At 63.9% G+C, this 56381-nt stretch carries 53 protein-coding genes and 1 tRNA gene (1 of these 54 only partly in view); 22 read left to right on the forward strand and 32 right to left on the reverse strand.

Annotated elements, in window-relative coordinates; translation table 11 throughout:
* Positions 1-276: 276 nt before the first annotated feature.
* From AC0L24_RS07010 to AC0L24_RS07080, 15 genes are all read right to left on the reverse strand, one after another.
* On the reverse strand, positions 277-579 hold the full coding sequence (locus AC0L24_RS07010; protein WP_127269540.1) for a DUF982 domain-containing protein: 303 nt from the start codon (positions 577-579) through the stop codon (positions 277-279).
* Positions 580-838: 259 nt separating this feature from the next.
* The gene (locus tag AC0L24_RS07015) at positions 839-1063 is read right to left on the reverse strand and encodes an alkylphosphonate utilization protein (RefSeq protein ID WP_013529641.1); all 225 of its coding nucleotides are present in this window, start codon (positions 1061-1063) and stop codon (positions 839-841) included.
* Between the two features lie 364 nt (positions 1064-1427).
* The gene (locus AC0L24_RS07020; protein WP_127809347.1) at positions 1428-2240 is read right to left on the reverse strand and encodes an NAD-dependent epimerase/dehydratase family protein; all 813 of its coding nucleotides are present in this window, start codon (positions 2238-2240) and stop codon (positions 1428-1430) included.
* A 3-nt stretch (positions 2241-2243) separates the two neighbouring features.
* The gene (locus tag AC0L24_RS07025; protein ID WP_127395257.1) at positions 2244-3446 is read right to left on the reverse strand and encodes a pyridoxal phosphate-dependent aminotransferase; all 1203 of its coding nucleotides are present in this window, start codon (positions 3444-3446) and stop codon (positions 2244-2246) included.
* The gene (locus AC0L24_RS07030) at positions 3443-5062 is read right to left on the reverse strand and encodes a hydantoinase B/oxoprolinase family protein (RefSeq protein WP_127320509.1); all 1620 of its coding nucleotides are present in this window, start codon (positions 5060-5062) and stop codon (positions 3443-3445) included. The genes AC0L24_RS07025 and AC0L24_RS07030 overlap by 4 nt, the downstream gene beginning before the upstream one ends.
* Positions 5059-7152: a hydantoinase/oxoprolinase family protein gene (locus tag AC0L24_RS07035; protein ID WP_127395256.1), complete on the reverse strand. Its 2094-nt coding sequence runs from the start codon at positions 7150-7152 to the stop codon at positions 5059-5061. The genes AC0L24_RS07030 and AC0L24_RS07035 overlap by 4 nt, the downstream gene beginning before the upstream one ends.
* Entirely contained in the window at positions 7149-8819 is a 1671-nt protein-coding gene (locus AC0L24_RS07040) for a thiamine pyrophosphate-binding protein (RefSeq protein ID WP_127395255.1), read from the reverse strand. The genes AC0L24_RS07035 and AC0L24_RS07040 overlap by 4 nt, the downstream gene beginning before the upstream one ends.
* Positions 8820-8914: 95 nt before the next feature.
* Positions 8915-10345 (reverse strand): FAD-binding oxidoreductase, encoded by a 1431-nt coding sequence (locus AC0L24_RS07045; protein ID WP_245481872.1) that lies wholly within the window; start codon positions 10343-10345, stop codon positions 8915-8917.
* Between the two features lie 32 nt (positions 10346-10377).
* Positions 10378-11142, reverse strand: coding sequence for an amino acid ABC transporter ATP-binding protein (locus tag AC0L24_RS07050; RefSeq protein ID WP_127395254.1), 765 nt, complete (start codon positions 11140-11142; stop codon positions 10378-10380).
* Between the two features lie 11 nt (positions 11143-11153).
* Positions 11154-12233: an amino acid ABC transporter permease gene (locus AC0L24_RS07055; RefSeq protein ID WP_127395253.1), complete on the reverse strand. Its 1080-nt coding sequence runs from the start codon at positions 12231-12233 to the stop codon at positions 11154-11156.
* Between the two features lie 3 nt (positions 12234-12236).
* Complete coding sequence (locus AC0L24_RS07060) at positions 12237-13400, reverse strand: ABC transporter permease subunit (protein ID WP_127809346.1); 1164 nt, start codon at positions 13398-13400, stop codon at positions 12237-12239.
* Positions 13401-13482: 82 nt separating this feature from the next.
* A complete protein-coding gene (locus AC0L24_RS07065; protein WP_127397376.1) occupies positions 13483-14517 on the reverse strand; it encodes an amino acid ABC transporter substrate-binding protein in 1035 nt (344 codons plus the stop codon).
* An 86-nt stretch (positions 14518-14603) separates the two neighbouring features.
* Positions 14604-15554, reverse strand: a complete 951-nt coding sequence (locus AC0L24_RS07070) for a LysR substrate-binding domain-containing protein (RefSeq protein ID WP_023810154.1) — start codon at positions 15552-15554, stop codon at positions 14604-14606.
* Between the two features lie 96 nt (positions 15555-15650).
* A complete protein-coding gene (locus AC0L24_RS07075; RefSeq protein WP_127397377.1) occupies positions 15651-16400 on the reverse strand; it encodes an SDR family NAD(P)-dependent oxidoreductase in 750 nt (249 codons plus the stop codon).
* An 11-nt stretch (positions 16401-16411) separates the two neighbouring features.
* Positions 16412-17122 carry an SDR family oxidoreductase gene (locus tag AC0L24_RS07080; protein WP_127321703.1) on the reverse strand — a complete coding sequence of 237 codons (711 nt, stop codon included), beginning with the start codon at positions 17120-17122 and terminating at the stop codon, positions 16412-16414.
* Here AC0L24_RS07080 and AC0L24_RS07085 point away from each other — a divergent pair.
* Positions 17106-17369 (forward strand): hypothetical protein, encoded by a 264-nt coding sequence (locus tag AC0L24_RS07085; RefSeq protein WP_127397378.1) that lies wholly within the window; start codon positions 17106-17108, stop codon positions 17367-17369. The two genes, AC0L24_RS07080 and AC0L24_RS07085, sit on opposite strands and share 17 nt — an antisense overlap.
* 42 nt (positions 17370-17411) lie before the next feature.
* Here the strand turns inward: AC0L24_RS07085 and AC0L24_RS07090 are convergent, their stop codons facing one another.
* Genes AC0L24_RS07090 through AC0L24_RS07110 form a run of 5 tightly spaced genes read right to left on the reverse strand, consistent with a single transcriptional unit; the run spans position 17412 to position 21138 of the window.
* A complete protein-coding gene (locus AC0L24_RS07090) occupies positions 17412-18200 on the reverse strand; it encodes a FadR/GntR family transcriptional regulator (RefSeq protein WP_473563600.1) in 789 nt (262 codons plus the stop codon).
* A gap of 50 nt (positions 18201-18250) precedes the next feature.
* Positions 18251-18598, reverse strand: coding sequence for a RidA family protein (locus tag AC0L24_RS07095; protein ID WP_023810158.1), 348 nt, complete (start codon positions 18596-18598; stop codon positions 18251-18253).
* 31 nt (positions 18599-18629) lie between these two features.
* Positions 18630-19436, reverse strand: a complete 807-nt coding sequence (locus tag AC0L24_RS07100) for an SDR family NAD(P)-dependent oxidoreductase (protein WP_473563601.1) — start codon at positions 19434-19436, stop codon at positions 18630-18632.
* Positions 19429-20241 carry a shikimate dehydrogenase family protein gene (locus AC0L24_RS07105; protein ID WP_127268820.1) on the reverse strand — a complete coding sequence of 271 codons (813 nt, stop codon included), beginning with the start codon at positions 20239-20241 and terminating at the stop codon, positions 19429-19431. Before AC0L24_RS07105 ends, AC0L24_RS07100 begins: the two co-directional genes overlap by 8 nt.
* A 6-nt stretch (positions 20242-20247) precedes the next feature.
* The gene (locus tag AC0L24_RS07110) at positions 20248-21138 is read right to left on the reverse strand and encodes a 2-hydroxy-3-oxopropionate reductase (protein ID WP_127395398.1); all 891 of its coding nucleotides are present in this window, start codon (positions 21136-21138) and stop codon (positions 20248-20250) included.
* Between the two features lie 109 nt (positions 21139-21247).
* On the opposite strand from AC0L24_RS07110, the gene AC0L24_RS07115 reads away from it, so the two are divergent.
* A complete protein-coding gene (locus AC0L24_RS07115) occupies positions 21248-22012 on the forward strand; it encodes an HpcH/HpaI aldolase family protein (RefSeq protein WP_127395399.1) in 765 nt (254 codons plus the stop codon).
* 15 nt (positions 22013-22027) lie between these two features.
* Positions 22028-23245: an NAD(P)/FAD-dependent oxidoreductase gene (locus tag AC0L24_RS07120; RefSeq protein WP_127395400.1), complete on the forward strand. Its 1218-nt coding sequence runs from the start codon at positions 22028-22030 to the stop codon at positions 23243-23245.
* 191 nt (positions 23246-23436) lie between these two features.
* Here the strand turns inward: AC0L24_RS07120 and AC0L24_RS07125 are convergent.
* Positions 23437-23526 (reverse strand) — tRNA-Ser (locus AC0L24_RS07125).
* A gap of 361 nt (positions 23527-23887) precedes the next feature.
* Here AC0L24_RS07125 and AC0L24_RS07130 point away from each other — a divergent pair.
* The 5 genes from AC0L24_RS07130 to AC0L24_RS07150 all read left to right on the forward strand — a co-directional run bounded on the left by AC0L24_RS07130 (position 23888) and on the right by AC0L24_RS07150 (position 27764).
* Positions 23888-24592 (forward strand): hypothetical protein, encoded by a 705-nt coding sequence (locus tag AC0L24_RS07130; protein ID WP_245482561.1) that lies wholly within the window; start codon positions 23888-23890, stop codon positions 24590-24592.
* A 308-nt stretch (positions 24593-24900) separates the two neighbouring features.
* A complete protein-coding gene (locus tag AC0L24_RS07135) occupies positions 24901-25224 on the forward strand; it encodes a hypothetical protein (protein ID WP_127266916.1) in 324 nt (107 codons plus the stop codon).
* 100 nt (positions 25225-25324) lie between these two features.
* On the forward strand, positions 25325-25990 hold the full coding sequence (gene msrA / locus AC0L24_RS07140; protein WP_127395402.1) for a peptide-methionine (S)-S-oxide reductase MsrA: 666 nt from the start codon (positions 25325-25327) through the stop codon (positions 25988-25990).
* 208 nt (positions 25991-26198) lie between these two features.
* Positions 26199-27188, forward strand: coding sequence for a BMP family lipoprotein (locus AC0L24_RS07145; protein WP_127266918.1), 990 nt, complete (start codon positions 26199-26201; stop codon positions 27186-27188).
* Positions 27189-27425: 237 nt separating this feature from the next.
* Positions 27426-27764 (forward strand): GNAT family N-acetyltransferase, encoded by a 339-nt coding sequence (locus tag AC0L24_RS07150; RefSeq protein ID WP_473563602.1) that lies wholly within the window; start codon positions 27426-27428, stop codon positions 27762-27764.
* On the opposite strand, the gene AC0L24_RS07155 is transcribed toward AC0L24_RS07150, so the two are convergent.
* Positions 27759-28166, reverse strand: coding sequence for a hypothetical protein (locus tag AC0L24_RS07155; RefSeq protein ID WP_292659536.1), 408 nt, complete (start codon positions 28164-28166; stop codon positions 27759-27761). The two genes, AC0L24_RS07150 and AC0L24_RS07155, sit on opposite strands and share 6 nt — an antisense overlap.
* Positions 28167-28188: 22 nt before the next feature.
* A complete protein-coding gene (locus tag AC0L24_RS07160) occupies positions 28189-28395 on the reverse strand; it encodes a SlyX family protein (protein ID WP_174800349.1) in 207 nt (68 codons plus the stop codon).
* 229 nt (positions 28396-28624) lie between these two features.
* Here AC0L24_RS07160 and AC0L24_RS07165 point away from each other — a divergent pair, with 229 nt between their 5' ends.
* Genes AC0L24_RS07165 through deoA form a run of 6 tightly spaced genes read left to right on the forward strand, consistent with a single transcriptional unit; the run spans position 28625 to position 34874 of the window.
* Positions 28625-30157, forward strand: coding sequence for an ABC transporter ATP-binding protein (locus AC0L24_RS07165; RefSeq protein WP_127328351.1), 1533 nt, complete (start codon positions 28625-28627; stop codon positions 30155-30157).
* On the forward strand, positions 30154-31293 hold the full coding sequence (locus AC0L24_RS07170; RefSeq protein ID WP_023812577.1) for an ABC transporter permease: 1140 nt from the start codon (positions 30154-30156) through the stop codon (positions 31291-31293). The genes AC0L24_RS07165 and AC0L24_RS07170 overlap by 4 nt, the downstream gene beginning before the upstream one ends.
* Position 31294: 1 nt before the next feature.
* On the forward strand, positions 31295-32266 hold the full coding sequence (locus AC0L24_RS07175; RefSeq protein WP_127266924.1) for an ABC transporter permease: 972 nt from the start codon (positions 31295-31297) through the stop codon (positions 32264-32266).
* 56 nt (positions 32267-32322) lie between these two features.
* On the forward strand, positions 32323-32715 hold the full coding sequence (gene cdd / locus AC0L24_RS07180; protein WP_127395406.1) for a cytidine deaminase: 393 nt from the start codon (positions 32323-32325) through the stop codon (positions 32713-32715).
* Positions 32716-32745: 30 nt separating this feature from the next.
* Complete coding sequence (locus tag AC0L24_RS07185) at positions 32746-33555, forward strand: purine-nucleoside phosphorylase (RefSeq protein WP_473563603.1); 810 nt, start codon at positions 32746-32748, stop codon at positions 33553-33555.
* Positions 33555-34874 carry a thymidine phosphorylase gene (gene deoA / locus AC0L24_RS07190; protein ID WP_473563604.1) on the forward strand — a complete coding sequence of 440 codons (1320 nt, stop codon included), beginning with the start codon at positions 33555-33557 and terminating at the stop codon, positions 34872-34874. The genes AC0L24_RS07185 and deoA overlap by 1 nt, the downstream gene beginning before the upstream one ends.
* An 84-nt stretch (positions 34875-34958) precedes the next feature.
* On the opposite strand, the gene AC0L24_RS07195 is transcribed toward deoA, so the two are convergent.
* The 3 genes from AC0L24_RS07195 to AC0L24_RS07205 all read right to left on the reverse strand — a co-directional run bounded on the left by AC0L24_RS07195 (position 34959) and on the right by AC0L24_RS07205 (position 37496).
* Positions 34959-35522, reverse strand: a complete 564-nt coding sequence (locus AC0L24_RS07195; RefSeq protein ID WP_128288350.1) for a TIGR02281 family clan AA aspartic protease — start codon at positions 35520-35522, stop codon at positions 34959-34961.
* A 224-nt stretch (positions 35523-35746) separates the two neighbouring features.
* Complete coding sequence (gene upp, locus AC0L24_RS07200; RefSeq protein ID WP_127266929.1) at positions 35747-36376, reverse strand: uracil phosphoribosyltransferase; 630 nt, start codon at positions 36374-36376, stop codon at positions 35747-35749.
* A gap of 145 nt (positions 36377-36521) precedes the next feature.
* Positions 36522-37496, reverse strand: coding sequence for an adenosine deaminase (locus tag AC0L24_RS07205; protein WP_127266930.1), 975 nt, complete (start codon positions 37494-37496; stop codon positions 36522-36524).
* A gap of 134 nt (positions 37497-37630) precedes the next feature.
* Between AC0L24_RS07205 and ubiE the strand changes: the two genes are divergently transcribed.
* From ubiE to coaBC, 6 genes are all read left to right on the forward strand, one after another.
* Positions 37631-38407, forward strand: a complete 777-nt coding sequence (ubiE, locus tag AC0L24_RS07210; protein ID WP_127266931.1) for a bifunctional demethylmenaquinone methyltransferase/2-methoxy-6-polyprenyl-1,4-benzoquinol methylase UbiE — start codon at positions 37631-37633, stop codon at positions 38405-38407.
* Between the two features lie 70 nt (positions 38408-38477).
* Positions 38478-40052 carry a 2-polyprenylphenol 6-hydroxylase gene (ubiB, locus tag AC0L24_RS07215; RefSeq protein ID WP_292632000.1) on the forward strand — a complete coding sequence of 525 codons (1575 nt, stop codon included), beginning with the start codon at positions 38478-38480 and terminating at the stop codon, positions 40050-40052.
* Positions 40053-40126: 74 nt separating this feature from the next.
* Positions 40127-40336, forward strand: coding sequence for a FitA-like ribbon-helix-helix domain-containing protein (locus tag AC0L24_RS07220; RefSeq protein WP_127270485.1), 210 nt, complete (start codon positions 40127-40129; stop codon positions 40334-40336).
* Positions 40337-40338: 2 nt separating this feature from the next.
* On the forward strand, positions 40339-40593 hold the full coding sequence (locus AC0L24_RS07225; protein ID WP_127270486.1) for a FitA-like ribbon-helix-helix domain-containing protein: 255 nt from the start codon (positions 40339-40341) through the stop codon (positions 40591-40593).
* Between the two features lie 2 nt (positions 40594-40595).
* On the forward strand, positions 40596-40997 hold the full coding sequence (locus tag AC0L24_RS07230) for a type II toxin-antitoxin system VapC family toxin (RefSeq protein ID WP_127270488.1): 402 nt from the start codon (positions 40596-40598) through the stop codon (positions 40995-40997).
* Between the two features lie 25 nt (positions 40998-41022).
* A complete protein-coding gene (coaBC, locus tag AC0L24_RS07235; RefSeq protein WP_127396963.1) occupies positions 41023-42255 on the forward strand; it encodes a bifunctional phosphopantothenoylcysteine decarboxylase/phosphopantothenate--cysteine ligase CoaBC in 1233 nt (410 codons plus the stop codon).
* Between the two features lie 88 nt (positions 42256-42343).
* Here the strand turns inward: coaBC and AC0L24_RS07240 are convergent, their stop codons facing one another.
* Both AC0L24_RS07240 and AC0L24_RS07245 read right to left on the reverse strand, forming a co-directional pair.
* A complete protein-coding gene (locus tag AC0L24_RS07240) occupies positions 42344-42922 on the reverse strand; it encodes an invasion associated locus B family protein (RefSeq protein ID WP_127379941.1) in 579 nt (192 codons plus the stop codon).
* Positions 42923-42957: 35 nt separating this feature from the next.
* Positions 42958-51048, reverse strand: a complete 8091-nt coding sequence (locus AC0L24_RS07245; protein WP_473563605.1) for an autotransporter outer membrane beta-barrel domain-containing protein — start codon at positions 51046-51048, stop codon at positions 42958-42960.
* A 654-nt stretch (positions 51049-51702) separates the two neighbouring features.
* Here AC0L24_RS07245 and AC0L24_RS07250 point away from each other — a divergent pair.
* Positions 51703-52011, forward strand: coding sequence for a hypothetical protein (locus AC0L24_RS07250; RefSeq protein ID WP_127270866.1), 309 nt, complete (start codon positions 51703-51705; stop codon positions 52009-52011).
* Between the two features lie 127 nt (positions 52012-52138).
* Entirely contained in the window at positions 52139-52615 is a 477-nt protein-coding gene (locus tag AC0L24_RS07255) for an NUDIX hydrolase (protein ID WP_127270867.1), read from the forward strand.
* A 4-nt stretch (positions 52616-52619) separates the two neighbouring features.
* Here AC0L24_RS07255 and AC0L24_RS07260 read toward each other — a convergent pair whose 3' ends face one another.
* The 4 genes in view from AC0L24_RS07260 to AC0L24_RS07275 are tightly spaced (at most 15 nt apart) and all read right to left on the reverse strand, a layout consistent with a single transcriptional unit that may run on beyond the window.
* Positions 52620-53468 (reverse strand): citryl-CoA lyase, encoded by an 849-nt coding sequence (locus tag AC0L24_RS07260; protein ID WP_127809332.1) that lies wholly within the window; start codon positions 53466-53468, stop codon positions 52620-52622.
* Positions 53465-54649, reverse strand: a complete 1185-nt coding sequence (locus AC0L24_RS07265; protein WP_127809331.1) for a CaiB/BaiF CoA transferase family protein — start codon at positions 54647-54649, stop codon at positions 53465-53467. Before AC0L24_RS07265 ends, AC0L24_RS07260 begins: the two co-directional genes overlap by 4 nt.
* A 15-nt stretch (positions 54650-54664) precedes the next feature.
* A complete protein-coding gene (locus AC0L24_RS07270) occupies positions 54665-56188 on the reverse strand; it encodes a tripartite tricarboxylate transporter permease (RefSeq protein ID WP_127269607.1) in 1524 nt (507 codons plus the stop codon).
* Positions 56189-56192: 4 nt separating this feature from the next.
* On the reverse strand, positions 56193-56381 hold the 3' portion of the coding sequence (locus AC0L24_RS07275; RefSeq protein ID WP_127397556.1) for a tripartite tricarboxylate transporter TctB family protein. 348 nt of this gene lie beyond the right edge of the window; the window shows 189 of its 537 coding nt (coding positions 349-537); its start codon lies off the right edge, out of view — the gene reads right to left on this strand; the stop codon is at positions 56193-56195.

A 56381-nucleotide genomic window follows, 5' to 3' on the forward strand; every position in this document is an offset into this window, starting at 1 on the left:
GCATCTTTGGCGACTGAACCGGTTGTATTTTCTAAAAGGAATATGGACCCGATCGCCATAAAGGTTCGAGACGGGGCGCAGTGGAAAGAAATAGGAATTTCATAAAGATTTTTGCGCGGGCTCTTCCCGACACTCCACGCAGGGATTGTCGCCCAAGACACACGGCTACAGGATTGCGATTTCCTTGCGAGCTGCCGGAAACGCGAAAGCCCGGCTGAGGGCCAGCCGGGCTTTCTATGGTGGTGTGGCTTTAGCCGCCACGGAGAACATCAATCTTCAGGCGGCGTAGCCGCCATAGCCACGCGCAACGGCGTGCACGCCCGCCACCGGCTCGAGGTCCGGCCACAGGATGCCGGCGGCTTGCGCGAATTCGAGCAACGCCCGGCGCGCCTGCTCGACGCTCACATAACCTGGAACGGCCAGATCACATGTCTCCACCGCGTTTCGGTAAAGCGGGCCGCGGCGGGAGGTCGTCCAATTGGTGAGGAAATCGTGCATTTCGGCCAGCGAGGCAATCTCGCGCTTGAAGCCGAGGCCGACCGACAGTGCGACCGGTGAATGAAACAGCTTGTCGTGCATGAAGCGGGCTCCTGGTTTTTCGCGCGCTTGGAGAGATATCCGGGCGAGTCCGCGAACGGGACGCCGTGAAACGCGCAATGAGGCCGGAGGTTCCAGCTTGGGACTTGGCGATTTTTTTGATTGTGCCTGGTCGGCGAAGTTATCAATTCGCAGCGCAACGACCGGGTGCCGGCCGCTCAACGGCTCCGCAGCCCCCTTGGCGACGGCAGGCTCTCCAAAATCCCGAAGGAGCCATCGAGATCGCTTGCCGCCTTGAGGCTCACGCCTTCTTCACGAACTCGGTCTTGAGCACCAGGCCTTTCACTTGCTTGGTATTGCATTCGATCTCGCCGGGATTGCCGTTCAGGCGGATGGCCTTCACCAACGTGCCGCGCTTGATCGTCTCCGAAGTGCCTTTGACTTTGAGGTCTTTGATCAGCGTTACGGAATCACCGTCATTCAATTGAGCGCCATTGCTGTCGCGCACGATTACATCGTTCGGCATGCCATCTCCTGTGATTTGGATCCCACTACCAGATCAGGTGAGAATCCCAAAACCGATGACGACCGGCAACCGTCAACATTTCAGGCGGCCATCTGGTGGCCGACGTGGAACATGTGCGCGAGAAGCGCGCAGCGCATAAATCTCTAAGCCTTCGACGCCCATGGTGGATGAAATGCTTGCGCGGGAAGGTCGGGCATCGTCTGCAGGTACCGCTGCCAGATCTGATCCATGACCGTGGTCAGCGTGGCACATCGAAGCCGGCGCCGCCGACAACCTCCTCGATCTCCGCCACCATGCGTGAATCCATCGCCTGCCGCATCTCGGCTTCCGGTCTGCGCCATCGAGCGGATTGGTATTTCGATAGCTACGCCCGCTTGTCGTCCGGATGGCCAAGCTCGCAGAACCACCCGCCCAGATACTGCACCGATGGCGCCTTGGGATCCGGAATCTGCGTCTTCCCCTCGACCGCTGCGCGGAACGGCTCGGCACTATCCTGCGGAGAAAACCCCAGATGGTTGGCGCCGCTGTTGTCGACCGTTTTCACCTTGTTGTCGGAAAGGCCGAAGGAGATCGTATGGCCGACGCGCGGCGCGGTGAGAGCTGCCTCGACCAGACGCACACAATCGGCGAAGGAGAGGTATGACCACAGCATGCGACGGTCCGCCGGTTCGGGGAAGGACGAAAAGATGCGCAGGCACGCCGTCTCGATGCCGAACTTGTCCCAGTAAAGCCGGCTCAGGCTCTCGACGAAGTTCTTCGACACGCCATAGAGGCTGTCGGGACGCACCGGCGCGTCGACGCCGATATGCGCCTCGACCTCGTGATAGCCGACGGCATGCACGGAGGAGGCATAGATGACTCGTTTCACCCCGTGTTTCCGGGCGCCCTCGTAGATGTGATAGGAGCCGCGGATGCTGGAATTCAGGATGGTTTGCCATTCGCATTCGAGTGGTGCGCCGCCGAAATGCACGATCGCGTCGCAATCCTTGGTGGCGGCAATCGTCGCCTCCATATCGGCGAGGTCGAAGACCGCTTCTTCCTCGTGTGGAGCAAGATCGCCGAACGGTTCGCGGCCGGCCAGGCGGATCGTTTTTGCCAGCGGCACCAGCCCCTTTCGCAGTTCCGAACCGAGGCGGCCGGCCGCGCCGGTGATCAGGATGCGTTCGTAATGCGGCATGATTTACTCCACTTGCGCGACGGCGGCGTTGATGCGCGCGATCGCTTCGGTCAGCACCTCTTCGCCGGTCGCGGTCGAGATGCGGAAATAGGGGGAAAGTCCATAGGCGGCGCCCGGCACCGAGGCCACGCGCCCTTCGTTCAGGAGATAATTCGCCACTGCCGTGTCGTCCTCGAGCACGACGCCTTTTGGGGTCCTGCGGCCGATCAGGCTGGCGCAGCCGATATAGGCATAGAAGGCGCCTTCCGGTGGCGAAAGCGTAAGACCGTTGATCCGCCTGATGCCGTCGACGACAAGGTCGCGGCGCGCCTCGAACGCCTGCCGAAAGCGTGCCACCTCGTCCTGGGGGCCGTTGAGCGCGGCCACCGTCGCCGCTTGCGCGATCGAGCAGACGGACGTGCAGGACTGGCTCTGGATGATCGCCATCGCCCTGGTGAGCGGCGCCGGCCCGGCGGCATAGCCGACACGCCACCCGGTCATCGCATAGGATTTGGAGACGCCGTTGACGATCAGGGTGCGGTCCCTGAGTTCCGGGCAAGCCTTGCCGAAGGAGACGAAGTCGCGTCCGTCGAACAGGATGTGCTCGTAAATCTCGTCGGAAAGCACCAGCACCTGCGGATGCCTTGCCAAAACCGCTCCGAGTGCCCGCAGGTCCGATTGCGAATATATGGCGCCGGAGGGGTTGCCGGGCATGTTGAGGAACAGCCATTTCGTCCTTGGAGTGATGGCTTTTTCGAGCAGCTCCGGCGTCAGCCGGAAGCCCGAAGTTTCCGGGCACTCGATGAGGACAGGCCTGCCGCCGAGCAGCTTCACCATCTCGGGATAGGAGACGAAGTAGGGCGCCGGCAGGATCGCTTCGTCACCAGACTCCAGCGTCGCCATCAGCGCGTTGAAGATGATCTGCTTGGCGCCATTGGCCACGACGACGTCGTCCGCCGTGTAGTCCAGTCCGTTTTCGCGGCGGAACTTGCCGGCCACGGCTTCGCGCACCTCGGCCGTGCCGGCGGCACCCGTGTATAGCGTCTGGCCGGCCTTCGCGGCGACATGCGCCGCTTCGATGATATGGCTCGGTGTCGGGAAATCCGGCTCGCCCAGGCCAAGATCGATCACGTCGACGCCCTTGGCGCGCAGGGCCCTGGCTGCCTGCGAAGCAGCCATGGACGCCGACGGCTTCACCGCAGACAGGCGCGAGGCAATGTAGCTCATTTGCCGTTCTCCGAAATGTATTCCTTGGAGCGGTCGTTCGCCCGCGCCTCGGTGCTGCGCTTGGACGGATCGCCATAGCCGCCGCCGCCCGGCAATTGGAGGATCAGCCGACGGCCGGCCGGAACATGCTGCCAGCCTTTAGGTCGCATCTGCGTGCCATCGTCCAGCCTGACCACGCCGGCCACTCCAGGTCCGCCGCCGTTGCGCCCGTGGGCGGGATGATTGACGCGGTCGAACATGGCCGAAAAGTCGAATTCATGGCCCTCGATCGCCTCGATTTCGATAACCTGCCCGAGCCCGCCGCGGAACTCGCCGTCGCCGCCGGAATCGGGCCGCAGTTCCTTGCGCCAGATCACGATCGGGCCGGTGTGCTCCGTTGCCTCGATCGGCATCGTATGGACGCCGGAGGGGAAAGCCGTCGCCGACAATCCGTCGAGACCGGGGCGCGCGCCCATGCCGCCGGAATTGAACATCAGCACCTCGGCGCGGCGGCCCGAACCGCCGGAGACCGGCCGAACCGAGATATGGATGTTCCACAGTGCGCCGGCGCCCTCGGCAAGGATCTTGCCGGGCATCGCCTTGGCGATCGCGCCGAGCACCAGATCGGGAACCATATGGCCGAAGATGTGCCTGAGCGCCACCGGCGCCGGCCGCACGGCGTTCAGGATGTTGACCGGAGACGACACGGTGAAGAAGGCGAGCGACGCGGCATTGTTAGGAATATCGGGCGCCACCACGCATTTCAACGCGTAGCAGGCATAGGCCTTGCTGTAGATGATCGGGCAGTTGATGCCCCATCGGCTCATCGGGTCGGTACCGGTGAAATCGACCTCGACGCCGGCGTCCCGAACAGTGACGGTCGCCGCGAGTTTCACCGGCTCGTCGTAGCCGTCGGTCACCAGCGCGTTCGACCAGCTGCCTTTGGGCATCGCCTTGATGCGTTCGACCATGGCGTCGCGGGTGCGCGAGAAGATGAACTCGCCAAGCCCGTCCAGCGATGCCAGGCCGATCTCCTTCATCATGTCGACGAGGCGTCGGTGGCCGACTTCGTTGCAGGCGGCGAGTGAATAGAAATCGCCGACGACCTGGTTCGGCTCGCGGACGTTGGCGCGCAGGATCCTGACGAGATCGAGATTGACCTTGCCCTTCTCCGCGAACTTCATGATCGGGATCTGGATGCCTTCCTCGTAGACCGACTTGCCGTCAGCGCCAAAGCCGCGCCCACCGACATCGACCACATGCGCCGTGCAGGCGAAGAACGCAACCAATTCGCCGTTCAGGAACGACGGCGACACCATGGTGATATCGTGCAGGTGGCCCGTGCCCAACCAGGGGTCATTGGTGACGTAGGTGTCGCCCTCGAACATGGTTTCGCGCGGGATTTCGTTCATGAAATGCAGCACCGCCTCGGCCATGGTGTTGACATGGCCGGGCGTTCCCGTCACCGCCTGTGCCAGCATCTGGCCGCGGGGATCGAACACGCCCGCCGACAGGTCGCCGGATTCGCGCACCGATGTCGAGAAAGCCGTGCGCAGCAAGGTGAGGGCCTGCTCCTCGACCACCGAGATCAACCGGTTCCACATAACCTGCATGCGGATTTCACTGATGTCGCTCATGCCTGGCTGCCTTTGCGGATCAGAAGGATCGCTCCGTCGCTCTGGATGACGGCGTCGAAGCTCGTGGTGACGACGGTGGACGTCTCGCGTTCGACGATGATGACCGGGCCCGCCACCCGATCGCCGGTGCACAGCCCCTCCCGTTCGACGATGCCATAGGTCCGTGGCGCACCGCTGGCCGGATCGAACACCGCGCGGCTTGTTGCCGGCTGAGTGGTCCGCTTGCCGGTGATCAGCTCGTGCCTGGCGACAGCAGGCCGGACATCCGTCGCCTTCACGGACCAGGTGACGATCTCGATTTCCAGGCCGCCAAGTCCTTCGATGGCGCGGCCGAAGAAGCGTTGGTAATTCGCCTGGAACAAATCCTCGAGCGTGGTTGCGGCATCATTGCCGAACGGCTCGTCCGGCAGCGGCACGGGGATTTCCCAGCCCTGGCCGGCGTAGCGCATGAAGGCGGTGATTTCGCATGTGATCGTACCGTTGGCCCCTGCCCGCACGAAGCTTTCGGCTGACACTTTGAGGTCATCGAGCAAAGCATTGGCCTCGGCCGGCTTGAACTGCGACAGCCGCGTCAGCCGGGATGCCAGGGCTTCGTAGCCGAACGGAGCCTTGAGGAAGCCGATCGCCGATCCGACGCCCGCGCCCTTGGGGACGATGCACTGGTCGATGCCGAGTTTCTCGCAAAGCCTTGCGGCGTGAAGCGGGGCCGCGCCACCGAAGGCGATCATCACGTTGTCGGAAATGTTTTTGCCGTTTTCGACGGCATGGACGCGGGCGGCATTGGCCATGTTCTCGTCCACCACCTCGCAGATGCCGAAGGCCGTCGCCATGGCATCGAGCGACAGGCGTTCGCCGACATCGCGCAGGATCGCCTGTTCGGATGCGGACGTGTCCAGCCTGATGGCGCCGCCGGCGAAATTGTCGGGATCGAGCTTGCCGAGCACCAGGTCGGCATCTGTGATGGCCGGGCGCCTGCCGCCGCGGCCGTAGCAGGCCGGGCCAGGTTCCGATCCGGCACTTTCGGGACCGGTCTGGATGCGGCCCATGGCGTCGACCCAGGCGATCGACCCGCCGCCGGCGCCGATCTCGATCATCTCGATCACGGGAATGGAGATCGGCATGCCGGAACCTTTGCAGAAGCGATAGGTACGCGCCACTTCGAAGGTTCTGGCGGTGCGCGGCGCATAATCCTCGATCAGGCAAATCTTTGCAGTGGTGCCGCCCATGTCATAGGAGACGACCTTTTCCAGGCCGAATCGCCTGGCGATGTCGGCGGCGAAGATGGCGCCGCCGGCCGGGCCGGACTCAACGAGGCGCACGGGAAATTCCGAGGCCGTCTCCACCGAGATCAGACCGCCGCCCGAATGGATCATGAAGACCGGGCACTCGGCGCCCATCTCCTTCAAGCGGGTCTGGAAACGCGCGAGATAGTCCGCCATCTGCGGCCGCACATAGGCGTTGGCGCAGACCGTGTTGAAGCGTTCGAACTCGCGCATCTGCGGCGAGACTTCGGCGCTGATCGAAATCGGGATGGTAAGCTTGCGGGACAGGATAGCGCGTGCCCGGCGCTCATGATCAGGGTTGGTGTAGGCATGGATGAAGCCGATCGCCACGGAGCCGAAACCGCCGGCCGCGATCCGGTCGGCAATGCCTTCCAGGGCGGCTTCGTCGAGCGGTTGAAGCTCCTGGCCTTCCGCACCGATCCGGCCCTTTACCGTGAAACGGTGCTCGCGCGGGATTAGCGGCGCCGGCAACTGCAGGTCGAGGTCATACTGCTCGAAACGGTTTTCGGTCCGCATCTCGATGACATCGCGGAACCCTTCGGTGGTGACCAGCGCGGTCTTGGCGCCACGGCGTTCGATGAGCGCATTCGTCGCCAGCGTCGTGCCGTGGATGATGATGCCGATCTCGGCAAGCGCGATACCGGCATCGCGCGTGACGACGGCAATGCCGTCCAGGATCGCCTGCTCGGGCGCCGCATAATTGGTCAACACCTTGGTGGAGAAGATCGTTCCCCTGAGGTCGAGCGCGACGTCGGTGAACGTGCCGCCGATGTCCGCGCCGAGACGGATGTCGTCTTTGGAGGTCATGCCTTGGCCTTCTGGGAAGCGAGCGCGGCGTCACGCATCTGGGAAAGGGTCTGTCGGGGCGTCAGCGCTTCGGGAGATATGGCGATGTCGAGGACCGCTCCCGTCACGGATCCGAGCGCCCGATCGAACGCCGCCGCGAAATCGCGCGTCGCCTCGACCCGCTCGGCATGGAAGCCATAGGCCTTTGCCAGTGTCACGAAATCAGGGTTTTCGAGCGACGTGCCCGAAACGCGCGCCGGATAGTGGCGCTCCTGATGGGCGCGGATCGTGCCGTAGATGCCGTTGTTGAGGATCAGCACGATCGGCTGCGCGCCAGCCTGCATGGCGGTTCCGAGTTCCTGGCAATTCATCTGGAAGTCGCCGTCGCCGGCAAAGCAGACGACCGTGCGTTCTGGAAACGCAACCTTGGCGGCAATTGCCGCCGGCAGGCCGTAGCCCATGGCGCCAGACTGCGGGGCGAGCAGCCGTGCGTCCGGCCCGAACTTGAAGAACTTGTTCGGCCAGACGGTGAAATTGCCGGCGCCGTTGGTGAGAATGACGTCGGCAGGCAGGTTTTCGCGCAGCCAGGCGCTGACCTCCACCATGTCCACCGGGCCGGGCTGGACGGGCGCGCCGAATGTCCCTTCATAGGCTTTGCGGGCCGCGGCGCGCCAGTCCGCCCAGCCGCCTTTGACGGGCGTCAACGCCCGGGCAAAAGCGTTCGGCCCGGCATGGATACCGATGGCCGGCACATAGATCTTGCCGATCTCGCGATCGGAGCCATGGACATGGATCAGTTTCTGGCGCGGCACCGGCACGGACAGCAGCGTATAGCCATCCGTGGTCATCTCGCCAAAACGCACATTGACGGCCAGGATCACGTCGGCCTCGCGGAGCAGGGCTTTGACATGCGCCACCATGCCGACGCCGGCCTCGCCGACAAAGACCGGCGAATGGTTGTCGAACTGGTCCTGATAGCGAAAGGCCGCCACGACAGGAATGTCGGAAGCCTCTGCGAAAGCCTGTAGCGCCGCGCGTCCGTCCACGGTCCAGTTGGCGCCGCCCATGAGCAGGACCGGCCTCTCGGCCTTGGCCAGCAGCTTGAAGGCCGAAGCGATCGCTTCCGGCGCCGGTGCCGGCTCGAAAATGGCCGCCGGTGCGCTGAGCGGAGCCGCTTCAGTCATGGTGGTCAGCATGTCCTCGGGCAGCGCGACCACGACGGGACCAGGTCGTCCGGTCAATGCGGTCGTCCATGCCCGCGCCACAATCTCGGGCAGGCGCGCGACATCGTCGATCTCGACCGCCCATTTGGCGACCGTGCCGAACACCGCCCGGTAGTCGATTTCCTGAAACGCTTCGCGGCCCTTCATGTCGGTGCCGACCTGGCCGACGAACAGGATCATCGGCGAACTGTCCTGCATGGCCGTGTGAACGCCGATGCTGGCGTTGGTGGCGCCTGGGCCGCGCGTCACGAAACAGATGCCTGGCGAGCCGGTCAACTTGCCGTAGGCCGAGGCCATGAACGCCGCGCCGCCTTCATTGCGGCAAAGCGTGTAGTCCAGCTTTCCCTGCGTGTCGTGCAGCGCGTCCAGGACGGCCAGATAACTTTCTCCGGGCACGCCGAAGCTCCTGGTCGCGCCAAGCCCGATCAGGCACTCGACGAGAAGGCGGCCGCCATTGCGGATCATGCTTCGACATCCTCACTTTGGCGGCAGGTCGATCGAGCCTGCCTTCGGTTCATAGGTGCACGCAGGCGGTTCGGGGCGAAATCAAGAAATGCCGTCTATTCGAAAGTTTTTCTTTGCCGAGCAGCGTGCACCAGCACGCCCGGATTCATCGTGTCCCGTGGATCGAATGCATCCTTGAGCCGCGCCATGAGTTCGCGTTCCAATGGACTGCGGTTTCGGTCGGCCATGGCGATCTTTGCGCGGCCAAGTCCATGCTCGGCCGCGAAACTGCCGCCCATTTCCGTGGCGAGCGACGATAGCGCCTCGGCGAACCGCTCGGCCTTGCCGTCAAAATCGGCGCGGCCTTCCGGCGGCGACAGATTGTAGTGGATGTTGCCGTCGCCGAGATGCCCGAACGGGTTTATCCGCACGCCGGGAAGAATGTCGTCGCAGATCTCTGCGCCGGCCTCGACGAAACGGGCGATAGCGCCCGGAGGCACCGAGATGTCGTGCTTCAGCTGCTCTCCTTCCAGCCTCTGTCCTTCCGGCTGCTCCTCTCGCAGCCGCCAGAATTGTGCGCGATGCGCGCCCGTCGCCGCCAATGCTCCGTCCAGCACCAGGCCTTGCTCCATGCCCCACTCCAGCGCCGAAGCCAGTATCTCGTCGAGCGGAACGCGGGGGGCGCCCGATGCCAGTTCGACCAGCACATAGACCTCGCCGCGTGCCTCCAACTGGTAGGCGAGGTCGGGCAGGTGTTTGAGGGCCAGTCCCAGCCCGATGTCGGAGAAGAACTCGAGCCCGGTCAGGAATTCCCCCACCTCGCCCCGCAGAAAGGTGCCAAACGAAACCGCCGCGGCGAAATCGGACATGACGACAAGCGCGCTCGCCTGCCGCCGCGGCATCGGGTAGAGCCGCAGGATCGCGCGCGTCACGATGCCAAGCGTTCCTTCCGCGCCGCAATAGAGCTTGCGCAACTGGTAGCCGGCATTGTCTTTCTGCACCGCGCGCAGCCCGTTCCATATCGCCCCGTCAGGGGTCACGACCTCCAGGCCAAGCACGAGGTCTTGCATCATGCCATACCGGAATGCCTGGCTGCCGCCGGCATTGGTGCCGACCAGGCCGCCGATCCTGGCGCTGCCTTCCGCGCCGAGATGCATCGGAAACATCAGGCCGTGCGGTTCCAGCGCCTCGTGCAACGCGGCAAGCACGGCTCCCGCCTCGACGAGGATCGAGCCGCTGTCCAAGTCCGGTTTGCCGATCGCCGTCATGCGCGAAAGCGAAACGATCACCGCATTCGGCCGATCGGCGACGGCGCCGCCGCAAAGCCCGGTGTTGCCGCCTTGCGGCACGACCGCCAGGCCGGCCGCGTGGCATGTCTTTACGACACTGGCTACTTCGGAGGTATCCGCAGGCCTGGCCACGCCCAGAGCCGCGACGCCGTAGCGATCGAGCCAATCGCGCTGATAGGGCCTTGCATCGCTGCCCGAAAGCCAGCCTTTCGGTCCGAGCATCTCGCGCAAGGCGGTGACGGGATCAGTCACGGACATGGCTGCGGCCTGACGCGGGATCGTTGCATCGATCAGTGACCAAGCACCTGCGACAGGAACTGCCGCGTGCGCTCGTTGCGGGAGGAGGTGAAGAATTCATCGGGAGGCGCCTGTTCGACGATCTCGCCTCCATCCATGAAAATTACCCGGTCGGCAACCCGGCGCGCAAAACCCATCTCATGCGTGACGCAGATCATTGTCATGCCTTCAGAGGCGAGCGTGACTATGACGTCGAGCACTTCCGCGATCATTTCCGGGTCGAGCGCAGAGGTCGGCTCATCGAACAGCATGATCTCGGGCTGCATGCAAAGGGCACGCGCTATCGCGACCCGCTGTTGCTGGCCGCCGGACAACTGACCGGGATACTTCATCGCCTGTTCGGGAATGCGTACCTTCTCCAGATAGCGCCGGGCGGTCGCCTCGGCATCCGCGCGCGGCACCTTACGCACGATCATGGGCGCGAGCATGCAGTTCTCCAGCACCGTCATGTGTGGAAACAGGTTGAAGTGCTGGAACACCATGCCGACTTCCCGCCTGATCCCGTCGATGTTGCCGACATCGTCGTTGAGCTCGGTGCCGAGCACGGTGATCCGGCCGCCATTGTGCTGCTCCAGACGGTTGATGCAGCGGATCATGGTGGACTTGCCGGAGCCGGACGGGCCGCAGACGACGATCCTCTCGCCGCGATCCACGGACAAGCTCAACTTTCGCAGCGCCTGGAATGTCCCGTAATATTTGTCGAGATTTTCGATCAGCACCGCGGGGCCGCTGGATCGGGGCGAGTTTCCTGAAAGCACGTAAACGCCCCCTATCGTTCGCCGACCGACATACGGCGCTCGAGAAAAGCGCCATAGCGGGACAGGCTGAACACGAAGATGAAGTAGATGAAGGCGATGAAGGCATAGACCTCGACATAGGCGAAGCGCCACTCGCCGGTGCCGTAGGCGGCATTGCCGGAGGCCAGGATCTCGAAGAAGCCGACGATGATCACCAGCGAGGTTTCCTTGAACGAGATCACGAACTGGTTGATCGTCGCCGGCAGCGCATTGCGCATGGCCTGCGGTAGAAGAATGCGGCCGACGCGCTGCCAATAGCGCATGCCAAGCGCCATGGCTGCCTCTTCTTGCCCACTGGGAACGCCCTGCATCCCACCCCTGACGATCTCCGCCTGATAGGCGGAAAAAAACAGGGCCGAGCCCAGGATCACCCGGTACAGCTTGTCGCCCACCAGCCATTGCGGCAGTGCGAACGGCAGCACGATGGCGAAGGTGAACAGGATCGAGATCAGAGGCAATGAACGCACCCCGTCGATAATGAGGCCGGAGGTGCGGGAAATCCATGGCAGGCCGGAGCGGCGCAGCAGCGCCAGGCAGATCGCCAGCGGGAAGCCGATCAGGCAGGTGGTCACGAAGATGAACAGGGTCAGCGCCAGTCCGCCCCAGGCCTCCTCGCCGACATAGGGCAGACCAAGCACGCCGCCCTTCATCAGCACGTAGAAAAGCGCCGTTCCGGCTCCCCATACGAGTGCGATGCGGCGACCCGACCAGAAGGCTGGAACGCAACTTAGCACCGTCATGACCACGACGATCAGGCAAGCCAGGGCCGACCGCCACTGCTCGTCATAGGGATAGAGGCCGAACAGGATGATGCGCCATCGCGCGGCAATGACCGACCAGCAGGCTCCCGCCGCCGCCTGGCAGGCTTCGGGTCCGCCGCTCGTCGTGAAGACAGCCGAGAAAACCGCCCAATTCAGGAGCTTCCAGGCCAGGAAGACCATGACCGCCAGGGAAGCCAGCGACAGCAATGCCTGCAGGGGCGTCGCAAAGAAGCGCCGCCTCAGATCCTCGATCTTGCCAATGGCAGGAGGGGCGACAACGACCATTTCCATCCCTCACCCCCTCAACTGGTTGCCCTTGAGGGCGATTGCTTTGTTGATGCGGTTGAAGATGGCGGCGAGGCTGAGGTTGATGACGAGGAAGCCAGCCATCAGGATGCCGATCGCTTCGATTGTCTGGCCGGAATGGTTGATCGTCAGCGCCACGATCATGAAGAAATCGGTGAAGCCCACCGCGATGCCCATTGTGGTCGCCTTCATCAGCCAGACATACTGGTTGGCGAGGATTGGCAGCATGGCGCGTAGTGCCAGCGGCAGCCGCACCAGCATGAAGACCCGCCACGGGCCGAGGCCCAGGGAAAGAGCCGCCTCGACCTGGCCCTTGCCGACAGCCTTGAACCCGCCGCGCACGATCTCGGCGATGTAGGAGCCGCCATAGATGGCGATCGCGATGGCCAGTGTCGCAAACTCCGGCGGAATGCGCAGGCCGCCTCGCAGATTGAGACCTTGCAGCGCCGGAAAATCGAGTAGCGGCGAGTCGGCCAGGCGGCCGGCCACCAGAACGATGGCCGCGCAGGCAAGTGCCGCCGCCGTGCCGGCAAGCTGAATGCCGCCACGCTGGCCGACCGGCAGGCTGAGGCGCGATGTCCTGCCCAGCCAGATCGGCAGCGCGATGGCGGCAATCACAGCCAATGTCGCCGCAGCGAGCGCGGCGCTGCTGACATTGGGGAACGGGATGTAAAGCCCCCGGCTGGTGAGGAGAAAGCCCCATCCCTCATGCGCGGCGCGCGGCGTCGGCAGATGGGTGATGACGGCATACCAGAAAAAAACCTGGAGGATCAGCGGGATGTTTCGGAAGATGTCCACATAGGTGCGGCCGAGCAGCCGGGCCAATTCGTTCGAGGATGTCCGCGCCAGGCCGACGATCGTTCCGACGATCGTCGCCAGCGTCAGGCCGACGGTTCCCAGAAACAGCGTATTGATGATCCCGATGAGGAAGTACCACCAATAAGGGTCGTTGGCCGTGGCGGGCAGCAGCGAGAAGTTCAGGTCCCAGCCCGTCGACTTGAACAGGAAGTCGAATCCGGAGGTGATCCCCTGCGCCGCCAGGTTCTGTCTGGCGATCACAATGCCGGCAAGCACCATCGCGGCGATCGAGCCGACATACAGGATCTGCAACAGTGCGTTGCGGACTTTTTGATTTCTCAGCAGGCTGACCATTCAGAAATCCTTCCCGAATTGCCGCGCGGTCCCGCCCGGCGGGAGCCGGGCGGGACCTGGAGCGGGATGCGTTCAGAACGGATCAATCAACAACCAGCGGGAACAGGACACCGCCATTGTTCCACAAATTGGTCAGTTCGCGATCCATCTTGTAGGGCGAGTCCTTGCCGAGATCGCGATCGAAGATTTCGCCGTAGTTGCCGACGTTCTTGATCACCTTGTAGGCCCAGTCGTCGGAGAGCCCGAGACCCTTGCCCATGCCTGGCGTGACGCCGAGGAATTTGGCGACCTGCGGTGAAGTCGGCTTGGCCTTTATCTCGTCGACGTTCTTCGATGTGATGCCTTCCTGCTCGGCAAAGATCAGCGTGCTCAGCGTCCAGTTGGCGATGTCGACCCAGTTGTCGTCGCCTTGCCGCATGATCATGACTTCAGGCTCGACGGCGAGCACGTCGGGCAGGATGACATGGTCGTCGACCTTGCTCTTGGCGATGCGCGCAATGGCCAGTGTCGGACCCCACTGCGCATAAAGATCGCAGCGTCCCGAGAAATAGGCCTGCTCGAGCTCCTCGGTCTTCTCGATGAGCACCGGTTCGAGCTTGATGCCTAGCTTGGCAGTATAGGCAGCGACCTGCTGTTCCTGCGAGGTGCCGGCGGGAATGCAGATCGTGCCGCCGGCGGCATCCTTGAGCGACTTGAGGTTCAGCTCCTTGTGCGCCATCACCTTGGTGGTCCCGAGATAGTAGGACATGGAGAACTGCAGCCCAAGTTCGGTGTCGCGGCTGAGCGTGCCGCCCGAGGCCTTGACGATGATGTCGACATCGCCGGACTGCAGGGCCGGCCAGCGCTGGGCCCAGCTGATAGGAACGACTTTCAGCTTCGCAGGGTCGCCGAACACGGCCGCGGCCACCGCCTTGCAGAGGTCGATGTCCATGCCCTTCCAGTTGCCCTTGTCGTCCACCTCGGCGAAGCCGAGATAGGAGCCGTCATGGCCGGTGCAGTTCAGCATGCCGCGTGCCTTGACGGTTTCGAGCGTCTTGCCGCCAGCGGCTTCCGCCGGCGCCGCAAAATGCACGAGGCCAAGGGCCAGGGCCGAAGCCCCCCATTTGATCATTTTCATGTTCCGTCTCCACTGTTGAGGTTGTTTGGTTTCTTGTTGTTGGAGGCCCGAAAGGCGTCTTTCAGGCCTCGGTCTCGAAGCCGCTTCTAGTCGGAAAGCGGGGCCGGTTTCGGTAACGAGGAAATCGTGAGGTCGCCGCGCCAATCCTGCTGAGCCAGCCATCGGTGAAGTGCCGCGACCGCCTTCACGCGCAGATGTCCGCGTGGGACGACAAGATAGAAGCCCGGGACTTCCTCCGGCTTCATGTCGGCAATGGCGTCGCGGCCGATCGGCGCGACCAGCGTGCCCGCCCGGAAATCTTCCTCGGCATCGATGACGGAAACCAAGCCCACACCTATGCCTTGCAAGGTCGCCCGGCGCATGGTCGCGGCGTCGTCGAAGCTGATGCTGCGGTCGCCATCCGTCAGTTCCACGCCAAGGTGGCGCAATATGTCCGGCCACAGACGCTTCGACTTGACGGTGTCGAGCAACGTGAACTGTGTCAGATCATGCGCCGACTTGATCCTTTCGCCGATCGCCGGCGTGCAGCAGATGATCTTCGGATCCGGCACCAGCAACGTGGTTTCATAGTCGGACCAGTTGCCGTAGCCCCACTGGACCGTCATATCGATATCGTCGCGCCCGAAATCGGGCAGGTCGACCATGGTCGTCAGGCGCAGGTCCGCGCCCGGCAAGATTTCCCGGAACAACGAAAGCCGCGGCAGGAGATAATGCGTGGCGAAGTATGGGCTCGCATTCAGGTTGATGCGGTCCCGATAGTTCGACTTGGTGACGCGGCGAACGCCTTCGGCAAACTCGTTGAAGCCGGCTTTGACATAGTGCGACAGAAGAATGGCCGACTCGGTCAGTTCGATCGACCGGCCCTTACGCTCGAACAGCGTTACCTGGAGCGTATCCTCCAGAAGCTTGATCTGCTGTCCGACGGCCTGCGGCGTGACCAGCAATTCATCCGCCGCCTGCCGAAAGCTCTTGTGCTGCGCGACCGCGTGGAACACGCGCAGAGCATTCAGCGAGGGAAGGCGCAGCTTGCCGGTCATCGAAAATTCCGTTCCTTTCCCTGCTTGTGGCCCGGTCGGTCATGCACTGCCTCGGTCATGCACTGCCAGAGTTCAGTCGCCCGCGGCGAAAGAGACTTAGGCGTATATGTAACCACCTGAAACAATTACGTTTTCACCGGTCATGTAAGTGTTCTTGGGGCTGCCCGTCATCAGCACCCATTCGGCAATCTCCTTTGGCTCGGCACCGCGGCCGAGCGGGCTCGCCTTGGCCAGTTCCTCCAGGAAGCCGAGCGCTTTCGCCTTCTCCGTCGCCATGCCGGCCGGCGCCACCGAATTCACCAGAATGCCGTCCTTCGCCACGTGATGGGCAAAGGATCGGGTAAGGCTGACGACGGCGGCCTTGGTCGCCGCATAGTGAGCGTTCTGCGGATGCGCCTTGAAGGCGTCGACCGAGGTCAGGTTCACGATCCGGCCGCGGACGCGGCTCTTCGGCTCCTGCGATTGCATGTGGCGAACCGCCGCCACCATCATGTGGTAGGTGCCCTTGATGTTGATGCCGTTGGAGGCATCCCAGTCGGCGTCGGTGATTTCGAGGAGCGGGCGGCGAGGGTAGATCGCGGCACAATTGATCAGCGTGTCGACGCGCCCGAGTTTCGAAACGATCGCCTCGAATGCGGCGTGGCACTGTGGGCCTACCTGGATGTCGCAAAGGGCGGTCGCGGTAGGCAGTCCGCTGGCCTTCGCGGTCGCCAGCGCGGACTCGGCGGCTTCCTGGTTGATGTCGATGATGCCGATCTTTGCCGCTCCGGCCTCGACAGCCATCTCGGCTAAGAGGGCACCGAGGCCGGCACCACCGCCAACGATCAGAACGGAAAGATCTTTCATCCCAGTTTTCCTTACTTGGTACCGCTTGGCGAGGTTGGCCAAGTCGGCATGATGTCGAAACGGGTAACGTCGGCCCACGCGGGGAGCCCAAGCACAGCGACGACCATCCTGGCCACGTCATCCGGCTGCACCACTTTGCTGGCGTACATGGCTGCGCGCGCGTTGGCGTCGAGGATGTCCTGGTAGAGCTGCGTCTCGACACGGCCGGCAACGATCTCGGTGACGCGTACGCCCGATGGGGAGAGGTCGGCGCGCAGCGCTGCTGCAAAGCCTGATATCGCCGCCTTGGTCGCTGAATAGACGGCAATGTTGGAGTATGCCGCGTGGCCCGCTGTGGAGCCGGTGAACAATACATGCCCGGACTGCCGCTCGCGCATTTGCGGGACGACGAGGCGCGTGAGCAGGATTGCCGCGCTGAGGTTCACCTCGAGCGTGGTGTCGATGTCAGCGATCTTCATATCGGCGAAGTTGCCGAGCGGCGGCATGACCCCGGCATTGTTGATCAGCACGTCGATGGTGAGATCCGCCAGGGCCGCTTCCAGGGCCTCGCGGTCGGTGACGTCGACGGCAATCGGCACGATGCCGGGCCGCTGTGCCTGCAGCTCCTTGAGCGCGGCCTGGCTGCGCCCGACCGCATAGACGTCGTAGCCGGCGTCGCTCAGCGCGATCGCGATGGCCCGCCCTATGCCGCTCGTCGCACCGGTGATGAAGGCTGTCGTCACGTGGGCTTTCCTGATTGTCTGTTTTCAGTTTGCGGCCCGGGCCGATGCCGCGAAACCAAGAAAACCAGCAAAAAGGAAAGATAAACTTTCGAAAATTTCGGATGCTTCCAAAATCCGTTGGGGTGTTCGGATAACCGCAGCAGCCGAAAACCCAAGGAAACGCTGGCAAGCTGGCGCCTTCAGCCCTTGGGAAACCCGCGCAGCCGGTGACGGAACAAAAAACACGGCTTTCGCAATGGATGTCTAATTTTCGGCCCAGGCGCGCCGATGCGATCGAATTCGCGAGGCCTCATGCGCCTGTCGAGGCAGGCCTTTTCATGTCGGTGAAAAGTGAGGCCGCCGCCGCCTTCTGCTCGGCTTCGATTGCCTCCACGCCAGAGGCTCGGGCCAGGGCGCGCACCCGCCCGAGACTGTTGTGCAGGTGCTTGCGCATGGCCTGGCGGGCGGCGCGGCCATCCTGCCTTTCGATGGCGTCGACGATTGTCTTATGTTCGCTGTGTATGCGCGCGTAGTAGCTGTCCTTGAGTTCGGGCGTGACCAGATAGCCGAGCTGGAAGCGCGGCACGATCATCGGCCCGAGATAGCTTAGGAAACCGTGGATGAATTCATTTCGTGCCGCCTTGGCGATCGCCAGGTGGAAATCATAGTCGTAGTGGATCTGGACGACGGCGGGATCGGCCTGCTGGGCGTCGACCTGTTTCATCAAGGTGCGGATCGCGCTGGCTTCCGCATCGGTGCGCCGTTCCGCGCACAATCCTGCCGACTCCACCTCGACGCTCAACCTCAGCTCGAGCAGCGCAATGGTTTCCGGCAAGGTCCTGAGCGCTTCGTCCGGTATCGAGAAGTTGCGCGGCGCCGGCGTCTCGCTGACGAACATGCCGCGCCCCTGCTGCGGCACCACCAGGCCTTCGGAACGCAGTCGCGCCACAGCTTCCCGCACCACGGTGCGGCTGACATCGTACTCGGCGCAAAGCTCCGCCTCAGTCGGCAATTGCGCGCCGGGCAGCAGCTGTCCGGAACGGATCTTCTCGGACAGGCTCTCCGCCACGACGGTGGAAAGCGGCTTGCGCTTCGTCATCAGTCTCCCTCTCGCCAGATTCGGGATGATGCCCGAACCGGCAGGACCATTCAAACCGCCGCGGTGACGATCAGCTCGACCAGCATTCCGGGCTTCGCCATCCGTCCTTCGCCCGATGAGCGCGCCGGTGCGTGCTCCCCGGGCATCCAGGCGTCCCACACCGCATTGACCTCGTCGAAATCCCTGATGTCGTCCAGCCACATCTGCACATGAAGGATGCGGGTCTTGTCCGTGCCCGCCTTGCCAAGCAGCGCATCGATCTTGCCGAGCACCTCGCGCATCTGGTCGGCCGCGGACTGGCCGGGCCTCGCGACCTGGCCGGTGAGGTAGAGCGTGCCGTTATGGATGACGCCATGGTGGATGCGGGTATCGAAGTCGAAGCGCTGGATGTCGCTCACTGGCGGGATATTGATCACTGGATTATCCTTGTCAGATAGCCGGCGTTTGCCGGATGGGATTTCCCTGCAGATATTGTGCGTAAGGCGCCTGAACCAGCCAGCCGGCGTCGACCGGCAAGGTGACGCCGGTAATCGAAGCAGCGCGCTCCGAGCAGAGGAACAATGCCGCCTCGGCGACATCGCGCGGCTCGACGAAGCGTCGCAGTGCCGTGGTGGCCTGTATGGCTTCGGGGTTGCGTTCGCCCCTGGCGATCTTGGTCTTCAAACCATCGGAAAGTGTATAGCCAGGGGCGACCGCATTGACGCGAACGCCATGCGGGCCGAGTTCGGCGGCGAGGATCTGGGTCAGGGCCAGGACCGCATGCTTTCCCGGCGTGTAGGCCGGCAGCGACAGCGGCGCGAAAGAGGCGAGCGAGCCGACATTCAGGATCGCGCCTCGCCGGGCGGCCGACATCAGCCGGCCAAACACCTGGCACCCCAACAGCGTGCCGCGATAATTCACCCGCCACATCTTCTCGTCCTCGTCCAGATCCTGAAGAAGGACGTACTTGCCGCTCTGCAAGATGCCGGCGCAGTTGACGACGACGTGAGGCGTGCCGAACCCGTCGCTGACAATCCGTGCCAGAGCCTCGACTGAGCCGCTATCTGCGACATCTGTCTGGACAAACAGCGCACGCGGCGCGCCCGCCGCCTGACAGGAGCCGGCCGCCTCATTGCCCCTCGTCGCATCCCGGCCGGAGACGACCACATGATAACCGTCTTCTGCGAAGCGCTGCGCGATAGCGCGTCCGATGCCGGAGGTGCCGCCGATGACGACGGCAGTCGGTGTCTCAGCCATGGCCGCGGTCCTTGCCTTCGATGTCGAAGAATTCGGACATCGCCCGGACCTGGAAATCCATCATCGGGCGTCCCGGTTGAACGCGGCAGCCGATCCCCTTGGCCGCCCGCAGCAGAGCGGTTTCCGCAGGCTCCATGATGATGTCCACGACCGTCATATCCGGGGTCAGCCGGCTGACGTCAAGCGGCAGCGGATCGCCGGCATGCATGCCGACAGGCGTGGCGTTGATCGCCATATGCATGCCGGAAGGCTCGGCCTCTCCGACCTGGATGCGGCATTTCGGGAACGCGCGGCCAACCAGCGCCGCCAGTTTCCCGGCGCGCGCCGTATCGATGTCGGTAAGGCGGATTTCGTCGGCGCCGGCTTCCGCGAGACAATAGGCGAGCGAGGCACCGGCGCCACCGGCACCGACTTGAAGAATGCGGCGGCCGGCGATCTGATGTCCGTTCGCCTTGAGCGCATCGATGAAGCCGACGCCGTCGAAATTGTCGGCATACCAGCTGCCATCCGGCAGCCGTCGCACCGAGTTGGCGCTTTCCACCCGCGCGGCGCGGTCATGCGCGGCGGAGCATTTGTGGTAGACCGCAACCTTGTACGGCACCGAGATGATCACGCCCCTGATATTCTCGGCTGCCGTGATGCCGGCCCAGAAGGTCTCGAAATCCTCCGGGCGGCAGCTCAAGGGCACCATGAGGCTGTCGAGGCCCTTCTGCTCGAAGATCTCGTTGAATATGCCGGGACTCTTGGCATGGGCCACGGGATGGGCCAGCATCACGAAGATCTCGGCCTTGCCGGTTCCGCGCATCGGTTTTTACTCCTTTTCTTTTGACAGTTCGTGGCCGCCGAGGATCTCCAGCGCCCGGACGAGAGACGAGTGATCGGCCTCGGCGCCACCTGGATGGGCCGAACAGGCATTCATCAGTTGCTGCGCCATGGCGGTGTTCGGCAGCGCCACGCCAAGGGCGCGGGCACTGTCAAGGGCCAGGTTGAGATCCTTCTGGTGGAGCTTGATGCGAAAGCCTGGGGCGAAGGTCCGGTCGATCATGCGCTGGCCATGCACTTCCAGGACGCGGGAAGCGGCGAAGCCACCCATCAGGGCGCCGCGAACCTTCGCCGGGTCGCACCCGGCCTTGCTGGCGAAGACAAGCGCTTCGGCCACGGCCTCGATGTTGAGCGCAACGATGATCTGGTTGGCGATCTTGCAGGTCTGCCCGGCGCCATTCTGCTCGCCGATCAAAGTGACGTTCTTGCCGAGTGTCTCAAAGATCGGCAGCGCCCGCTCGAACTCGGCGGCCGGGCCGCCGACCATGATGGTGAGGCTTGCCGCCTTGGCGCCGACCTCGCCGCCCGAGACCGGGGCGTCGAGGTAGCCGGCTCCCTTCTCTCGCAGTTTCGCCGCGAACGCCGCCGTGGCGATGGGGCTGATCGAGCTCATGTCGATGACCAGCTTGCCGGCTGACAGTCCTTCCAGGACGCCGTCCTCGCCCAACAGGACGCGTTCGACGTCAGGCGTGTCGGGCAGCATGGTGACGACGATCTCGGACCCCCGTGCCACTTCGGCGGCGGACGCGACCACCGATGCGGTCAGGCCCTGCGGCAGAGGGGAGCGATTGAGAACGGTGACGATCTCATGCCCGGCATCGGCCAGGTGACGCGCCATCGGTGCTCCCATGACGCCAAGCCCGATGAACCCGATCCTCATTCTCCAGCTCCCATTCGAAAGTCCGTACATCGCATCTTGCAGCGTTTTGTAGCCATATGATATAGGACATCATACAAATTTCAACCAGATGATTGGAGACGATCGCAAGATGCAAGAACGCCTCAACACGCTGAAAGCCGCCACCGCGGCTGGCCGGGCTCACATCGGCATCTGGTGCTCGCTGGCTTCGGCGCTCACCACGGAGATCGTCGCCGGCTCTGGAGCCGATTGGGTTCTGATCGACGGCGAGCACAGCCCCAACCATCTGCGCAGCATCATGGCGCAGCTTCAGGTGATGGGCGGCTTCGACAGCGAGGCTGTCGTCAGGCTGCCCTCCGACGATCCCAATCTGATCAAGCAGGCGCTGGATATCGGCGCACGCAGCCTGATGATCCCCAATGTACGAACCGCCGATCAGGCCCGCGCCATCGTCGCGGCCATGACCTATGCGCCCGGCGGATTTCGCGGCTTCTCGGTCGGTCACCGCGCCAACGCCTTCGGCCGCATCGCCGGCTACCACGCCAAGGCGCGTGAGCAGCAACTTCTCGCCGTGCAGATCGAGGATCAATTGGGCGTGGCGAATGCCGCCGAGATCGCGGCGGTCGACGGCGTCGACGTTCTCTTCGTCGGTCCCGGCGATCTTTCCACCAATATGGGCGCGATGGGCAATCCCGGCGCGGCACATGTCCAGGAGGCAATCTCGTCCGTGCGCAAGGCCGCGACGGCGGCAGGCAAGGCAAGCGGCATCCTGGCGCCGGCGAAGGCCGATGCCGACCGCTACCTTGCCGAAGGCTTCACCATGGTTGCCGTCGGTTCGGACCTTGGCCTTCTTGCGCGGGGCTCGGATGCCCTGATCGCTTTGTTCAACCAGTAGCTTGGAGTCGGAGCCATGGGGATCCCGCCTTACAAAGCGCCATCGCGCAACGCCTACGACATCGTCATCGTCGGCGGAGCGGTTGTCGGCTCGTCCACGGCCTACTGGCTGAGCCAGGCGCTGGGCAGCGGTGCCTCGATCCTCGTGGTCGAGCGCGATAGCAGTTACGAGTTTTCATCGACGGCGCTGTCCACCAGCGCGATCCGGCAGCAATATTCCAATCCGATCAATGTGAAGATCAGCCAGTTCGGCATCGAGATCATCCGCGGATTTCAGGAGCGTATGGCACCTTTCTACAAGGACGAACCGGCGCCCGACCTCGGCTTCAAGGAGCATGGATATCTTTACTGCTGTTCACCCGACGGCGTCGAAGCGGCCCGCGAGCGCGTCGATCTGCAGCGCAGTTTTGGGGCCCACACAGTGTTCCTCGAGCCGGGCCCGCTGAAGGATCGCTTCCCCTGGCTCAATGTGGAGGATCTCGGTGGCGGTTCCTGGGGGGCTAGGGAAGAGGGCTGGTTCGATTCCGTGGGGCTGATGAACGGTTTCCGCCGCGCCGCCCGCGCCAGCGGCGTCGAGTATATCGACAATGCAGCGACAGGGCTGGATATTGCCGATGGACGGGTCATCTCGGTGCGCCTCGCGACCGGACAGACGGTTCGTTGCGGAACATTGGTCAACGCCGCGGGCCCGCGCGCGCAGCAGGTGGCAGCCATGGCCGGCCTGTCGATCCCGGTCGCGCCCTACAAGCGCTACAGCTTCGTCTTCGCCAGCGCCAACCCGATCCCCGGCCGGATGCCCAATGTCATCGACCTTTCCGGAACATTCGTGCGTCCCGAAGGCGAGCTTTTTCTCACCGGCAACACGCCGCAGGGCGACGGACCGGCCGGCTACGACGACTTTGAAATGCATCATGAAGAGTTCGACGACCACATCTGGCCGGCACTCTGGCACCGCATTCCGTCTTTCGACGCACTCAAGGTCCAGACCAGTTGGACCGGCCACTACGAGTACAACATGCTCGACCACAACGGCATCGTCGGCTTCCACCCGCAGGTGACCAATTTCATGTTTGCCAACGGCTTCTCGGGGCACGGGCTGCAACAGTCGCCAGCCGTGGGCCGGGGAGTTTCAGAACTTATCGTTCACGGGGCTTTCCAGACGCTCGATCTGTCGCCATTCTGTTACGAGCGCATAGAGCGCAACGAGCCGTTCCTCGAGGAAGCGGTGATCTAGGGCGAGACGATCGACCACCCCGTTTTGATTTGGCGATGCAATTCACTACGGGACGTCGGTCGTGTTCGAGATTGCACCAAGCACAAGTGCCCCGGTTGTCCTCCTGGCCTCGAGATCGCGATGAGCGTCGGCAGCCTGCGCCAGATCATATTGCCTGGGCGCGCCTATCTTGATCACACCTAGGTGCAAACTGGCGGAGAGAGCGGGATTCGAACCCGCGTTACGGTCTCCCGTAAACACACTTTCCAGGCGTGCGCCTTCAACCACTCGGCCACCTCTCCGTCCATGCATGTCGCGTCGGCCGGTTTTGCCGCGCGGATTGGGGAGATGCACCTCCCTTGGGGCAAGGCGGAACTTCCGCCGTCGGCGCCGCCAACCAGCGAACGCCCTTCCCCGCACCTGAGCCGTCGAAGCAACAGGCGCGGGGCTCATCTAGTCGATCCGGCGCCGAATGCCAAGCCATAACGGCAGTCTATTCGCTTTGCCGGCCACACAGTGTTTCACAACGCGGCCGGCATGCCCGTTTTTACGGGCGCCGCCGCTGCAATGGTGTGCACAGGCACGACCGCCGGGCCGGCCGCCCTTGACTTCCCCCGAAGTTGCCTGTCGGGTGCCGAGGCTTTGCGGGGGCATCGTGCGCACATGACATCGAGCAATGGACAGACGCCAGTCAGGCGGCCGGACAGCGGGCTTTCCTTCGTGCCGGTGGGCTGGCTCGTCTTCGTCATGGCGTGGTCGGTCTACGGCCTGATCTCCGTCTGGCCCGCGGTCGGCGCCACCGGCCTGCCAGACAGCGTGTTTTACCTTGTCTATGGCGGGCTCGCCGTCGACATCGTCACCATCCTGTGGGGGCTTTACCTGCTCGGCCTCGCCTTCGGCCGCTCGGCCCGTTTCCCGCGCCAGTTCACCATCTGGCAGGTCGCCACAATCATCTGGCTGGTGGCCTGGCAGGCCTGTGCACTGACGATTTCGGATTTCGTCTTTTCGGGCCAGGCGCTTGCCATCACCGCTGCTCAAATCGCCATCGGGTTCCTCTGCATCTATCTGCTGCGCCGTGGATCCGAAGCCGATGCCGTTTATGTCAATCCGGAAACCGAAAGCCCGCCTGTCTTCGTCTCGGTCGTCGCCGCGCTGCTCGGCATCGTCCTGGGCGCGGTCATCGGCGCCGTGGGCGGATTCGCCATCGGCTCGGTGATCGCTGATGCCACCAAGATGAGCTGTTTCGAGGGCGCCTGCGGCTATTTCGCCGTGTTCACCGGCTTGGCCGGCCTGGTGATCGGCGCCATTGGCGGCGGCGTTTTCGCCGTCTGGCGTGTCCATCGGCGCAAAAGGAAGCCGGCCGCATAATTCGCGCAGAGCAACGAATCCGGGTTCACCCGGTCTTTGAAGACTTGGCCGGCACGTCGGTTTGCGAGGCACCAAACGCAAAAACCCGCCTGTGCGGCGGGTCGTCGGCGCAAGTCAGCACCATGTCGAAATTGTTAACATAGCTGCCCTCACATGTCAATGAAAAGCTACCCGACCGACTGTCGTCCGGCCTTCTGTTGACCTGAGTTTGGAGTCTGCAAATTCGCGTATGGCGATTGCGATCCAGCCATGCGCATTCTATCTCTGAAAGGCCCCTCGGGAGGGGACCAGCCCGGAGGAGGGTTCTGATGTTTCGCTTCGTCTTTCGTCTTGCCGCAATGATCGCGCTGTCGATTTCCGTCATCATGGCGGTGCTCGACGCGACACGCACCGTGGCGGCCTCCGTGCTGGTGCTGACCCCGCTCAACACCAGTTGGCTGGCGGTCTCGCCTGACACGAGGGCCGCCTTCGAAACCTTCATCCGAACCAAGGCCAGCCCGCTGCTGTGGGACGGCGCCGTCGCCTGGGTGCTGAACCAGCCGGGCTTCGCCGTGTTCGCGGTGCTGGCTTTCCTGCTCTATGCGATAGGCTACAGGCGGCCACCGCGTGCTGGGCAGTTCGCCGCCACCTAGAGCATCGGACCCAAAAGCGGTTGCCGGTTTTGGGAATCCGATGCTCAAACAAAGCCGCCGTCATGCGGCTTCTTGCGTTTCACCCGGAGAGGAGCCGCGCATGTTCTTTCTCAGCGACATGCTGAACAAGAAGCTCAATCTGCCGAAGCCCTCCGAGGCCCTGCCGGGCCGCGCCAGGGCGATCCCGACCGCATCCAGGCACAAGGTCTTGAAAAGATCGCTCAAGGGTCCTTATCCCGAGAGGCTGGAGACGGCGATGTTCGGACTGGGCTGCTTCTGGGGTGCGGAGCGGCTGTTCTGGCAGATCGAAGGCGTCTGGGTCACGGCCGCCGGCTATGCCGGCGGCTTCACGCCCAATCCGACCTATCAGGAGACCTGCACCGGGCTTACCGGCCATGCCGAAGTGGTGCTGGTGGTCCATGACCCCGAGATCGTCTCCTATGCTGGGCTTCTGAAGCTGTTCTGGGAAAGGCACGACCCCACGCAGGGCATGCGCCAGGGCAATGATGTCGGCACCACCTATCGCTCCGCGATCTACACGAGCGACGAGGCGCAATTGCGGGCGGCGAGCGCCTCGCGCGATGCGTATGAGACCTCGCTGCGCGGTGCCGGCCACGGCAGGATCACCACCGAGATCGCGCCGGCGGCCGAATTCTACTTCGCAGAAGCCGATCACCAGCAATATCTGGCGAAGAACCCTTACGGCACGTGCAACCTCAAAGGCACCGGCGTCGCTTGCGTCATCCCTGTCACCGCGTCCACGTAACACTTGGCGCAAGGACAAGCTGCGGTGCGGCTTGCCCGCATCAAGCTTTTCCAAAAGGTCAAAATTCCGCGTGAATTTTGTTTCGGGCCATGCCAGATTGCCGCCGAGCGGGAGGGAGTACACTCCTGGCTGACGTCGTATGCCTGCCGGAGAACCGGGCAGGCATGCGGTGCATAACGGAAAAAATAACCGACAGGGTGTGGATCACATGAAACGTATCGTTCTCGGCCTCCTGGCCGCAACCGCAATGGTTCTTCCGGCTTTCGCCGCGGATGTCCAGCCGGCCATCCTCTATGATCTCGGCGGCAAGTTCGACAAATCCTTCAACGAGGCTGCCTACAACGGCGCCGAGAAATTCAAGACGGAAACCGGCACGGCCTACGTCGAATTCGAGGTCTCCAATGCCTCGCAGCGTGAGCAGGCGCTGCGCCGCTTCGCCGAGGACGGCCGCAACCCGATCGTCATGGCCGGCTTTGCCTGGACGGACGCGCTGACCAAGGTCGCCGCCGAATATCCCGACCTGAACTTCGCCATCATCGACGACCAGGTCGATCTGCCGAACGTGCGGTCGCTGAAGTTCAAGGAACAGGAGGGCTCCTACCTCGTCGGCATCCTGGCGGCGATGGCCTCTAAGTCCAAGAAGGTCTCCTTCGTTGGCGGCATGGATATCCCTCTGATCCGCAAGTTCGAATGCGGCTATGTCGGCGGCGCCAAGTCGGCGGGTGCGACTGATGTCATCCAGAACATGACCGGCGACACGCCGGCTGCCTGGAACGATCCGGCCAAGGGCGGCGAGATCGCCAAGACGCAGATCGACCAGGGCTCCGACGTGATCTACGCCGCGGCAGGCGGCACCGGCGTCGGCGTGCTGCAGGCGGCGGCAGATGCCGGCAAGCTCGGCATCGGCGTCGATTCCAACCAGAACGGCCTGCAGCCGGGCAAGGTGCTGACCTCGATGCTGAAGCGCGTCGACGTCGCCGTCTACACCGCCTTCATGGACGGCAAGAACGGCACCTTCAAGGGCGGAGTCGAGAATCTGGGCCTCAAGGAAGGCGGTGTCGACTACGCCATGGACGACAACAACAAGGCGCTGGTGACGGACGAGATGAAGGCGGCCGTCGAAAAGGCCAAGGCCGACATCATTGCCGGCAAGACCGAAGTGCACGACTATACGGCTGACAACGCTTGCCCCTATTGAGCGGCACGAACACACAGGCATGATCTGCAAACCGCCGGGCGCCAGCCCGGCGGTTTTGTCTTTACCGGATCGAGCGAAACGTTCGCTCCGTGCCGGCCACCGTTTCGGGATACAGATGCAGCCGAAGATCGCACCCATGGGCGAGCACGACGTAGCAGCGGTAGCCCAACTGCGCCTGGCCACGTTTTTCGAGGGAACCGGAAGGACGCTCGGGAAGATGCGGCAGGGCTTCGTGGCTTGATTGCCGGTGACGGCTTCGAGGCGGCATTCGTTGCCCGGATCGGCGACACCCCGGTCGGGACATGCCTGCTGGTCCGCCACGAGCTGGAGCCCGTACATGATCTGACGCCATGGCTGGCCGGGTTGGTCGTCGATGCAAGGTATCGACGCCGAGGCATCGCCACCGCGCTGGTCAAGGCAACGGAAGCCCATGCGGCGTCACGGGGCGTCGAGATGCTCCATCTCTACACATGGGATGCGCGTGATTTCTACGCGGCTCTCGGCTGGAATACCGTTGAGATAAGCGGCTCGGACGGCGAGAAGATGGCGCTGATGTCGCGCCGGCCTCGCCTATAGCAGCTTCGCGACGAGACAGCCCAGCGCGAACGCCACCATCAGCCCGGTGGCAACGACAACTCCGCGCCGGCCGCCAAGCGCGTGCACGCCAATGCCGTATGGTGGCCGGGACAGGCTTCGGATCACCGTGCGCGGTTTGACCTCATTGCCGCCGAGCTCGACGCTGCGCATCTGAGGTAACTCGGCTAGGCGTTGGGTAACCAGTTCCCAATGCCTGCCAGGCAGCAGGTCGCGTTTTCCGTAACGGTCGAAGAAATACATCTGCTCGGCAAGTCGCGCGACCGCGTCGCGGAAGGCGGGATCGACCTCCAGGTCACGTTCGGCCCGTTCGCGGTCTTTGTCGTTCATAAGACCGAGCACATATTCGCCGGCCCGCGCGATGCGATCGCTTTCACTGACCAAGGCGTGCACCTTCCCTTTTTCCTCACCAGTGCGGTGGCTTGGTTACCGGCACTTCATCTCCTGTCTGCTCCTCCAGCGCCAGGAAGCGATCCGTCAGCGCGTCGAGCTTGCGCTGCATGCGCTCGATCACCTTCCACTGCTCGGCGATCTGGCCGGACAGTTCCTCGATGGTCTTCTCCTGCTCGGCGGCGCGTATTTCCAGCGTCGTCAGCCGGTCGGCGGGCGTGATCATGTGAATTCCCCAGTCTCACCGCGATGTCGTTCACCGCGATGTCTTGCGCCGTGATGCGAATTTCGGCGCCGTCATACTAGCGAATGTGAAGGCCCCGGCCACGTTGCAAATTGACAAGCGCACCGGGATTTGTCGAGAGTGAACCGGCTCCGCCAATTGGCACGGGCGGAGCGTCATGCTAGGCGTTTTGACCAAGCGATAAAAAAATAAGAGTGGGACAGGCTGCATGGCGCAAGCCGCAATCGAGTTGATCGGCATCAACAAGAGTTTTGGTGCGGTGCGCGCCAACCGGGACATCAATCTTGAGATCGGTCGCGGCACGATCCACGGCATTGTCGGCGAGAACGGAGCTGGCAAGTCGACGCTGATGTCGATCCTCTACGGCTTCTACCAGGCCGACAGCGGCGAAATCCGCGTTGGCGGCCAGCCGGCCTCGATCAAGACCCCCAATGACGCCATCGCGCTCGGCATCGGCATGGTGCATCAGCACTTCATGCTGGTCGACAATTTCACGGTGCTGGAGAACGTCATCCTCGGCGCCGAAAGCGATGCGCTCTTGAAGAAGAGCATCGCCAAGGCACGCTCCGAACTGGAGCGGCTTGAGCGCGAATACGGGCTGGAAGTCGATCCCGATGCGATCATCGAGGAGCTGCCGGTCGGCCTGCAGCAGCGGGTGGAGATCCTGAAGGCGCTCTATCGCGGCGCCGAGATCCTGATCCTCGACGAGCCGACGGGCGTGCTGACGCCGGCCGAGGCCGACCACCTGTTCCGCATCCTCGGGCAATTGAAAGACCAGGGCAAGACGGTGGTGCTGATCACCCACAAATTGCGCGAGATCATGGCCATCACCGACACCGTGTCGGTGATGCGCCAGGGCACGATGGTGGCGACGCGCGAAACCAGGAAGACCACTGTCGAGGAACTGGCCGAGCTGATGGTCGGGCGGCGCGTGCTCTTGCGGGTCGAAAAGGGCGAGGCCGAGGCCGGCGCCGTCAAGCTCGCGGTCAAGAACCTGACGGTGAAGGATACGCGCGGCGTAACCATGGTCGACGACATCTCCTTCGATATCAGGGCCGGCGAGATCGTCGGCATCGCCGGTGTCGCCGGCAACGGACAATCCGAACTGCTCGAGGCGATTTCCGGCATCAGGCGTGCGGTGTCCGGCTCGGTCATGCTCGACGGCAAGCCGATCGACCTGACCGGTGCGGCCGACCCGGGCGAACTGCGCGACCGCGGCCTGGCGCATGTGCCGGAGGACCGCCATCACGTCGGCCTGGTGCTGGCCTTCGAGGAGAACGAGAATTCGATCCTCGGCTATCACGATGATCCCCGCTATTTGAAGGGGCCGTTCCTCAACATCGATGCCATCCGCAACGATGCCAGGGACAAGATCGCCAAATACGACATCCGCCCGGCCGACTGCCGGCTGAAGACCGCCAATTTCTCCGGCGGCAACCAGCAGAAGATCGTGCTGGCGCGGGAGATGGAACAGGACCCTGGTGTTCTGATCGTTGGCCAGCCGACACGCGGCGTCGATGTCGGCGCCATCGAATTCATCCACAAGCGCCTGATCGCCATGCGCGACCAGGGCAAGGCGGTGCTGGTGGTGTCGGTCGAGCTGGACGAGATCCGTTCGCTGTCCGACCGTATCCTGGTGATGTTTGCCGGCCGCATCGTCGGCGAGCGCGGTCCCGAAGCGACCGAGGGCGAACTCGGCCTGCTGATGGCTGGCATCGAGCACCAGGAGGCAGCACTTTGAGCGCGCCTTACGCCAAACTGCCGGCCTGGGCCGACTATGGCCTGATCCCGCTGATCAATCTGTTCGTCGCCTTCGTCGTCGCCGGCTTCGTCGTGCTTCTGGTCGGCGAGAATCCGTTGCGCGCAGCCGTCATCCTGGTCGAGGGCGCCTTCGGCAAAGGCACAGGCATCGCCTTCACCCTCTTTTATGCCACCACCTTCATCTTCACCGGGCTTTCGGTGGCGGTGGCCGCGCATTGCGGCCTGTTCAACATCGGCACCGAAGGGCAGGCCTACATCGCCGGCCTCGGCATCGCCATCGTCTGCCTGAGCTTCGACAGCACACTGCCATGGTGGCTGACCTTCCCGCTGGCGATCATTGCCGCGGCGGCGGTCGGCGCATTGTGGGCGCTCATCCCGGCCTATCTGCAGGCCAAGCGTGGCTCGCACATCGTCATCACCACCATCATGTTCAACTTCATCGCCGCCTCGATCATGGTTTACCTGCTGGTCGGCCCGTTGAAGCCAGCCGCCTCGCAAGCGCCGCAGACGCGTAACTTCCTCGCCGGCGCGGAATTGCCCAAGCTCAACTGGATCATCGAGCTGTTCGGCGCCAAGATCCGTTCGGCGCCGCTCAATGTCACCTTCCTGCTGGCGCTGGTCATGGCCTTCCTGGTCTGGCTGCTGATCTGGCGCACCAAGCTCGGCTATGAAATGCGCACCTACGGTCACAGCCCGAAAGCGGCACGCTATGCCGGCATCTCCGAAACCCGCATCATCATCACCGCCATGATGATCTCGGGCGGGCTGGCCGGCATGATGGCACTCAATCCGGTGATGGGCGATCAGCACAATGTCGCCATCGACTTCGTTTCCGGCGCCGGCTTCGTCGGCATCGCCGTGGCGCTGATGGGCCGCCTGCACCCTGTCGGCATCGTGCTGGCGGCGATCCTGTTCGGCATGCTCTACCAGGGCGGCGCCGAACTCGCCTTCGAGATGCCGGCGATCAGCCGCGACATGATCGTCATCATTCAAGGCCTGGTGATCCTGTTTGCCGGTGCCCTCGAGCACATGTTCCGGCCCTACATCCAGGCGCTGTTCGCCTCGTTCAGTCCGCGATCGGTGGGCATGGAAGCGGTCAAGGGGAAAGGTGCCTGAGATGGATGTGTTCAACGCGATCATCCAGACACTGGACTCCACCATCCGCCTTTCGGTGCCGCTGCTGCTTGCCTGCCTCGCCGGCCTCTATTCGGAACGCGCCGGCATCTTCGACATCGGTCTCGAAGGCAAGATGCTGGTCGGCGCCTTCGCCGGCGCGGCCGCCGCTTCCGTGTTCCATTCGGCCTTTCTCGGCCTCGGCATGGCCATCCTGATCTCGGTCGCCTTTGCCATGATCCACGGCTTTGCCTCGATCACCCATCGCGGCAACCAGATCGTCTCCGGCGTGGCGATCAATTTCATCGCCGCCGGCTCGACCATCATCCTCGGCCAGGCCTGGTTCCAGCAGGGCGGGCGCACGCCGGCGCTGCAACCGGGCGAGCGCTTCGAGGCCATCACCTTGCCGGGCGCCGAGGCCATCCGCGGCGTTCCGATCATCGGACCGATCTATGCCGAGCTCCTGTCGGGCCACTCGATCCTGGTCTATCTTGCCTTCCTGATGGTGCCGTTCACCTGGTGGGTGCTGTTTCGCACCCGTTTTGGCCTCAGGCTGCGCGCCGTAGGCGAGAACCCGGCCGCCGTCGATACTGCCGGCATATCGGTCGCCTGGCTGCGCTACAGGGCGCTGATCTGCACCGGCATCCTCACCGGCATTGCCGGCGCCTACCTGTCGATGGTGCAAAATGGCGGCTTCGTGAAGGACATGACCGCCGGCAAGGGCTATATCGCGCTGGCAGCCTTGATCTTTGCCAAGTGGAAGCCGGTCAACGCCATGTTCGCCTGCCTTCTGTTCGGCTTCCTGGACGCGGCGTCGATCCGCCTGCAGGGATCACCGCTGCCCATCATCGGCAAGGTGCCGGCGCAGTTCATGCAGGCGCTGCCCTACATCCTCACCGTCATCCTGCTCGCCGGCTTCATCGGCAAGGCAATCCCGCCACGCGCCGGCGGCGTGCCTTATGTCAAGGAACGTTGAGCGACGGGTCGGCTTTGCGCCGGGTTTTGAACACGATCATCGGAGAGAACACCTGAATGTCGCATGATCTGTTCGAGGCCGCCAAGGCCGCCATGGCCAAGGCCTACGCGCCCTATTCTAAGTTTCCGGTCGGCGCTGCCTTGCGCACCGAGGACGGGCGCGTCTTTACCGGCGCCAACATCGAAGTCGCCTCCTATCCGGAAGGCTGGTGCGCCGAGACCACGGCGCTCGGCCACTACATCATGGGCGGCGGCGGCAAGATCGTGGAAATCGCCGTCATCGCCGAACGCATGGCGAAATGCTCGCCTTGCGGCGGCTGCCGGCAGCGGCTGGCCGAATTCTGCCAGCCGGAAACAAAGCTCTATCTCTGCGACAATGCAGGTGTGGCCGAGACCGTGACCATGGGCGACATGCTGCCTTACGGTTTCCGCGGCGATATTTTGAAATGAACAACGGGCTCAAATGAACAGCTGGCAGCGATGACGGAAAAAACCCTGGATCATCTCGTCGAAAGGCTGGACGGCTTGGCGCCCGCCACGGCACTGGTGCTCGGTTCGGGCCTCGGCGGTCTGGTCGACCAGATCGAGGGCCCGATCCGCATCTCCTATGCCGACCTGCCCGGTTTTCCCAGAAGCGGTGTCACCGGGCATGCCGGCGAGGTGGTGGCGGGGCTGTTTGCCGGCGTGCCGGTGCTGATGCTGTCGGGCCGCGCCCATTACTACGAGCACGGCGTTGCCGCGGCGATGCGGCCGGTGCTGGAAGTGCTTGCCGGCATCGGCATCACGAAACTGATCGTCACCAATGCCGCCGGTTCGGTCGATCCGGACATGCCGCCGGGCTCGGTGATGCTGATATCGGACCACATCAATTTCTCGGGCACCAATCCGCTGATCGGCGAACCAAGCGACCGGCGTTTCGTCGGCCTGACTGAAGCCTATGATGCCGGCATCCGCCAGGCCATCGAGCGGGCGGCAAATGCGACCGGCACCACCCTGCACAAGGGCGTCTATATGTGGTTCTCCGGCCCATGCTTCGAAACGCCGGCCGAGATCCGCATGGCGCGCATCATGGGCGCCAATGCGGTCGGCATGTCGACCGTACCGGAGGTCATTCTCGCCCGCTTCCTAGGACTGCGCGTCGCCGCCTGTTCGGTCATCACCAATTTGGCGGCCGGCATGACCGGGGCCGAGCTATCGCACCAGGAGACCAAGGACATGGCACCGGTAGGCGGCGCGCGGCTCGCAACGATCCTGCAGCGCGTGTTCCACGACGGACTGCTGGAGACCTGATGCTTCCCCAGGAAATCATCCGCCGCAAGCGCGATGGCCTCAGGCTGTCGGAAGAGGAGATCGCCGGCTTCGTCGCGGGCGTGACGTCGGGCGCCGTCACCGATGGCCAGGCCGGCGCCTTCGCCATGGCGGTGTTCTTCAACGGCATGAACCGCGACGAGGCCGTGGCGCTCACGCTGGCGATGCGCGATTCCGGCGATGTGCTCGACTGGTCGGACCTGCCCGGCCCGGTCACCGACAAGCATTCGACCGGCGGCGTCGGCGACAATGTCTCGCTGATGCTGGCGCCGATCGTCGCCGCCTGCGGCGCCTATGTACCGATGATCTCGGGCCGCGGCCTCGGCCACACCGGCGGCACGCTGGACAAGATGGACGCCGTCCCCGGCTACATCAGCCAGCCCGACGTCGCGCTGTTTCGCAAGGCGGTGCTCGAAACAGGCTGTGCCATCATCGGCCAGACCGCCGACCTCGCGCCCGCCGATCGACGGCTCTATGCGATCCGCGACGTCTCCGGCACGGTCGAATCGGTGCCGCTGATCACCTCTTCGATCCTGTCGAAGAAGCTGGCGGCCGGGCTGCAATCGCTGGTGCTCGACGTCAAGGTCGGCAACGGCGCCTTCATGGAAAAATCGCGCGACGCCACCGCACTCGCCAACAGCCTGGTTGAGATCGCCAACGGCGCCGGACTAAAGGCTTCGGCGTTGATCACCGGCATGAACGAGCCCTTGGCGTCGGCCGCCGGCAACGCCGTCGAGGTGCGCAACGCCGTTGATTTCCTCACCGGCCGGTATCGTGACCGTCGGCTCGAGGACGTGACGCTGGCGCTGGCCGCCGAAATGCTGCAGTCGGCCGGGCTGGTGTCGTCCAACCAGGATGGCATGCGGCGCGCCACCGAGACACTCGCCAGCGGCCGCGCCGCCGCCACCTTCGCACGCATGGTGGCCGCGCTTGGCGGCCCCGCCGATTTCATCGAGAAACCGGAAAAGTATCTGCCGGCGGCGGCGATCGAATTTGCCGTCAAGGCGACCGCAAACGGCTTCGTCACCGGCATCGCCACCCGCGATATCGGGCTCGCCGTGGTCGGCCTGGGAGGTGGACGCACGCGGCCGGACGACAAGATCGACCCCGCGGTCGGCATCACCAGGCTGTTGCCGGTCGGTGCGGAGGTTGGGGCCGGCGAGACGCTGGCGCTGATCCATGCCCGCTCATCGGCCGATGCCGAGGCCGCCGCGGCTACCGTGCTTTCGGCCTATACGGTCGGCGCCTCGAAGCCGCCCGCCGACAAGTCGGTCATCCGGCGGATTCTGCCGCGCGGCTGAAGCAATTCCAGGAAAAGTGGTGGACCGGTTTTCCCGGGAAAGCGCATAGCGCTTTCCCTTGGAAATTGCGGAAAACGAATAGCCTTACTGGACGAGCAGCAGCGTGCCGTTCTCGACCTGGTATTTGTCGAGCCGGTTGAGAAAGCTCATGCCGATCAGATTGGTGCGCAGCGCCCTGTCGTCGAGCACGATGGTCTGGACGTCATTGACCGTGATGTTGCCGATCTGCAGGCGGTCGATCATGGCCACGGCCGCCTTGATGGTGCCGTTGGCCGTGTTGACCTCGTGGCTGAAGTCCGAAGCATTCAGCGACAAGCCGATTCGGCGTGCCGTCGACATGTTGATGGCGACCAGCGTGGCGCCGGTGTCGATCATGCCGTCGACCTGGCGCCCGTTGAACTTGAAAGCCGATGAGAAATGTCCGCGCTCGTCTGCCGCGACGACCACCTTGCGGCCCATCGGCAGCGGGGCCGCGGGCTTGTTGGGCACCGATGCCAGATTGACGTCTGGTTGGGCTTCGACCGTTTGTTTGCCCGGCACCGCCGACCTCAGCAGGTTTTCGACGAGTTGCGGATTGGACTGATACACGATCGGTATCGATGCCGATGAACCGGCGAAAACGGCGAGGATCAGAAGTTTGCGCAGCATGGATCGGCCTCGCCGCATGACCCCCGGAAATCGGGATCGATTTTCGGAAAGGCTCACGCGCAAATCAAAGTGCTACAGCGTCCTTTGCGCGTCCGAAATGGACGCGCGGCGCCGTAGTGACAGCCGATCGTTAGACCCGGATGGTGTTTGCCGCTTTAACGCGCGTCAAAACCGCGCCTTTGCGTAAACGTTTGGTAAATCGCACCAGGTGACTTTGCCTGGTATTACTTGGTCCCGTACATGCGGTCGCCGGCGTCGCCGAGGCCGGGCATGATGTAGCCCTTCTCGTTGAGTTGGCGGTCGATCGAAGCGGTGAAGACGGGAACGTCCGGATGCGCCTTGAGAAAGCGTTCGATGCCTTCGGGCGCCGCCAGCAGGCAAAGGAAACGGATGTTGGTGGCGCCGCGCTCTTTCAGCTTGTCGATCGCCGCGATCGCCGAATTGGCGGTGGCCAGCATCGGATCGACGACGATCACCAGCCGGTCGGCGAGATCGCTCGGCGCCTTGAAGAAATATTCGACCGCTTCCAGCGTTTCGTGATCGCGGTAGAGACCGACATGGGCGACGCGGGCCGCCGGAACCAGGTCGAGCAGGCCTTCCAGCAAGCCGTTGCCGGCGCGCAGCACGGAGGCAAAGACCAGCTTCTTGCCCTCAAGCGTCGGCGCTTCCATGGTTTCCATCGGCGTCTCGATGGTCGTCGTCGTCAGTTCGAGGTTGCGGGTGACCTCGTAGCCTAGCAGCAGCGAGATTTCGCGCAGCAGCCGGCGAAAGCCGGCCGTCGAGGTTTCCTTCTTGCGCATGATGGTCAGCTTGTGCTGGACAAGCGGGTGGTCGACGACGGTGACGCCCTGCATGGTGTTCTCCTGATGCCTGCGCCCGAAAATGCGCGCATGGCCCTTTCGGACGCGCCGCGCTTCAAGCTGCCTGAGCGAACCCTAGCGGCAATGCGCCGGCCAAGGAACCGCTGGCCCGCACCGACCACAGCTTTGTCGGCGGAAATCAGCGTGCCGCGCTGTTCAACCGGGCAAGAAGCGCGGTCTTCGTCTTTCTATCGACAAAAGCGGCTTCGATGGCGGTGCGGGTGACGGCGGCCAGCGCCTTTTCGTTCATCGAGAAATGCTCGGCGGCAATGTCGTATTCCCGCTTCAGCGAGGTCCAGAAATAGGGCGGATCGTCGGAATTGAGCGTCACCTTGCAGCCGGCCGCCTGCAGGGCCGGAAATGGATGATCGGCGAAACTGTCGAACACTTTGAGCGCGATGTTGGAACCGGGGCAGCATTCCAGCACGACGCCCTCGTCGGCGATGCGCCGGACGAGGTCCGGGTTCTCGATGGCGCGCACGCCATGGCCGATGCGGGACGGACGGATATGATCGAGCGCCGCCTGGACCGTCTCCCAGCCCGTCAATTCGCCGGCATGGATGGTGATGCCGAGCCCGGCCTCGCGGGCGATCTCGAAAGCCCTGACATAGTCCTCCATATCGCCGATGCGCTCATCGCCGGCGACACCGAAACCGGTGACCAGCGGATGCCCGCAGCGCGCCGCGAAGCGCGCCGCCTGCTCGATCGACTCGACGCCGACATGGCGCACGCCGGTGACGATCATGCGGCCCTCGATGCCGGTCTTGGCCTTGGCGCGGGCCATGCCTTCGCCGAGCGCATCGGTATAGGCCTTGGGCGACAGGCCGGCCTTTTTCGCGTGGTCCGGCGAGGTGAACACCTCGGAATAGATGGCGCCGTCGCGAGCGAGACTGGTCAGATAATGGTCGGCCAGCCGCGCATAGTCCTCCTCGGTCCGGAACAGATCGGCGGAAAAATCATAAGCCGCCAGGAAGGAGGTGAAATCATGCCAGACGAAGGAACCGTTCTGGATATAGGGCGAGGTGTCCTTGCCGTATTTCTGCGCCTGGCGGATGACGAGTTCGGGCGCCGCTGCCCCTTCGATGTGGCAGTGCAGTTCCGCTTTCAAAGGCATTCAACCATCCCGTCGATCCGTCCAGGTCTCGAAAACCCGCCACCTGGAAGCGCGGCTGAACACCGCGCCTTAAACAATAGCGCCCGCACCATCGATCGGCTATGGTCCCGCCGGTTTTATGACGGATCAAAAAAATGTCAGTTGAGAGAACCACGGCCGCGGGCGGCATGGAAACCTCCTATGGTTTCAAGCGTGTCGGGGCTGGCGACAAGCAGTCCCTGGTCAACGATGTTTTCCACAAGGTCGCCAACCGCTACGACCTGATGAACGATCTGATGTCGGCCGGCCTGCACCGGCTGTGGAAGGACGCCATGGTCACCTGGCTCAATCCTCCCAAAAGGATCGGCTGGCGCGTGCTGGACGTTGCCGGCGGCACCGGCGACATCGCCTTCCGCATCGTCGATGCCAGCCACGGCAATGCCCATGCCACCGTGCTCGACATCAATGGCTCGATGCTGGCCGTCGGCCGCGACCGGGCCGAAAAGAAGGGCCTGTCCGGCAACACCGATTTCGTCGAGGCCAATGCCGAGGAACTGCCCTTTGCCGATGCCACATTCGACGCTTACACCATCGCTTTCGGCATCCGCAACGTGCCGCGCATCGAGGTGGCCTTGGGCGAAGCGTTTCGCGTGCTGAAGCCCGGCGGGCGCTTCCTGTGCCTGGAGTTTTCCGAGGTCGAGATGCCGCTTCTCGACAAGGCCTACGAAGCCTGGTCGTTCAACGCCATTCCAAAGATCGGCAAGATGGTCACTGGCGACGGCGAACCCTATTCCTATCTGGTCGAATCGATCGCCAGGTTTCCCAATCAGCAGAATTTCGCGACGATGATTTCCCGCGCCGGCTTCGACCGCGTTTCCTTCCGCAACTACTCCGGCGGTATTGCAGCGCTTCATTCGGGCTGGAAGCTTTGAAGCCGGACCGCATTTCTCACAATCTACACGTGCTATGCCGGTTCAAAGAGCCGGCAGGATTGGCGCTGCCATGAGCAATGTCAGTGCAGGATTCCGGCTCGTAAGGGCCGGCTGGGTGCTGGTCCGCGAGGGTGTCGTCGCCGCTCTGCCGGGTGAGGAACTGTCCGGCCTGCCGAAGTTCGGATGGCGGATGGCGCGGCTGTTCACCCGCCGCCGCGCGCTGGCCTATGAGCGCAGCGACCGGCTGGCCAAGGCGGTCGTCCGGCTCGGTCCATCTTATGTAAAGCTCGGCCAGTTCCTGGCGACACGGCCCGACGTCGTCGGCAACGACATGGCGCTCGATCTCGCCACGTTGCAGGATAAGATGCACACCTTCCCCCGGGCCGAGGCCATCGAGGCGATCGAGGCTTCGCTCGGGCGCAAGATCGGCGATCTCTATACGCAATTCGGCGACCCGGTCGCCGCCGCCTCCATCGCCCAGGTCCATGCCGCCGACGCTGTCCATGACGGCATTGCCACCAAGGTGGCGGTCAAGGTGATCCGGCCCGGCGTGCGCCGCCGTTTCTTCCAGGATCTCGAAAGCTATTTCCTCGCCGCTCGCCTGCAGGAGAAATACATCCCCTCGTCCCGCCGGCTGCGGCCGGTCGAGGTCACCCAGACGCTGGCGCAGACCACCAAGATCGAGATGGATCTTCGCCTCGAGGCGGCGGCTCTCTCGGAACTCGGCGAAAGCACCAGGGACGACCCCGGCTTTCGCGTGCCGTCCGTCGACTGGGAGCGCACCGGCCGCGACGTCTTGACCATGGAGTGGGTCGACGGCGTCAAGATGAACGACATTGCCGGCCTGGAAGCCGCCGGCCACGATTTGAAGGCGATCGCAGCCAACCTCATCCAGTCGTTCCTGCGCCACACCCTGCGCGACGGCTTCTTCCATGCCGACATGCATCCGGGCAATTTGTTCGTCGAGGCAAACGGCACCATCGTTGCCGTCGATCTCGGCATTGCCGGCAGGCTCGGCAAGAAGGAGCGCCGCTTCCTCGCCGAAATTCTCTACGGCTTCATCACGCGCGACTATCTGCGTGTCGCCGAGGTCCATTTCGAGGCCGGCTATGTGCCGCGCCAGCACAATGTCGCAGCCTTCGCGCAGGCGATCCGGGCGATCGGGGAGCCGATCCATGGCCAGCCGGCCGAGACCATCTCGATGGCCAAGCTTCTGACGCTGCTGTTCGAGGTCACCGAACTCTTCGACATGGCGACGCGGCCCGAATTGATCCTGTTGCAGAAGACCATGGTGGTGGTCGAGGGCGTGGCGCGCACGCTCGACCCGGCCTTCAACATGTGGAAGACGGCCGAGCCGGTGGTCGGCGACTGGATATCAGGCAATCTTGGGCCGCGTGGCATGATGATCGATGTGCGAGACGGCGCCAGGGCGCTGCTCACGCTGGCCCGTCAGGTGCCCGAGCTTGCGGCGCGCACCGACCGGCTGTCGCGCGAGATCGACCTGATGGCCGAGCACGGCCTGCGCTTCGACGAGACCACCGCCGACGCCATCGGCAAGGCCGAGGCGCGCTACAGCCGCTCCGGCCGTTGGGCACTCTGGGTGATTGCGTTGACGCTGGTTTATATCGCCTGGAAGTTGATCTGAGTGCAGGCAATGACAGCAATGCTGTCATTGCAGTCGGAAATCGAGATCGCTATATTCTACGTAGGAGTGTGCATATGGCGAGGATTACCGTCCGCAATCTGGAAGACCATGTCATGCGGCGGCTACGCGAGCGCGGCGCCGCGCGGGGCGTTTCCATGGAGCAGGAAGCGCGGGACGTGCTCGCCGCATCCGTTGGGCTGCCGACCACAAAAGGGTTCGACCGAACGGGTTTGGCATCTGGGGAAAAACCCAAGGATCAATCAATCGCAAGAATGCAGGAATAGCCATGGGCACCCTAACGATCCGCAATCTCGACGAGGATTTGAAGCAAAGGCTGCGCGAGCAGGCCGCCAGACATGGCGTGTCAATGGAGCAGGAGGCAAGAACCCTGTTGTTGAAGGATGTAGCGGCAGTCAACAAGCACGACGACGATGTCGTCACGGCAGAGGAAATCCTCGAATTCGGTCGACGATTGCGAAAAGTGGACTTCGACCAGAAAAAACTAACGGATGAGCTCTGGTCCTTCATCGAGGAGGACTGACTGTGGTGATCGACACCTCCGCGATTTTGGCCATCCTCAAGCAGGAGCCTGATGCACCGGTGATAGCCCAGCGCCTCGCCGGAAATCAGCTGATGTTTATGAGCGCCGCGACCCTGATGGAATGTGGCACGGTCGTCGTCGGACGTTATGGGGCGGCCGGCACAGCTGAGTTGAGAGGCCTTCTAGAAAGACTGAAAGTCACGATCGTCGCTCTCACTGCCGAACATGCACAGGCCGGCATTGAAGCCTATGCCCTCTATGGCCGCGGCACTGGCCATCCCGCCAAACTCAACATGGGCGACTGTTTTTCCTACGCTCTCGCCAGGACGCGAAACCTGCCGCTGCTTTTCAAGGGCAATGATTTCATCCATACCGATATCGAACCGGCGCTGAAGCCGGCATGACACTCGATAAGAACTGGTCTTGGGCATGAGCCTCTCCGGCAAGCGCATCCTGCTCATCATCGGCGGCGGCATCGCCGCCTACAAGGCGCTCGATCTCATCCGCCGGCTGCGCGAGCGCGGGGCCGCGGTTCGGGTGGTCATGACATCGGCCGCGCAGGAATTCATCACCACGCTGTCGGCCGGCGCGCTCTCCGCCGACCATGTCTTTACCGAACTGTTCGACCGCCAGGACGAGCACGATGTCGGCCACATCAGGCTGTCGCGAGAGACCGATCTGCTGGTGGTGGCGCCCGCCACCGCCGACCTGATGGCCAAGCTCGCCAATGGCCACGCCAACGATCTGGCCTCCACGGTGCTCATCGCCACCGACAAGCCGGTGCTGATGGCGCCGGCCATGAACCCCAGAATGTGGGCGCATCCGGCCACCCGCCGCAACCGCGCGACGCTGCAGAAAGACCGCGTCACCTTCGTCGGTCCGGCCAGGGGCGAGATGGCCGAAAGCAATGAAGCCGGCGAAGGCCGCATGGCCGAGCCGCTGGAGATCGTCGCCGCGATCGAGGCACTGCTCGACGTCGGCCCGAAGCCGCTGTCGGGGCGCAGGATCATCGTCACCTCCGGCCCCACGCATGAGCCCATCGACCCGGTGCGCTACATCGCCAACCGTTCGTCCGGCAAGCAGGGCCATGCCATAGCGGCAGCACTGGCCAGGCTCGGCGCCGATGTGCACCTCGTCTCCGGTCCTGTCGGCATTGCCGATCCGGCTGGCGTGAAGACCATCCATGTCGAACGTGCGCGAGAGATGCGCGACGCGGTGGAACAGCTCCTGCCCGCAGACGCGGCGGTGTTCGTCGCCGCCGTTGCCGACTGGCGAACCGAGAATTCAGCCGGTGAGAAGACCAAAAAGGTCGCCGGCGAAGGGCCGCCGGTGCTGCGCATGGTCGAAAATCCCGACATTCTCGCCGGCGTCGGCCATCACAGCCAGCGACCCGGCCTGGTTATCGGCTTCGCCGCCGAGACGCAGGATCTCCTGCGCAACGCCGAGGCCAAACTCAAGAAAAAAGGCGCCGATCTCATCGTCGCCAACGACGTGTCGCAGGGAAGCGGCGTCGGTTCTTCGGGCGTGATGGGCGGCGATCGCAACCGGGTGCGGATCGTGTCAAAGGCTGGCGTCGAGGAATGGCCGGAGATGAGCAAGGACGATGTGGCGGCGCGGCTCGCCGCCTTGATCGCCGAAAGGCTTAAAACCATCATCGTTTGAACCGACGCAGAGACGTTCTGAGGCAGTGACGCACTGCCCTGCCGCGAGACGACATTTCAGGCAGCGCTTTAAGTCCTGCGGCTCTACATCAATTGGTCAAAAGCTGCGCGGTCCGGGCAAGCGCGCCGGCGAAGCCGTTGAGCGGAATGGAAAAGTTCACCGCTTGTCCGGTATCTGCCGCGAAAGCGTCGATCTTCAGTGTGGTGCCTGATTTCAGCAGCGGCGTGACAGTCGCATCGAACACCACCGGCACCAGACAGCCGACGACCTGGCAGGTGTTGAACGCCAGGCTGCCGTCCAGCTTCTGATCGTCGATGGTCAGGCTGACCCCCTTGGCCAGCGCCAGGCCGAACGGCAACGCAAGCGTGCCCGTGGCATCCTCGCCGGTCTTGCTCGACAGCTCGATCGCCAGCAGCCGCTGATTGCTTTGCTTGTTGAATTGCTGATGCGACAGGCTGCAGGTCTTGGCCGTGCCCGATATCTGGCAATTGACCGTCCAGTCGCCGTGGGTTTCAGACAGTGCCGACGCGCCGCCGGGCAACTGCGGCGCATCCGCGGCAGCGGGTGCCGCGACCGCCTTGTCGCTCTTGGTTTGCGCCGCCACGGCCGCCACGCCGACGGTGCAGGCAACACCCAGCATCGCCACGAAATACGCGTACTTCCTCATCAAGATCCCTCCCGCCCGGCTCCGCCTCGGACCAGCTAGAAACTGACCTTGAGAGACGCGCTGATCGCGTTCTGTTTAACCGTTTCGCCGAAGGCGCCATTATATCTGACGGACATGCCGACGCCATTGACGCCGTTCAGCTCAAGGCCGGCGCCGACCCGATAGAGCGGCGAATCGACGGCCTCCGTCAAGTGCAATGCGGGGTTGCCAGGCAGATTCTCCGCCGCCGCGAAGCGACCTTCGATTTCCCACTCCTTGTCGGAAAACTCCACGCCAGCCTTGCCGTAGACGCGAAGGCTGGCAATGTCGCTGAGTGCAATGTCGGTACCGATCTCGAAAGCCGGCGTCGCCGAATAATACATGTTGGCGCTGCCGTCGAAGTTGAAGGCGGCAACCGAGCCCACTTCCTTGCCGGAAACACGCAGCCAGCGCGCGTCGAACTGCAGGGTCGGCTGCAGGTAGAAAACACCCATCTCCTGCGTTATGCCGAGCCGCGCCGAACCGCCGAACTGGGCGGTTTTCTGCGTGTAGGTGACACTGTTGCCGATGCCAGGCAGCAATGCCTCCGGCAGATAATCGCCGATCAGCGTTTCGCCCGGAATGAAGGCCACCTGATCGAGATGCGTATCGCGCTCGCCCTTGAAGGAGCCGGTGCCGCCGCCGAGTGCGAAGTCGATGAAGTAGTTCTTGTCGGCATATTTCGCCAGCGCATACGCCTGCCAGGATTCGCCTGTCGTGGCCGACAGCAATTCGCCGTTGAAATCGATCTTCGAGTCGAATTCGGTCCGGCCTATCGTTGCGCCGAGCGACCAGTGCTGGCTGACCTCGCCAATGCCGCCAAGCGACATCGTCTTCATGACGTCGTCTCGGCTGGTGGTGCCGGCCCCAGCGTCGCGGCTGTACTCGGCTTGCGGACTGATCGACGCCCAGACACAACGTCCGTCGGGATCCTTGTAGGCGGGAACGCCGGTGCATTCGCGCGCGGCCTCCAGCATGATGTCCGTGGAGCGGTTGATCATCTCGAATGTGTGCACGGCATAGTGCGGCGTCAGCCGCGTCAGGGCCGAGCCGAGCTCCATTTCATCGGGCAGGAAGCGCAGCATGTTGATCAACAGCGCCATCGGATTGTCTGGGCTCGAAGAAGCCTCGACATCATCGAGATACTGCGCCATCTGGAAGACGCCGGGATCGGTCGTGCCGGAGTTAGGATCCTGTGCCAACTCCAGGAAAGTCGGATTGTCGGCATAGAGAACCAGATCCGTTCCGCCGACCACCTTGGTCAGGAAATTGAAGCCGACCGCCGGATGCAGCGTCGTGGGCGTGATGCCGGAATCGGTCATCGCCGATCCGGTGGCCAGCACATATTCGGCGAACAATTTGTCGATCGACAGGAAATTCAACGGCGCCTCACCATCGAAGTCTCCGGCCACCGTTAGTGCCAGGGCATCCGTGATCTGGTTGTTGAGATCGACGTCGGTGACGAAGTCGCCCGAGAATATCTGCGTGAAGCCGCCCGTGACATCCACTTTGGCCACGACGCCGATGCCCTGGTTGGTAAACAGCCCGTCATTGGTGAACTTGCCGCCGCCGAGATCGATGGTCTTGAGGCCGACCATCGAGGCGTCGGCGATATTGTGGAAGCTGTTCGTGCCGCCGCCGAGGTCCATGTTGCCGATCACCCGTCCGAGCGTGTCGGCAATCTTCGAATTCTCCACATGGTCATCGCCCGATGTGCCGGTGATAGCCAGTGGGCTGAAATCGTCCAGAAGCGATTCCAGGATCGCATTCGTCGGCACGACGGGACCGGGCGCCAACAGGAAGGCTTGGAATGCCTGAAATTGCGACGCCTGGATGGTGAAACTCGGCGTTGCCCCCATCGCATAGAGCAGGCTGTGGTTGTTCAACGTGTTGTCTGCGCCCCCGACAAGCATCGCCGCCACGCCGGTTCCGGCACCGCCGATCGTGTACTGGCCATTCAGGTTGATGGTGATGTTGCCCTTGGCGCCCTTGGCCGTGCTCTCGCCATAGACAGCCACGGAATCCGCACCTTGCGCGAACAGGCTGTCACCCGCCGTCAGATCGACCGCATGGGCATTGCCGTCGCCTGTCGCGCTCTGGCCGAACATCGCATACGAACTTGCGCCCTTGACCCAGACCTGGCTGTCCGTGCTAGCGGCCGACGCCGCAGCGTCGCCGATACCACCTTGCGAGCCGGCCGCCGACTGGCCCATGGCCAGCGAATCCATGCCGCCGGCGCCACCGCCACCGCCCACCGCCTGGGCAACGACGCCGTGGCCACGGTCGCCATCGGTCTCAATGGCGCCGGACTGGATGATGGTTACCTTGCCGCCGGTGCCCTTGGTGCCACCAGGCGTGTTGAAGCCGATGGCGTTTGGCCCGCCGCCGTCGTCGTCGGCGCCAAAGCGGCCGAAACCGGCACCACCGATGCCGCCGCCGCCACCGACCGACTGCGCGATGATGGCGATGGAATCCTTGCCCGTCGTCGTGATCGTGCCGGTGCGGATGACGGTAACATCGCCGCCATCGCCGCCATCGCCGCCATTGCCGCCGAGACCGCCAATGGCCAACGCATTCGAGCTCTTGCCCTTGGCGTCGCCGCCATAGCCGCCACCGCCGCCGACCGATTGCGCGACCACGCCATGCGCGCGCTCGCCATGGGTGATGATGGTGCCGGAAACCGTGACATCGACCTTGCCGCCATTGCCGCCATTGCCGCCGAAGCCGCCAAGCTGCAGCGCAACCGACTCGTCTCCCGCCGTGTCGGCCGATACCACGCCGCCATAACCGCCGCCGCCGCCGACGGACTGGGCGAAAATGCCGAGCGCTCCATCCTTCCAGGTTTCGATGATGCCGTCATTGTTGACCGTGACATGGCCGCCATTGGAGCCGTCGCCGCTCGGCAGAGAAATCGCGCCGCCGATCGTCATGTCGGCCTCCGAAGCGTTGGCCGCGGCACCCGAAGCACCGCCGCCACCGCCTACCGATTGCGCGAAAATGCCGTGCGAAAGAAAGCCGAGCGTGGTGATCTTGCCATGATTGTCGACGATTACGTCGCCACCGCTGCTGCCCCCACCGCCCAGCCCGCCGATCGCCAGCGTCACCGACGTTTCCGCGCTGCCTGTCTCGGTCGAGCCGGCGCCCGCCGCGCCACCGCCACCGCCCACCGATTGCGCGAAGATGCCGTGCGAATTATCGCCCTTGGTCAGGATCTCGCCCGACCCGAAATTAGTCACATGAACGGTTTCGCCACTCTTGCCGCCGGTGCCGCCGGCGCCGCCGAGGCTCAAGGTTATGGCCACATTGGAGTCCTTGGCCGAGGTGCCCGAAGCGCCGCCGACGCCGCCGCTGCCGCCGATCGACTGCGCCAGTATGCCGTGCGAATAGGCCTTCTCGGTCAGGATCCAGCCGCTGTTTTCGACATTGACCTTGCCACCGTTACCGCCAACGTTGCCGGACCCGCCCAGTGACAGGTTGACACTGACTTCCGATTCATCGGTGTGACCGGTGCTTTCGCCGGCGCCACCGGCGCCACCGCCGCCACCCACCGACTGTGCGAAGATGCCGATGGAACGCTCCTGCTGGGTCCAGATGCCGGCCGTGGCGAGATTGAAGACGTCGACTTGGAAAGCGCTGCCACCGCCGCCGCCTGCCCCGCCAAGCGCCCCACCGATCGCATATTTACCCAATACGCCCGATGTCGCCGAGCCGCCGACACCACCACCGCCGCCGATCGAGTTGGCGCTGATACCATACGAATCGGCGCCGTCGGTCACGATCAGGCTCCGGTTGGTAACAGAGACCGTGCCGCCATTGCCGGCACCACCCGCGGCGAGGCCGATCGCCGCGCCGATGCCGACGGACGTCTCGCCTTCGCTGCCTCCGCCAACGATCTCCTCGTCGGTCGAAGCCGCGCCGCCGCCGCCGCCGCCGCCGCCGACCGACATCGCCAGGATACCGATGGAATTGAAGCCCTGGGTCCGGATTACCCCGGAATTGTCGACATGCACGCCGGCGCCGATGACGTTGTTGCCGTCATCCAGGCGGAACAACGCCGCATCGTTGCCGGAGCCGCCCGAACCGCCAATGCCGACATTGACGGTGACACTCGTCTCGCTGGTGCCGCCAAGGTGGAACGCCTTGGCGTTGCTCGATCCGCCCATGCCGCCGCCGCCGCCCAGCGATTGCGCGACGATGCCTGAGGAGAAATCGCCCTTGGTCGTCAAATTGCCGGTGTTGATCACGTCGACCGCGCCGGAGATATTGCCGGTGCCGCCCCCGCCTCCGACGGTCACGTTGGCCGCAACGTTGACGCCTTGGCCGCCGCCCAGATCGGCGGTCGCACCGTTGGTCGAGCCGCCATTGCCGCCGCCGCCGCCGATCGACTGCGCAAGGATCGCCGCGCTCATGTCGCCATCCGTCTGCACCGTCATGGCATTGTGGACGAGCACATCGTCGCTGACATTGCCGTCGCCGCCGCCACCGCCGATGCTGACGGTCGCGTTAACGCTGACATTGACGCCGTAACCGCCAGCCGCCGCCCAGGAATCGCCGCCATTGCCGCCGCTGCCGGCAACCGACTGGGCAAGAATGCCGCCAGCCTGGTAACCCTTGGTGACGATGCTGCCGCCGCCGCTGAGGCCGGTATCGACGATCACCAGGTCGCTCCTGCCACCGTCGCCGCCCCAGCCGCCGACAGTAACGCCGAGGCTGACATTGACGCCGTTGCTGACCGAGCCGGCCATCGTGGCCGCACGGCCACCATTGCCGCCGCCGCCGCCAATCGACTGTGCCACGATGCCGCCCGAGCCGACCGCGTCGGTGTCGGCGATGATGTTGCCGTCCGCCCTGACCGTAACCTTGCCGCCAGGGCCGCCATCGCCGCCCTCGCCGCCAACCGAAACGCCGACCGCTGCCGATGCGTAGAAACCGGCGCTGAAGGCTCCGGAATAGGCATTGCCGCCATTGCCGCCGCTACCGCCGACCGATTGCGCCAGGATGGCCTTCGCGCCCGCGCCGCCGACGTGGATGTCGCCCTTGTGGGTGACGGTAACCTGATCGCTCAGGTTCGCATCGCCGCCGCCGCCGCCGATCGCGACGCCAGCCGCACCGAATATACCAACCGCGACCGCACCGGCGCTGCCGCCATTGCCGCCGCCGCCGCCGACCGATTGCGCCAGGATGCCGTGCGCGAGCGCGCCTTTGGTGGTTATGTTTGCGGTGTTTTTGACCTCGACCTGGCCACCTGCCCCGCCAGCGCCGCCCTGGCCACCGACAGCGACGGCCGCAAAGGCACCACCGGCGCCCGCCAAGCCTCCATCACCACCTGAACCACCGACCGACTGCGCGAAGATGCCGATCGAGAGGTCCCTGTCAGTGGTGATCCGAGCCGTATTTTCGACATAGACTTTCTGGCTGCCACCACCGGAACTGCCATTGCCGCCCAGCGAGAAGGAAGGTCCGCCAACCGTCACCGCAAAGCCGCCGGAGCCGCCGCCGCCGCCGACCGACTGCGCCATGATGCCGTGCGACTGAATACCTTCGGTCTGGACGACGGCGCCGTTGATGACATCAACGGTCTTGCCGCTGCCACCGCCGGCGCCCTTACCACCGATCCCGATGCCGAGGCCCAGGTTCAGTCCTGCGGAACCGCCGCCCGTGCCGCCGCCACCGCCGATGGATTGCGCGATAATGCCCGTCGAGCGATCGCCGATCGTATGGATCAAGCCGCCGCCAATTGTGGCCCTGACCGTCTCGGCCTCGCCGGCCCCTCCGCCTTTGCCGCCGATGCCGATGGTCGCAGCGATAGCGCCATTGAACGAAAAGCCGCCATTGCCGCCGCCGCCGCCGATCGATTGAATGATCAGGCCAGCGGAGTCGGCGCCGTGGGTTGTGATATTCGTGGTGGTGGAGTTGTAGACGACCTTGCCCGCGGCGCCGCCGCCCGCGCCACTGCCGCCGATGCCGACGGTCAGGCCAAGGCCGACACCGATGACGCCGCCGCCATTGCCGCCGCCGCCACCGATCGATTGCACGATGATACCGGCCGACCTTTCCTTGAAGGTTTCGACCGAACCATTATAGGTCGCATCGACTGCCTTGCCCGCGCCTGCCGCGCCGCCGCCACCACCGATGCCCAGATTGGCGATCGCGCCAAACGTGCCGACGAAGCCGCCATTGCCGCCACCGCCGCCGACCGACTGTACGACGAGGCCGATCGAGTCGGTGCCGCGCGTGATGATCGATTGCTGGCCGCCATTGGCGGTGCGGAAGAACACGTCGCCGCCATCGCCGCCGCCGCTGCCCTTGCCGCCGATTCCAACGCTCGCTCCGAAGAGGGCGCCTTCTACGACAAAGCCGCCATTGCCGCCGCCGCCGCCAAGCGATTGGACGACGATGCCTGCCGACCGGTCCTGCAGGGTTTCGACCGAGCCGCCGGTGGTGACGTCGACTTTCCTGGCGAAGCCGCCTGAACCAGCCGAGCCGCCGACGCCGACAGCCACGAGACCCGCGCCACCGAGAGCGAAGCCGCCATTGCCGCCGCCGCCGCCCACCGACTGGGCGAGGATGCCGATGGAATCGGTGCCGCGCGTCGTGACCTTGGCGTTTGCGATGTTGTAGGTGACCTCGTCTCCGTTGCCGGCCGCGCTGCCGCTGCCGCCCACCGAAACAGACACGATGCCGCCAAGCGCAAAGGCGCCACCGCCATTGCCGCCGCCACCACCCACAGACTGTGCGAGGATGCCGATGGCCGAACGACCGTTGGTGTCGACCGTCGGACCGGTCGCGGCCTGGTTGACGTTGACGGCTCCGGCATTGCCGCCGGTTCCGCCGCCGCCGCCGATCGCGACAGCGACTGCCGGGGCGACCGACAGGGCAAAGCCGCCATTGCCGCCCCCACCACCGACCGACTGTGCCAGAACGCCATGCGCGCCATCGCCGCTGCCGTCAGCGCCAGTTGTTATCGTGCCGCCGACATTGGCGATGACAGTCCCGCCTTTGCCGCCGCCGCCGGCTGTGCCGCCGATCGACACGATGCCGGCTGCCCCGCCGCCGTCACCACCGCCGCCGCCGACCGATTCGACCAGCATGCCAATAGCACCCCGACCATCGGTGGTGATGTTGCCGGTGTTGGTACCGGTTGCATTGGCGCCATCATTGCCTGCGCCGCCGGTGCCACCGCCGCCGAACAGGCCGAAGGCGTCGCCGCCGCCACCACCGCCGCCGCCGACCGACTGGACGGCCATGCCGCTGGCGAAATCACCATGCGTTATGATGCCGCCCGAATTGCTGCCCGTGGCATTTCCGCCCAAAGTGGCGCCGCCGCCATTGCCGCCGCCGCTGACGACCCCGACGCCATCGGCGCCATTGCCACCCACACCACCTGCCGACCGCACCAGCATGCCATAAGAGGCCAATCCCGATGTTTCCACCTTGCCGGCGTTGCTTGCCGATGCGGTGCCGCCGGAAGCGCCATCACCGCCGTCACCAGCATCGACGCCGAGACTGACGATGTTGTCACCGCCCTGGCCGCCATTGCCGCCGCTGGCGTTGGAAAAGATGCCGTAGGAGAAGTCGCCCGTCGTCGTGATGTCGCTGGTGCCAGACGCAACGGCGTTGGCGCTGCCGCCGGTGTTGCCGCTTCCGGCGTCGCCGCCGAGGTTCGCGATCGCCGGAAGGGCGCCGCCGCCACTGCCGCCATTGCCACCGACCGCAGAAGCTTCGAAGCCATGATGTCCCGTGCCGATGGTCGAAATCACAGCGTTGTTGAGAATGTCGACGGATCCACCCACGCCGCCATTGCCGCCCTCACCACCATTGGTTTCAATGGGCGTTCCAGCCAGGCCTTCGCCGCCGTCGCCGCCATCGCCGCCATTGGCAGTGCCGACAAATCCAGATGCGTTGACGTTTATCTGCGGGGTGTTGTTTACGGCTCCAGGAGTCGCATTTGTAATCGATCCGCCGGGATCGCCATTATCGCCATCTGCGTCAAAGCCACCAGGTCCCCTGTCCGGAGCATCCGGGCCGTTCTCGTCTATGACGAACTGAGCATGCGCCGCCGGTATCGGCGGAAAACCCACCAGCGCGGTGGCGCCGAGAAGGACCATCAACCGTCCGGCAATCACACCTGGCCGGCGACGGCGACCCGAGCCAGACGCTTCTTGCGCACGTGCCACCGGTCCAAGTTTGAACAAAGTCCACGCTTGCGCCGCACGAAGCGAACAAGGCGAACTGCCGGGCAGCGCTTGGCGGGCAAGCCCTGCTTGCTGGGATACCTCTGCCACATGGGCATTGGCAGCGTCGATACCGGAACCCGGAACCGCGAATGCGCGTTTGATGGCAAAGCCACCACGCTTTGAAAACAAAGCCATGCACTTACCCCCCGTTTTACGGGGGCGCGCCTCAATGCCTGCTTAAGGCGACGCCACCGCTATGCTCATGCAATTGCAATAAGGATGCCGGCACTGCGCAATAAGGTTCAATGCATTAAAACAGAGCATCCGCATTCCCACTTGCGGAGCTCTGACTCAATTAGAATGCATTAACTTATGCCGGATGAAACCGAAAATTTACGTGCGGACACTGGCCAAAGCCACCGACGTTTCATAGTCGTCATATGACGACTATCTGCGGTTCGCAGCGGGAATCGCAGAACAAAGCGATCGGACTGCCCGATTTCGTGATGCTCGACCCGCTGGCCATGGCATCGCCGCGCAAACATCCTATATCAGTGGGCAGAGTTTTTTCGCGGGAATGAGCGAATGTCGGCACTTCGGCCATCAACGATCTTCACAGTGGCAATGCTGGCCACGGCAGTGCTGGCGGGCGTTTGCCTGCCGGCTTCCGCGCAGGCGCTCAATTCCGCTACCGGCAACAATGCGCTGATCCGGCAGAACGACCTGCAAATCCTGCAAAACAGGATACAACGGCAGCAATATCAGCAGCAACAGCAGCAGTACCGCGCCCAGGACCGCCAGATCGTTCAGCAGCCGCCCCCGGTCGTGCAGCAGCTCAAGCCAAGCTGCCAGACCCAGATAATCGGCACCACCGCCGTGAGCAATTGCCGCTGACATCAAGGCCTTTTTCGTTTATTTAGCCGACTTAAGTATTTCGAGTGTCTTTCGGCACATGCGAAAGTTTTGGTTTTGCAACGATGCCTTGTCGCGCTATGCGGCATTGCATCGACTGGATTGACGAATGGCAGCCACCAAGAAAAAGGCCGTACGCAAGGCAAAAAAGGGCGAGAGGATCCGCCAGGTGGCGGCTATTCCCTTTCGGCTGACCGCGCGCGGCGACATCGAGGTCATGCTGGTCACGTCGCGTACCACCAGGCGCTTCATCGTCCCCAAGGGCTGGCCGATGAAGGGCAAGAGCGGACGCAAGGCGGCCACCATCGAGGCACAGGAGGAAGCCGGCGTGCTCGGCAAGACGCTGAAGCAGCCGGCGGGCACCTATTCCTACTGGAAGCGGCTGGCCAATCGCTTTGTCCGCGTCGACGTCATCGTCTATCTGCTCGAGGTGAGCGAGGAACTGGCCGACTGGCAGGAAGCCAAACGACGCCAGCGGGCCTGGCTGGCGCCAGCCGACGCAGCCATGCTCATCGACGAGCCTGATCTTTCAACGTTGGTGAAGACGCTGAAGCTTCCTCAGCCTTTGCAGGTGGACCAGGCGTAAAGCCTCACTCGCCGGGCTCATCGCTTTCGGGAAACGGCCGCACCGGCGTGCCGGTATAGGTCCACAGCCATTCGCGCGGCAGCGGCCCTTTGTTTCGCTCGGCCTGCTGCGACTGCTCCCAGGCATGCGCAAGGATGCCGACCGAGCGCGACAGCACGAAAAGCCCTCGCGTCAGCGCTGGCGGAAAACCGAGTTCGCCATAGATGACGGCGGTAGCGCCATCGATGTTGAGCGGTATTTTTTTCCTCTTGCGTCGCGCGACGTCCGCCTCGATCGCTTCTGCAATATCGGCGAAACGTCCGTTGACGGCACCGCGTGCGGCAAATTCGCGGGTCAGTTCCAGCAAGCGCGGCGCGCGCGGGTCGACGGGATGGAAGCGATGTCCGAGCCCCGGCACATAGCCCTTCTCCTCGGCGAAGAACCGGTCGAGCCGTGTCGAGACCGCTTCATTCAGCGTCATCCCGGCATCGATTGCCACGGCAATGTCACCATAGAAGGAAAGCGCCTGCTCGCCGGCGCCACCGTGCACGTCGCCGAGAACGTTGATGGCCGAGGCCATGGCGCTGTTGATACCAACGCCGCAGGTTGCGGCCATGCGCGCGATGGCGATCGATGGCGCCTGCGGTCCGTGGTCGACGGCGGCTCCCAAGGCAATGCCGAGCAACTCTGCCTGGTCCTCGCCGGGCAGTTCGCCGCGCAGCATCAGCCAGATGACAGCCGGGAAGCTGACGCGGCCGATCAGATCCTGGATCTCGTAGCCGCGCAGCCGGATGACACCAGGCCGCATCTCGATGATGTCGGTCTGCCACCATTCCTCGCCGCGCTCACGGCCCGTCTTCTCCGTGTCGCTCATGCGCGTGCCTTTGTCTTGGCGCGGGGTGGCAGGTCGGCGAACACCTCGCCCATATGTTCGCCGAGCGCCGGCGGCGGCTTTGTCGGCAACGGCGCCTCGCCATCGACCATGAAGCCGCCGCGCAGAACGGTCAGCGGCTTGTCCATGCCGGCCACATCATCAAAATTCGCGGTCACCCGGCGTTCGATCACTTGCGGCTCGGCCAGCACTTGCGGGATCGTCAGCACCCTGCCGGCAGGCACGCCGGCGCGATTGAGCATCTCTTCCCAGGCAGCCGCCGAGGCGCCCGCCAGGGCGTCCTCGATTTCGACTTTAAGCGCCGCACGGTTGCGCTTGCGCGTCTCGCGCTCGGCAAAGCGGACATCGGAGGCCAGTTCCGGCCGGCCGATCAGCCGGCACAGCGCCACGAACTGCTCCTGCTTGTTGGCGGCGATGTTGACGAGCCCGTCGCCGGTGCGAAACGTACCGGAGGGTGCCGCCGTCATGTTCTCATTGCCCATCGGCTTGGGGTCGATGCCTGCGGTCAGATAGTTGGAAACCGGCCAGCCAAGCGCGGAAAGTGTGCATTCGAGCATCGAGACGTCGAGAAAGGCACCCTCGCCGCTCGTCTTCTGCCGCACCAGCGCCGAGGTGATGGCGAACGCGCCGACCAGTCCGCCAAGCGTGTCGGCCACGGGATAGCCGACCCGCAGCGGCGCCGTTTCCGGTGTTCCGGTGATGCTCATGATCCCCGACAGGCCCTGGATGATCTGGTCATAGGCGGGATTGTCGCGCATCGGCCCGGTCTGGCCGAAACCCGATATCGCGCAATAGACGAGGCCTGGACGGACCGTCTTCAGCGCCTCGTAACCAAGCCCCAGCCGATCCATCACGCCCGGGCGGAAATTCTCCACCAGGGCGTCGGCGCTGGCCACCAGATCGAAAAAGCGCTCGCGATCGGCTTGCTGCTTGAGGTCGAGCACCACCGACCGTTTGCCGGCGTTCTGCGCCAGGAACGATGCGCCCATGCCGGCGCTGTTCAGCTTTGGCGAGCCGCCGAGCTGGCGGGCCAGGTCGCCGCCTTGCGGCGCCTCGACCTTGATCACATCGGCGCCGAGCAGCGCCAGCTGATAGGCGCAGTAGGGACCGGCCAGCACATTGGTCAGGTCGAGGACGCGAATACCGGAAAGCAGTTCTGTCATGGCGTCATGGATCGATCAGGCATCGCCGGGCACATGCTCCGGTCCGCGCCGACGCCGATGCTCGATGAAGGCCCAGATATGCGGGCCGGCGAGGCCGATGAAGGCGAGCGTCAGCAGCGTCAGCGACAGCTTGTGGGTGTAAAACACCGACCAGTCGCCGTTCGAGATGGTCATCGCCCGGCGGAACTGGGTTTCGGCGAGCGGTCCAAGGATCATGCCGATAATGACGGGCGCGGTCGGGAAATCGAAGCGCCGCATCAGGAAGCCGGCGGCCCCCAGGAGATAGAGGATGACGAGGTCGATGGGCGATTGCGAAATGCCATAGGTGCCGACCGTGGCGAACACCAGGATGCCGGCATAAAGCTGCGGCGCCGGGATTTTCAGCAACCGCACCCACAGCCCGATCAGCGGCAGGTTGAGGACGACGAGGATCACGTTGGCGATGAACAGGCTGGCGATCAGCCCCCAGACGAGGTCGCCCTGGGTCGTGAGAAGCAGCGGCCCGGGATTGATGCCGTAGCTCTGGAAGGCCGACAGCATGATCGCCGCGGTCGCGGAGGTCGGCAGGCCAAGCGTCAGCATCGGCACCAGCACGCCGGCGGCGGAGGCATTGTTGGCGGCCTCGGGGCCGGCAACGCCTTCGATGGCGCCGACGGTGCCGAACTCCTCCTTGTGCTTCGACAGCTTCTTTTCGATGGCATAGGACAGGAAGGTCGGGATTTCGGCGCCGCCGGCCGGCATGGCGCCGATCGGGAAGCCGATCGCAGCGCCGCGCAGCCAGGGTTTCCACGAACGCCCCCACTCGGCCGCCGTCATGTAGAGCGAGCCCTTCAGCGGCACGATCTCGTCCTTGCCGGCATAGCGGCGCGAGGCCATGTAGAGCGTCTCGCCGACGGCAAACAGGCCAACCGCGGCAATGATGACATCGACGCCATCAAGCAGTTCGTTCGTGCCGAAGGTGAAGCGTGGCTGGCCGGTCTGCAGGTCTACGCCGATCATGCCGATGACGAAGCCGGCGAACAGGCTGGTCAGGCCGCGTACGGAAGACGAGCCGAGCACCGCCGAAACGGTGATGAAGGCCAGCACCATCAAAGAGAAATATTCGGCCGGACCAAAGGCCAATGCGAATTTGACCACCACCGGCGCCAGGAAAGCGACGCCCATCGTGCCGATCGTGCCGGCGACGAACGAGCCTATCGCGGAGGTGGCGAGTGCCGCGCCGCCGCGCCCGGAGCGCGCCATCCTGTTGCCTTCCAACGCAGTGACGATGGTGGCGCTTTCGCCGGGCGTGTTGAGCAGGATCGACGTCGTCGAACCACCATACATGGCGCCGTAGTAGATGCCGGCGAACAGGATGAAGGATGCTTCCGGCGCCACCTGATAGGTGATCGGCAAAAGCAGCGCGATGGTCAGCGCCGGTCCAAGACCGGGCAGCACGCCGATGGCGGTACCGAGTGTGGTGCCAAGCAGGCACCACAGAAGGTTGACCGGGGTGAAGGCAACCGAGAAGCCATGTGCGAGATGTCCGAGCGTTTCCATGGCGTCAGCCCCTCAACATGGTGATGAACGCATCGATGACCGTGTTCAGCTGGTTCTCGATGAAACCGGCACCGATGTTGACGCCAAGCGCCCTGGCGAAGCCGAAATAGGCGGCCAGCGCCAGGATCAGGCCGAGCACTGCGTCACGCAGCGTGCGCTTGCTGCCGAAGCCGTAGCAGACCAGAACGAACAT

This window comes from Mesorhizobium sp. WSM4809 (assembly GCF_055811655.1).

Excerpts from the sequence above, each read along its gene's own strand:
- AC0L24_RS07010 (WP_127269540.1), bottom strand. The coding sequence starts at position 579 with ATGCACGACAAGCTGTTTCATTCACCGGTCGCACTGTCGGTCGGCCTC.
- AC0L24_RS07015 (WP_013529641.1), bottom strand. The coding sequence starts at position 1,063 with ATGCCGAACGATGTAATCGTGCGCGACAGCAATGGCGCTCAATTGAAT.
- AC0L24_RS07020 (WP_127809347.1), bottom strand. The coding sequence starts at position 2,240 with ATGCCGCATTACGAACGCATCCTGATCACCGGCGCGGCCGGCCGCCTC.
- AC0L24_RS07025 (WP_127395257.1), bottom strand. The coding sequence starts at position 3,446 with ATGAGCTACATTGCCTCGCGCCTGTCTGCGGTGAAGCCGTCGGCGTCC.
- AC0L24_RS07030 (WP_127320509.1), bottom strand. The coding sequence starts at position 5,062 with ATGAGCGACATCAGTGAAATCCGCATGCAGGTTATGTGGAACCGGTTG.
- AC0L24_RS07035 (WP_127395256.1), bottom strand. The coding sequence starts at position 7,152 with ATGACCTCCAAAGACGACATCCGTCTCGGCGCGGACATCGGCGGCACG.
- AC0L24_RS07040 (WP_127395255.1), bottom strand. The coding sequence starts at position 8,819 with ATGATCCGCAATGGCGGCCGCCTTCTCGTCGAGTGCCTGATCGGGCTT.
- AC0L24_RS07045 (WP_245481872.1), bottom strand. The coding sequence starts at position 10,345 with ATGTCCGTGACTGATCCCGTCACCGCCTTGCGCGAGATGCTCGGACCG.
- AC0L24_RS07055 (WP_127395253.1), bottom strand. The coding sequence starts at position 12,233 with ATGGAAATGGTCGTTGTCGCCCCTCCTGCCATTGGCAAGATCGAGGAT.
- AC0L24_RS07060 (WP_127809346.1), bottom strand. The coding sequence starts at position 13,400 with ATGGTCAGCCTGCTGAGAAATCAAAAAGTCCGCAACGCACTGTTGCAG.
- AC0L24_RS07065 (WP_127397376.1), bottom strand. The coding sequence starts at position 14,517 with ATGAAAATGATCAAATGGGGGGCTTCGGCCCTGGCCCTTGGCCTCGTG.
- AC0L24_RS07070 (WP_023810154.1), bottom strand. The coding sequence starts at position 15,554 with ATGACCGGCAAGCTGCGCCTTCCCTCGCTGAATGCTCTGCGCGTGTTC.
- AC0L24_RS07075 (WP_127397377.1), bottom strand. The coding sequence starts at position 16,400 with ATGAAAGATCTTTCCGTTCTGATCGTTGGCGGTGGTGCCGGCCTCGGT.
- AC0L24_RS07085 (WP_127397378.1), top strand. The coding sequence starts at position 17,106 with ATGAAGGCTGTCGTCACGTGGGCTTTCCTGATTGTCTGTTTTCAGTTT.
- AC0L24_RS07090 (WP_473563600.1), bottom strand. The coding sequence starts at position 18,200 with ATGACGAAGCGCAAGCCGCTTTCCACCGTCGTGGCGGAGAGCCTGTCC.
- AC0L24_RS07100 (WP_473563601.1), bottom strand. The coding sequence starts at position 19,436 with ATGGCTGAGACACCGACTGCCGTCGTCATCGGCGGCACCTCCGGCATC.
- AC0L24_RS07105 (WP_127268820.1), bottom strand. The coding sequence starts at position 20,241 with ATGCGCGGAACCGGCAAGGCCGAGATCTTCGTGATGCTGGCCCATCCC.
- AC0L24_RS07110 (WP_127395398.1), bottom strand. The coding sequence starts at position 21,138 with ATGAGGATCGGGTTCATCGGGCTTGGCGTCATGGGAGCACCGATGGCG.
- AC0L24_RS07115 (WP_127395399.1), top strand. The coding sequence starts at position 21,248 with ATGCAAGAACGCCTCAACACGCTGAAAGCCGCCACCGCGGCTGGCCGG.
- AC0L24_RS07120 (WP_127395400.1), top strand. The coding sequence starts at position 22,028 with ATGGGGATCCCGCCTTACAAAGCGCCATCGCGCAACGCCTACGACATC.
- AC0L24_RS07130 (WP_245482561.1), top strand. The coding sequence starts at position 23,888 with ATGACATCGAGCAATGGACAGACGCCAGTCAGGCGGCCGGACAGCGGG.
- AC0L24_RS07135 (WP_127266916.1), top strand. The coding sequence starts at position 24,901 with ATGTTTCGCTTCGTCTTTCGTCTTGCCGCAATGATCGCGCTGTCGATT.
- msrA (WP_127395402.1), top strand. The coding sequence starts at position 25,325 with ATGTTCTTTCTCAGCGACATGCTGAACAAGAAGCTCAATCTGCCGAAG.
- AC0L24_RS07145 (WP_127266918.1), top strand. The coding sequence starts at position 26,199 with ATGAAACGTATCGTTCTCGGCCTCCTGGCCGCAACCGCAATGGTTCTT.
- AC0L24_RS07165 (WP_127328351.1), top strand. The coding sequence starts at position 28,625 with ATGGCGCAAGCCGCAATCGAGTTGATCGGCATCAACAAGAGTTTTGGT.
- AC0L24_RS07175 (WP_127266924.1), top strand. The coding sequence starts at position 31,295 with ATGGATGTGTTCAACGCGATCATCCAGACACTGGACTCCACCATCCGC.
- cdd (WP_127395406.1), top strand. The coding sequence starts at position 32,323 with ATGTCGCATGATCTGTTCGAGGCCGCCAAGGCCGCCATGGCCAAGGCC.
- AC0L24_RS07185 (WP_473563603.1), top strand. The coding sequence starts at position 32,746 with ATGACGGAAAAAACCCTGGATCATCTCGTCGAAAGGCTGGACGGCTTG.
- deoA (WP_473563604.1), top strand. The coding sequence starts at position 33,555 with ATGCTTCCCCAGGAAATCATCCGCCGCAAGCGCGATGGCCTCAGGCTG.
- AC0L24_RS07195 (WP_128288350.1), bottom strand. The coding sequence starts at position 35,522 with ATGCTGCGCAAACTTCTGATCCTCGCCGTTTTCGCCGGTTCATCGGCA.
- upp (WP_127266929.1), bottom strand. The coding sequence starts at position 36,376 with ATGCAGGGCGTCACCGTCGTCGACCACCCGCTTGTCCAGCACAAGCTG.
- AC0L24_RS07205 (WP_127266930.1), bottom strand. The coding sequence starts at position 37,496 with ATGCCTTTGAAAGCGGAACTGCACTGCCACATCGAAGGGGCAGCGGCG.
- ubiE (WP_127266931.1), top strand. The coding sequence starts at position 37,631 with ATGTCAGTTGAGAGAACCACGGCCGCGGGCGGCATGGAAACCTCCTAT.
- ubiB (WP_292632000.1), top strand. The coding sequence starts at position 38,478 with ATGAGCAATGTCAGTGCAGGATTCCGGCTCGTAAGGGCCGGCTGGGTG.
- AC0L24_RS07220 (WP_127270485.1), top strand. The coding sequence starts at position 40,127 with ATGGCGAGGATTACCGTCCGCAATCTGGAAGACCATGTCATGCGGCGG.
- AC0L24_RS07225 (WP_127270486.1), top strand. The coding sequence starts at position 40,339 with ATGGGCACCCTAACGATCCGCAATCTCGACGAGGATTTGAAGCAAAGG.
- coaBC (WP_127396963.1), top strand. The coding sequence starts at position 41,023 with ATGAGCCTCTCCGGCAAGCGCATCCTGCTCATCATCGGCGGCGGCATC.
- AC0L24_RS07240 (WP_127379941.1), bottom strand. The coding sequence starts at position 42,922 with ATGAGGAAGTACGCGTATTTCGTGGCGATGCTGGGTGTTGCCTGCACC.
- AC0L24_RS07245 (WP_473563605.1), bottom strand. The coding sequence starts at position 51,048 with ATGGTCCTTCTCGGCGCCACCGCGCTGGTGGGTTTTCCGCCGATACCG.
- AC0L24_RS07250 (WP_127270866.1), top strand. The coding sequence starts at position 51,703 with ATGTCGGCACTTCGGCCATCAACGATCTTCACAGTGGCAATGCTGGCC.
- AC0L24_RS07255 (WP_127270867.1), top strand. The coding sequence starts at position 52,139 with ATGGCAGCCACCAAGAAAAAGGCCGTACGCAAGGCAAAAAAGGGCGAG.
- AC0L24_RS07260 (WP_127809332.1), bottom strand. The coding sequence starts at position 53,468 with ATGAGCGACACGGAGAAGACGGGCCGTGAGCGCGGCGAGGAATGGTGG.
- AC0L24_RS07265 (WP_127809331.1), bottom strand. The coding sequence starts at position 54,649 with ATGACAGAACTGCTTTCCGGTATTCGCGTCCTCGACCTGACCAATGTG.
- AC0L24_RS07270 (WP_127269607.1), bottom strand. The coding sequence starts at position 56,188 with ATGGAAACGCTCGGACATCTCGCACATGGCTTCTCGGTTGCCTTCACC.